The sequence below is a fragment of the Martinezella lusitana genome, assembly GCF_014207095.1.
GTDB lineage: Bacteria > Pseudomonadota > Alphaproteobacteria > Rhizobiales > Rhizobiaceae > Rhizobium > Rhizobium lusitanum_B.
Genome location: NZ_JACHBG010000007.1, coordinates 228,639 through 286,309, shown reverse-complemented (window position 1 = coordinate 286,309; position 57,671 = coordinate 228,639). Strand labels below are relative to the sequence as shown.

At 58.0% G+C, this 57,671-nt stretch carries 50 protein-coding genes (2 of these 50 cut by a window edge); 23 read left to right on the top strand and 27 right to left on the bottom strand.

Going from position 1 to position 57,671, the window contains the following annotated elements; translation table 11 throughout:
* On the bottom strand, positions 1–1,016 hold the 5' portion of the coding sequence (locus GGD46_RS17490) for an amidohydrolase family protein (protein ID WP_184706105.1). 352 nt of this gene lie to the left of the window's left edge; only the first 1,016 of its 1,368 coding nucleotides appear in the window; it begins with the start codon at positions 1,014–1,016; its stop codon lies off the left edge, out of view.
* A 159-nt stretch (positions 1,017–1,175) separates the two neighbouring features.
* Between GGD46_RS17490 and GGD46_RS17485 the strand changes: the two genes are divergently transcribed.
* The 4 genes from GGD46_RS17485 to GGD46_RS17470 all read left to right on the top strand — a co-directional run bounded on the left by GGD46_RS17485 (position 1,176) and on the right by GGD46_RS17470 (position 6,466).
* Positions 1,176–2,747 carry an ABC transporter substrate-binding protein gene (locus GGD46_RS17485; protein ID WP_184706103.1) on the top strand — a complete coding sequence of 524 codons (1,572 nt, stop codon included), beginning with the start codon at positions 1,176–1,178 and terminating at the stop codon, positions 2,745–2,747.
* A gap of 130 nt (positions 2,748–2,877) precedes the next feature.
* Positions 2,878–3,843: an ABC transporter permease gene (locus tag GGD46_RS17480; protein ID WP_184706101.1), complete on the top strand. Its 966-nt coding sequence runs from the start codon at positions 2,878–2,880 to the stop codon at positions 3,841–3,843.
* Positions 3,843–4,742, top strand: coding sequence for an ABC transporter permease (locus GGD46_RS17475; protein ID WP_184706099.1), 900 nt, complete (start codon positions 3,843–3,845; stop codon positions 4,740–4,742). Before GGD46_RS17480 ends, GGD46_RS17475 begins: the two co-directional genes overlap by 1 nt.
* Positions 4,742–6,466 carry a dipeptide ABC transporter ATP-binding protein gene (locus GGD46_RS17470; RefSeq protein ID WP_184706097.1) on the top strand — a complete coding sequence of 575 codons (1,725 nt, stop codon included), beginning with the start codon at positions 4,742–4,744 and terminating at the stop codon, positions 6,464–6,466. The genes GGD46_RS17475 and GGD46_RS17470 overlap by 1 nt, the downstream gene beginning before the upstream one ends.
* Before the next feature lie 292 nt (positions 6,467–6,758).
* Here GGD46_RS17470 and GGD46_RS33635 read toward each other — a convergent pair whose 3' ends face one another.
* The 8 genes from GGD46_RS33635 to GGD46_RS17435 form a co-directional block, all read right to left on the bottom strand.
* Complete coding sequence (locus tag GGD46_RS33635) at positions 6,759–7,229, bottom strand: hypothetical protein (RefSeq protein ID WP_210325618.1); 471 nt, start codon at positions 7,227–7,229, stop codon at positions 6,759–6,761.
* An 89-nt stretch (positions 7,230–7,318) separates the two neighbouring features.
* Positions 7,319–7,591, bottom strand: a complete 273-nt coding sequence (locus GGD46_RS33630; protein WP_210325617.1) for a hypothetical protein — start codon at positions 7,589–7,591, stop codon at positions 7,319–7,321.
* Positions 7,592–7,703: 112 nt separating this feature from the next.
* The gene (locus GGD46_RS17460) at positions 7,704–8,912 is read right to left on the bottom strand and encodes a DUF3422 domain-containing protein (protein ID WP_184706095.1); all 1,209 of its coding nucleotides are present in this window, start codon (positions 8,910–8,912) and stop codon (positions 7,704–7,706) included.
* 174 nt (positions 8,913–9,086) lie between these two features.
* A complete protein-coding gene (locus tag GGD46_RS17455; protein ID WP_184706254.1) occupies positions 9,087–9,935 on the bottom strand; it encodes a VOC family protein in 849 nt (282 codons plus the stop codon).
* A gap of 133 nt (positions 9,936–10,068) precedes the next feature.
* A complete protein-coding gene (locus GGD46_RS17450; protein WP_184706093.1) occupies positions 10,069–10,755 on the bottom strand; it encodes an ABC transporter permease in 687 nt (228 codons plus the stop codon).
* A gap of 4 nt (positions 10,756–10,759) precedes the next feature.
* The gene (locus GGD46_RS17445) at positions 10,760–11,467 is read right to left on the bottom strand and encodes an ABC transporter permease (protein ID WP_184706091.1); all 708 of its coding nucleotides are present in this window, start codon (positions 11,465–11,467) and stop codon (positions 10,760–10,762) included.
* Entirely contained in the window at positions 11,467–12,318 is an 852-nt protein-coding gene (locus tag GGD46_RS17440) for a transporter substrate-binding domain-containing protein (protein ID WP_184706089.1), read from the bottom strand. The genes GGD46_RS17445 and GGD46_RS17440 overlap by 1 nt, the downstream gene beginning before the upstream one ends.
* A gap of 47 nt (positions 12,319–12,365) precedes the next feature.
* The gene (locus GGD46_RS17435; RefSeq protein ID WP_184706087.1) at positions 12,366–13,793 is read right to left on the bottom strand and encodes a M20 family metallopeptidase; all 1,428 of its coding nucleotides are present in this window, start codon (positions 13,791–13,793) and stop codon (positions 12,366–12,368) included.
* 100 nt (positions 13,794–13,893) lie between these two features.
* Here GGD46_RS17435 and GGD46_RS17430 point away from each other — a divergent pair, with 100 nt between their 5' ends.
* A complete protein-coding gene (locus GGD46_RS17430; protein WP_281414666.1) occupies positions 13,894–14,790 on the top strand; it encodes a LysR substrate-binding domain-containing protein in 897 nt (298 codons plus the stop codon).
* A 282-nt stretch (positions 14,791–15,072) separates the two neighbouring features.
* On the opposite strand, the gene GGD46_RS17425 is transcribed toward GGD46_RS17430, so the two are convergent.
* Positions 15,073–16,035, bottom strand: a complete 963-nt coding sequence (locus tag GGD46_RS17425) for a magnesium transporter CorA family protein (RefSeq protein WP_184706083.1) — start codon at positions 16,033–16,035, stop codon at positions 15,073–15,075.
* Between the two features lie 157 nt (positions 16,036–16,192).
* The gene (locus tag GGD46_RS17420) at positions 16,193–16,741 is read right to left on the bottom strand and encodes a hypothetical protein (protein WP_184706081.1); all 549 of its coding nucleotides are present in this window, start codon (positions 16,739–16,741) and stop codon (positions 16,193–16,195) included.
* A 559-nt stretch (positions 16,742–17,300) separates the two neighbouring features.
* On the opposite strand from GGD46_RS17420, the gene ctlX reads away from it, so the two are divergent.
* The 7 genes from ctlX to GGD46_RS17385 all read left to right on the top strand — a co-directional run bounded on the left by ctlX (position 17,301) and on the right by GGD46_RS17385 (position 23,485).
* Positions 17,301–18,263, top strand: coding sequence for a citrulline utilization hydrolase CtlX (gene ctlX / locus GGD46_RS17415; protein ID WP_184706079.1), 963 nt, complete (start codon positions 17,301–17,303; stop codon positions 18,261–18,263).
* Between the two features lie 40 nt (positions 18,264–18,303).
* The gene (locus tag GGD46_RS17410; RefSeq protein ID WP_184706077.1) at positions 18,304–19,107 is read left to right on the top strand and encodes a dimethylarginine dimethylaminohydrolase family protein; all 804 of its coding nucleotides are present in this window, start codon (positions 18,304–18,306) and stop codon (positions 19,105–19,107) included.
* A gap of 29 nt (positions 19,108–19,136) precedes the next feature.
* A complete protein-coding gene (locus GGD46_RS17405; protein ID WP_184706075.1) occupies positions 19,137–19,937 on the top strand; it encodes a transporter substrate-binding domain-containing protein in 801 nt (266 codons plus the stop codon).
* A 182-nt stretch (positions 19,938–20,119) separates the two neighbouring features.
* Positions 20,120–20,833 carry an ABC transporter permease gene (locus tag GGD46_RS17400; RefSeq protein ID WP_184706073.1) on the top strand — a complete coding sequence of 238 codons (714 nt, stop codon included), beginning with the start codon at positions 20,120–20,122 and terminating at the stop codon, positions 20,831–20,833.
* Positions 20,833–21,534: an ABC transporter permease gene (locus GGD46_RS17395; protein ID WP_184706071.1), complete on the top strand. Its 702-nt coding sequence runs from the start codon at positions 20,833–20,835 to the stop codon at positions 21,532–21,534. Before GGD46_RS17400 ends, GGD46_RS17395 begins: the two co-directional genes overlap by 1 nt.
* 26 nt (positions 21,535–21,560) lie before the next feature.
* Entirely contained in the window at positions 21,561–22,325 is a 765-nt protein-coding gene (locus GGD46_RS17390; RefSeq protein ID WP_184706069.1) for an ABC transporter ATP-binding protein, read from the top strand.
* Between the two features lie 8 nt (positions 22,326–22,333).
* Complete coding sequence (locus GGD46_RS17385; RefSeq protein WP_246806359.1) at positions 22,334–23,485, top strand: M20 aminoacylase family protein; 1,152 nt, start codon at positions 22,334–22,336, stop codon at positions 23,483–23,485.
* Positions 23,486–23,655: 170 nt separating this feature from the next.
* On the opposite strand, the gene GGD46_RS17380 is transcribed toward GGD46_RS17385, so the two are convergent.
* Positions 23,656–24,219 (bottom strand): invasion associated locus B family protein, encoded by a 564-nt coding sequence (locus GGD46_RS17380; RefSeq protein WP_184706065.1) that lies wholly within the window; start codon positions 24,217–24,219, stop codon positions 23,656–23,658.
* Positions 24,220–24,458: 239 nt separating this feature from the next.
* Here GGD46_RS17380 and GGD46_RS17375 point away from each other — a divergent pair, with 239 nt between their 5' ends.
* Together GGD46_RS17375 and GGD46_RS17370 are read left to right on the top strand one after the other, a co-directional pair.
* Complete coding sequence (locus GGD46_RS17375; RefSeq protein WP_184706063.1) at positions 24,459–24,800, top strand: hypothetical protein; 342 nt, start codon at positions 24,459–24,461, stop codon at positions 24,798–24,800.
* 57 nt (positions 24,801–24,857) lie between these two features.
* Positions 24,858–25,157, top strand: coding sequence for a hypothetical protein (locus GGD46_RS17370; protein ID WP_184706061.1), 300 nt, complete (start codon positions 24,858–24,860; stop codon positions 25,155–25,157).
* A gap of 3 nt (positions 25,158–25,160) precedes the next feature.
* Here the strand turns inward: GGD46_RS17370 and GGD46_RS17365 are convergent, their stop codons facing one another.
* The 5 genes from GGD46_RS17365 to GGD46_RS17345 form a co-directional block, all read right to left on the bottom strand.
* Entirely contained in the window at positions 25,161–26,057 is an 897-nt protein-coding gene (locus GGD46_RS17365) for a CsgG/HfaB family protein (RefSeq protein WP_246806358.1), read from the bottom strand.
* A gap of 143 nt (positions 26,058–26,200) precedes the next feature.
* Positions 26,201–26,515 carry a curli assembly protein CsgF gene (locus GGD46_RS17360; RefSeq protein WP_246806357.1) on the bottom strand — a complete coding sequence of 105 codons (315 nt, stop codon included), beginning with the start codon at positions 26,513–26,515 and terminating at the stop codon, positions 26,201–26,203.
* A gap of 35 nt (positions 26,516–26,550) precedes the next feature.
* Positions 26,551–27,063, bottom strand: coding sequence for a hypothetical protein (locus tag GGD46_RS17355; protein ID WP_184706057.1), 513 nt, complete (start codon positions 27,061–27,063; stop codon positions 26,551–26,553).
* On the bottom strand, positions 27,060–27,488 hold the full coding sequence (csgH, locus tag GGD46_RS17350) for a curli-like amyloid fiber formation chaperone CsgH (protein WP_184706055.1): 429 nt from the start codon (positions 27,486–27,488) through the stop codon (positions 27,060–27,062). Before csgH ends, GGD46_RS17355 begins: the two co-directional genes overlap by 4 nt.
* Positions 27,489–27,516: 28 nt before the next feature.
* A complete protein-coding gene (locus GGD46_RS17345) occupies positions 27,517–28,548 on the bottom strand; it encodes a hypothetical protein (protein WP_184706053.1) in 1,032 nt (343 codons plus the stop codon).
* A 372-nt stretch (positions 28,549–28,920) separates the two neighbouring features.
* On the opposite strand from GGD46_RS17345, the gene GGD46_RS17340 reads away from it, so the two are divergent.
* The 3 genes from GGD46_RS17340 to GGD46_RS17330 are packed head-to-tail and all read left to right on the top strand — an operon-like array spanning position 28,921 to position 30,227.
* The gene (locus GGD46_RS17340) at positions 28,921–29,406 is read left to right on the top strand and encodes a hypothetical protein (protein WP_184706051.1); all 486 of its coding nucleotides are present in this window, start codon (positions 28,921–28,923) and stop codon (positions 29,404–29,406) included.
* Complete coding sequence (locus GGD46_RS17335) at positions 29,390–29,797, top strand: helix-turn-helix domain-containing protein (RefSeq protein WP_184706049.1); 408 nt, start codon at positions 29,390–29,392, stop codon at positions 29,795–29,797. The genes GGD46_RS17340 and GGD46_RS17335 overlap by 17 nt, the downstream gene beginning before the upstream one ends.
* Before the next feature lie 4 nt (positions 29,798–29,801).
* Complete coding sequence (locus tag GGD46_RS17330) at positions 29,802–30,227, top strand: DUF6941 family protein (protein WP_184706047.1); 426 nt, start codon at positions 29,802–29,804, stop codon at positions 30,225–30,227.
* A 440-nt stretch (positions 30,228–30,667) separates the two neighbouring features.
* Here GGD46_RS17330 and GGD46_RS17325 read toward each other — a convergent pair whose 3' ends face one another.
* The 4 genes from GGD46_RS17325 to GGD46_RS17310 form a co-directional block, all read right to left on the bottom strand.
* Positions 30,668–31,426 (bottom strand): response regulator transcription factor, encoded by a 759-nt coding sequence (locus tag GGD46_RS17325; RefSeq protein ID WP_184706045.1) that lies wholly within the window; start codon positions 31,424–31,426, stop codon positions 30,668–30,670.
* 258 nt (positions 31,427–31,684) lie between these two features.
* Positions 31,685–32,356 carry a Crp/Fnr family transcriptional regulator gene (locus GGD46_RS17320; protein WP_184706043.1) on the bottom strand — a complete coding sequence of 224 codons (672 nt, stop codon included), beginning with the start codon at positions 32,354–32,356 and terminating at the stop codon, positions 31,685–31,687.
* Between the two features lie 230 nt (positions 32,357–32,586).
* Positions 32,587–33,825 (bottom strand): polysaccharide pyruvyl transferase family protein, encoded by a 1,239-nt coding sequence (locus tag GGD46_RS17315; protein WP_184706041.1) that lies wholly within the window; start codon positions 33,823–33,825, stop codon positions 32,587–32,589.
* A complete protein-coding gene (locus GGD46_RS17310) occupies positions 33,822–35,246 on the bottom strand; it encodes a hypothetical protein (protein ID WP_246806356.1) in 1,425 nt (474 codons plus the stop codon). Before GGD46_RS17310 ends, GGD46_RS17315 begins: the two co-directional genes overlap by 4 nt.
* Before the next feature lie 151 nt (positions 35,247–35,397).
* Here GGD46_RS17310 and GGD46_RS17305 point away from each other — a divergent pair, with 151 nt between their 5' ends.
* The 5 genes from GGD46_RS17305 to GGD46_RS17285 all read left to right on the top strand — a co-directional run bounded on the left by GGD46_RS17305 (position 35,398) and on the right by GGD46_RS17285 (position 50,674).
* Entirely contained in the window at positions 35,398–36,240 is an 843-nt protein-coding gene (locus GGD46_RS17305; protein ID WP_246806355.1) for a glycoside hydrolase family 16 protein, read from the top strand.
* Between the two features lie 306 nt (positions 36,241–36,546).
* On the top strand, positions 36,547–38,460 hold the full coding sequence (locus tag GGD46_RS17300; RefSeq protein ID WP_184706248.1) for a non-ribosomal peptide synthetase: 1,914 nt from the start codon (positions 36,547–36,549) through the stop codon (positions 38,458–38,460).
* Positions 38,457–46,544, top strand: a complete 8,088-nt coding sequence (locus GGD46_RS17295) for a non-ribosomal peptide synthetase/type I polyketide synthase (protein WP_184706037.1) — start codon at positions 38,457–38,459, stop codon at positions 46,542–46,544. The genes GGD46_RS17300 and GGD46_RS17295 overlap by 4 nt, the downstream gene beginning before the upstream one ends.
* Positions 46,541–49,024: a condensation domain-containing protein gene (locus tag GGD46_RS17290; protein ID WP_184706035.1), complete on the top strand. Its 2,484-nt coding sequence runs from the start codon at positions 46,541–46,543 to the stop codon at positions 49,022–49,024. Before GGD46_RS17295 ends, GGD46_RS17290 begins: the two co-directional genes overlap by 4 nt.
* Positions 49,025–49,072: 48 nt before the next feature.
* Positions 49,073–50,674 (top strand): hypothetical protein, encoded by a 1,602-nt coding sequence (locus GGD46_RS17285; RefSeq protein WP_184706033.1) that lies wholly within the window; start codon positions 49,073–49,075, stop codon positions 50,672–50,674.
* A gap of 103 nt (positions 50,675–50,777) precedes the next feature.
* Here the strand turns inward: GGD46_RS17285 and GGD46_RS17280 are convergent, their stop codons facing one another.
* Positions 50,778–51,482, bottom strand: coding sequence for a 4'-phosphopantetheinyl transferase superfamily protein (locus tag GGD46_RS17280; RefSeq protein ID WP_184706031.1), 705 nt, complete (start codon positions 51,480–51,482; stop codon positions 50,778–50,780).
* A 1-nt stretch (position 51,483) separates the two neighbouring features.
* Entirely contained in the window at positions 51,484–52,668 is a 1,185-nt protein-coding gene (locus tag GGD46_RS17275) for a DegT/DnrJ/EryC1/StrS aminotransferase family protein (protein ID WP_184706029.1), read from the bottom strand.
* 214 nt (positions 52,669–52,882) lie between these two features.
* Between GGD46_RS17275 and GGD46_RS17270 the strand changes: the two genes are divergently transcribed.
* Positions 52,883–54,598 carry a GMC oxidoreductase gene (locus GGD46_RS17270; RefSeq protein WP_184706027.1) on the top strand — a complete coding sequence of 572 codons (1,716 nt, stop codon included), beginning with the start codon at positions 52,883–52,885 and terminating at the stop codon, positions 54,596–54,598.
* Between the two features lie 51 nt (positions 54,599–54,649).
* Here GGD46_RS17270 and GGD46_RS17265 read toward each other — a convergent pair whose 3' ends face one another.
* The 4 genes from GGD46_RS17265 to GGD46_RS17250 all read right to left on the bottom strand — a co-directional run.
* Positions 54,650–55,486 carry a methyltransferase, TIGR04325 family gene (locus GGD46_RS17265; RefSeq protein WP_184706025.1) on the bottom strand — a complete coding sequence of 279 codons (837 nt, stop codon included), beginning with the start codon at positions 55,484–55,486 and terminating at the stop codon, positions 54,650–54,652.
* A gap of 91 nt (positions 55,487–55,577) precedes the next feature.
* Positions 55,578–57,095: an oligosaccharide flippase family protein gene (locus GGD46_RS17260; protein WP_246806354.1), complete on the bottom strand. Its 1,518-nt coding sequence runs from the start codon at positions 57,093–57,095 to the stop codon at positions 55,578–55,580.
* Complete coding sequence (locus GGD46_RS33810) at positions 57,092–57,517, bottom strand: hypothetical protein (RefSeq protein ID WP_246806353.1); 426 nt, start codon at positions 57,515–57,517, stop codon at positions 57,092–57,094. The genes GGD46_RS17260 and GGD46_RS33810 overlap by 4 nt, the downstream gene beginning before the upstream one ends.
* Positions 57,518–57,528: 11 nt before the next feature.
* Positions 57,529–57,671 carry the end of a sugar transferase gene (locus GGD46_RS17250; protein ID WP_184706019.1) on the bottom strand. Its footprint extends 550 nt past the window's final position, so 143 of the gene's 693 nt are visible here — the last part of the coding sequence; its start codon lies off the right edge, out of view — the gene reads right to left on this strand; its stop codon occupies positions 57,529–57,531.

The following is a 57,671-nucleotide window of genomic DNA, read 5'->3' as shown; positions in this document are numbered from 1 at the left end:
TAGCGATGCGCCTGGAACATATTGCGGAACATATCGAAGGGCCGGTCAGGTGCGGCGGCGTCCGTGCCAAGCGAAACCGTCACGCCGGCCTCCATCAGCTCCGGCGCCGGGCAACGACCGAACACCGACATCAGGGCGCTTGGATTATGTGCGACTTTGGCGCCGGTCCTCGTCAACACGGCAAAATCCTCCGCGGTGAGTTCAATACAATGCGCAAGCAGCGAGCGATGATCAAAAAGATCGAGCTGCACTGCGTTGGCGGCAATCGAACCTTCGCGATGACCATCCTGGATCAGTAGCACGCCCTTCTCGCGCGCAAGATCGCGGGCCTGCCGTGACAAATTACATACGATCTCATTCTCCAATTCGTTCGCGTCGAACACAGGAAGCGACACCGCAATCCGCAGGCAATCGTTGCGGCCAGCCCAGGCGTCGATGAGTTCGGCGCATACGGACAATTGCCGCATCGGATCCACGACGACATTTGTATACGATCTGTGTGTATGATTGCGGTATAGGTGAGAGCCATTTGGCCGGTTTGGCCCCACGGCAAGCACTTCGCGCACCCCCATATCGGCGATCGCTTCGAGATGAGCGTGAGCGGCGTCCGCAGTTTCGGTTCGCATGATATCGGGACCGCCGCCGAACAACAGGGCTGCGGTCGTCGTGCCGCATCTGATGCGCTCAAATGCCGAAAGCGCCGCCTCTGCCGCCCAGAATTCGATATCGGTAGCTTCCGCATAAATTCGGCCGGTAATCTCCATCCATTGGTCGGAATCCTCGCCTAAGCCCTTGGTTAGCATATGTCCGGCATGCGCATGCGTGTCGACGAAGCCGGGCATCACCACCATGCCCGCCGCATCAATTCGTTCAGCGGTCGCGGCTGCTTCCGACCGGGGGTCGCCGACAGAGACGATACGGCCGTCCTCGATCAGGACATCCCCCTTTTCAAGAACGCGGCGCTCCGCATCCATGGTGACAACAACGCCATTTGTGATCAGAAGCGATTTCGTCATCCGGCCCTCCTCCTTCGACATGATTGCGAGTCTTCCACGACATTTCGTGAAATCAGATCCCCGCATCTTGAAACTGTGCACATCATATGTATACTAAATATTGGGAACAATCGTATACGCAAAATCTATTACAATGTATACGTGAAATGGGAGACTAGCGTGAACAATTATCTGAAGACCCTGTTGGCGGGGCTCGCCATCATCGTGCCGCTGACGACGCCAGTGCTTGCAAAGACGCTGCGCTGGTCCTCGGCTGGCGACGTCATCTCGTATGACCCGAACGCTCAGGTCGACAGCTTCACCCAAAGCGTCCATCACATGGTGTTCGATCCGCTGGTGCGCAGAAACAAGAACCTGCAACTCGAGCCGGCGCTCGCCACCTCATGGGAGGTCATCGAGCCGACGCGCTGGCGCTTCAAGCTCAGGCAGGGCGTAAAATTCCATGAAGGCCAGCCCTTCAATGCCGACGATGTCGTCGCAACCATCCTGCGCGAAATCGACCCCGGCGCGCGCAACCGCGAGAACCTGCCTGCGGTGATCGGCGCTGAAAAGGTCGACGACTATACCGTCGACATCATTTTGCGCGGCCCCTACCCTCTGCTGCTCAACGACCTTGCCGCCGTCTACATCATGAGCAAGCCGTGGATGCAGCAGCACGACGCTCTGAAGCCCGGCAACGCCTCGACCGGCGTTGTCACCTACGCCAGCAATCACGCCAACGGTACCGGTCCGTTCAAGCTCGTCAGCTACGAGCCGGATTCAAAATCGGTTTTCGCGGTCAATGAAAGCTGGTGGGACAAGCCCCAACACAATCTGACTGGCGTGGAATATCGCCCGATCGCGTCAAATGCCACGCGTGTGGCAGCACTCCTGTCCGGGGAGCTGGATATGATCGCCCCGATCCCGCTACAGGACATCGACCGCGTCAGCAGCACGTCCGGCCTGAAGGTGGTCGAGAACCCGTCGCTGCGCGAAATCTTCCTTGGCCTCAACTTCCGGCCTGAGCTCCATGCCATGCCGGGCAAGCCCAATCCGCTCCTGAACGTCAAGGTGCGCCAGGCGCTTTGGCATGCCATCGACCTGAACACGATCCAGAAGCGACTGATGCGTGGCAAGTCGCGCATCTCTGGCATGCTGGTCGCGCCAGAGGTCACGGGCTACGACAAGTCCATCGACGTTCCGCTCACCTTCGATGTGGCGCAGGCAAAATCGCTGATGACGGAAGCCGGATTTCCGGATGGGTTCAAGATCGGCCTGAATTGCTCGAACGATCGCTATATCGCAGATGAGCAGATCTGCCTGGCGATCGCGTCCATGTGGGCCAAGATTGGCGTCAAGGCCGAGGTCGCCGTCGAAAGCAAGACCACCTACTTCCCGCGCATGGACAAGGGTGATCTGGATGTCTACATACTCGGCTGGGCCTCGCTGCCGCCGATGGACGGCTATAGCGTCCTGCAGTCCCTGCTTGCCACCAATGATGGCACCTATGGCGGCAGCAATCCGAACGGTCTTTCTGACCCCAAGATCGATGCATTGGCACGCTCAGCTTCGACCGAACTCAATGAAGGCAAGCGCGTCGACATGTTGAAGGAAGCATTCAAGATCGCCCACGATCAGGCGCTCTATCTGCCGCTTCATCAGCAGCCGGTCGCCTGGGCCATGAGCGACAAGGTCGATATTCCTCAGTTCGCTGACGAATATGTCCGTCCCTGGTTCGCACAGATGAAGTGAACCGATAGCTCCGTTGCGTCATGTGATCCCGGACCAAGGTTTTCGGGATCACCCGCAAGGCAGGATGCAGTCAAGCAACGCGTTCTTTTGGGCCTCAGAGCCTAGTCGTGCGCCCGTAAGGTTTATTCCTATGATCAGGATTTTAACGACAAGGCTGCTACAGGCCGTCCTCGTGATGGTTGCTGTGATCGCAATCGCCTTCATCATGTTCCGGTTCGTCGGCGACCCGGTCGCCGCAATGGTCCGCGAGGGCGCAAGCCAAGCCGAAAAGGACGCTCTGCGCGCCGTCCTTGGCCTCGACAGGCCGCTCGTTATCCAGTTTCTCAACTTCGTCGGGCGCGTATTGCATGGCGATCTGGGTACAAGTTTCCGCTATCAGCAACCTGTCGCCACCTTATTGCTGAGCCGGCTTCCCGCTACGCTGGAATTGGTGATTGTCGCCACGATCATGTCGCTTGCCATCGGCATTCCGCTCGGTGTCGTCTGCGCTCTGAAACCAAACGGAGCGCTTTCCCGGCTGACCCAGTCCTTGACGCTCGTCGGCATCTCAATGCCGACCTTCGTTACAGGGTTGCTGCTGATCCTCGTTTTCGCCGTCAATCTGCGTTGGTTGCCCTCCTCCGGGCGTGGTGATGTCGTCGATCTCGGCTTCTGGCAGACCGGATTTTTGACGCTCTCCGGATTGAAGTCACTCATCCTGCCATCGATCACGCTTGCTCTTTTCCAGTTGACGCTGATCATGCGGTTGGTGCGCTCGGAAATGATCGACGTACTCTCGTCGGACTATATCCGCTTCGCCTTCGCGCGCGGCCTGCCGCGCTCCTATATCTATGGGCGCCTGGCGCTGCGCAACGCACTGATGCCTGTCGTCACCGTAACAGGTTTGCAGATCGGCCAGCTCATCGCCTTTGCGATCGTCACCGAAACGGTCTTTCAGTGGCCCGGCATGGGTCTGCTCTTCACCAATGCGGTCGGCTTCCCGGACATTCCGGTTCTGTCCGCCTATCTCTTGTTCGTCGGCTTCCTGTTCGTTCTCATCAACACAGTCGTCGACATCCTCTACATCTTCATCGATCCCCGGCTGAGGACACGATAATGGCCAGGCAAGCTCAACTCATCCAGCGTCTCCCCCCGGTTTCGGTCATCATCGCCAGCTTGGTGCTCGCGACGCTGCTGGTACTTGTGATCTTCGCGCCGATGATCGCGCCGATGGATCCGCGTGACGTCTCCTCCTATTCGCTCATGGATGCGGAGATTCCGCCCGCCTTCATGGATGGCGGTGATCCGCGCTTCCTGCTCGGCACCGACAATCAGGGCCGAGATCTCGTCTCCGTGATCCTGTTCGGGCTGCGGATATCCGTGCTGATCGGCATCGGAGCCGTGCTGTTCGCCGCCATGATGGGCGTTCTTCTTGGCCTGATCGCCGGGTTTTTCGGTGGCAGGGTCGACAGCGTCGTGATGCGCATTGCCGATGTGCTGGTCAGCTTTCCGACGATCCTCGTCGCGCTTCTCATCAGCGGTGTCGCCAAGGCGCAGCTGAGCGCCGACACCGTTCTGACCTGGGCCCCCGCCATCCTGGTCTTTGCGATAGCCGTCAACGAGTGGGTGCAATATGCGCGCACCGTGAGGGCATCCTCCATGGTCGAGGTGTCGCGGGACTATGTCCGCGCGGCTAAGGTGATCGGACTGCCGTCGCGCCGCATCATGATCCGCCACATCCTGCCGAACGTGATCAGCACCGTCATGGTCATTGCCACCATTAACCTTGCCGGCGCCATTCTCACCGAAGCGACCCTGTCCTTCCTCGGTGCCGGAATGCCGCCGACCTATCCCTCGCTCGGCACGTTGATCCGGATCGGCAATGAGTTCCTATTTTCCGGCCTCTGGTGGATTGCCGTCATGCCAGCCACCGTTCTGGTGATCCTCGTTCTCGCCGTCAATATCATTGGCGACTATCTTCGCGATCGCTTCAACCCCAAACTGATGGCACGCTGATGATAAACGTACAGACACCTGTCCTCGACATCAGGAATTTGCGGGTCGAGTATCCCCTTGCCAATGGCGAGACGCTGGCGGCGGTCAACGACGTCAATCTGACTATTGCTCCGGGCGAGATCCACGCGTTGGTCGGCGAGTCCGGCGCCGGCAAGACCACCGTCGGCAATGCGCTCATGGGCCTGTTGCAGACGCCGGGCCGGATCGCTGCCGGATCGATCGTGATCGCCGGCAAGCCCATCGATGTGCATACCGGCCGCACCGAAGGCATCGTACCCGGCCGCGATGTCGGCGCGATCTTCCAGGATCCCATGACCAGCCTCAATCCGCTGTTTACGGTCGAGAGCCAGTTATGCGAGGGCATGCTGACGCATCTGAACATCAGCCGCCGCGAAGCCCGCACCCGTGCGCTCGACCTGATGCGGGCCGTCGGCATTCCGGAACCGGAACGGCGATTGGGCAGCTATCCGCATCAGTTGTCGGGCGGCCAGCGCCAACGCGTTGTCATCGCCACTGCGCTTGCCTGCAATCCCAAACTGCTCGTCGCTGACGAACCGACCACGGCGCTTGACGTATCCGTCCAGGCGCAGATCCTGAAACTTATTCGCGATCTCGCCAACGAGCGTCGGGTCGGCGTTTTGCTCGTGACGCACAATATGGGCGTCGTCGCCGAAATCGCCGACCGCGTGACCATCATGCAGAACGGCTGTGTGATCGAGAGCGGCCCGACACGCGAGGTGCTGACCGCGCCGAAGGCGCCCTATGCCCGCACGCTGATTGCCGCCGTTCCGCCGATCGATGTCAGGCTCGACCGCCTGCCCGTTCCAAGCGAGGAAACCAAGGTCACGCTCGATGCGCGTGAAAGCGTGCGCCGCAAGAGCGTCGAGACCGGCGCGGAAACGACCGACGACATCGTGCTGAACATCCGCAATCTCTGTGTGGAATATGGGAAGCGCTCGCTCCTGGCTGGCCGCAAGTCTTCGATCTTCAAGGCCGTGAAAGACGTATCCTTCGACGTCCGTCGCGGCGAAATCTTCGGTCTCGTCGGCGAGTCCGGTTGCGGCAAAACCACCGTCGCGAATACGATCGCCGGGTTGGTGCCACAGAGCTCGGGCGACATCGACTTTCAGGGAAAGCCCCTTGCAGGCAGCCGCGATCAATCCGTCCGCCGCGCGATGCAGATGGTATTTCAGGATCCATATTCGGCACTCAATCCGCGCCTGCGGATCAATTCGGCGATCGCCGAGCCCATCCTCTTCTACAGGCTTGCGGCGAATAAAGAGGAAGCGAGACTGGACGCAAGGACGTTGCTCGAGGCCGTCGGCCTGCCGGGTGAAGCCGGCGCGCGCTTCTCGCATGCATTTTCAGGCGGCCAGCGTCAGCGCGTCGCGATCGCCAGGGCGCTGGGGCCACGACCAACAATGCTCATCTGCGATGAACCGACCTCGGCGCTCGACGTCTCTGTCCAGGCCCAGATCCTCAATCTCTTGAAAGATCTGCGCGACCTTGCCGGCCTGTCGATTCTCTTTATCAGCCATGACCTCGCGGTCATCCGGCAGATGTGCGACCGGGTTGCGGTCATGAAGGCTGGCGAGATCGTTGAACTCGCAGACACGGAAACCCTGTTTTCCGCGCCGAAGCATGACTATACGCGCGAGCTCTTGCACCTGGCGCCCTCGCTCGATCGCATCTTTTCCAAGGCGGAGACCGTGGCAAGCGCGTGAGGCGCGCAAGCAGAGAGCCTACCCATCTACTCGGGTTACCCGCAGTCGTCCCGTCACCGACATGCCCCAAAGGTGACGGCGGCCGACCCAGCCGCTGTCGCGCCTTGCGGCAGCGGCTGGGTGACTTTGAACTCCAGGCCGCTGATCTCCTGCTCCCTGGCGATTGCAATCTTCGCGGTCGGCATTGTTCCGCGGCTTTTGCGATGTGTATCCTGCTTTCGTTCGTGGTGGAGCAAGATACAGCCACATGACTGATAGCTGCTGGGATGGATCCAGCTTTCCACGGTGTAGGTCACGTCAAAGTCTTGAACGCGCGCCTGGCACCATCGTTTAATTCAAACCCGATGCCTGGAATATCAGGAGGATTTGACCGCCCTTCACCGATCATCGCTCCGGTAAACAGGCCGCTGAATGGGTAAAAAGCGAACGGCGTCAATTCCGCCCCGGCAAGCCCCATCGCTGCGACCACATGCAGGCAAAACAAGTGCCCGCCAAGCGGCCAGAAGGAATTACGATCCCAGCCGAGTGACGTCAGATGATCGACAATGTCGATATATCCGGGAAGGCGGTAGCAATGGACAGGATCGAAGACGAGGACATCTCGCACACGGCGTAGCCCTGCGTGACGATCCAGCAGCTTGGCTTCCGCGAGCGAAAACAGAGCTTCGCCGGCAGCAAGGCGGCCGGCATAGACGTTCAGCAATGCGGGCTTGAACTGGAAAGTCCAAGGGACTGCAGGCGTCTTCGAACCAGCGGAGGCCAAACGAGGCGAGCACCGACGCCGCAGTAAGCCCCTGGTCCAAATCGTAGAGGTTCATGGCCACCGCGCTTTTCACCGGTCATCGTTGCCTTTCACGCTCGGAACGGATCGATATTGTCACCGGCGTTGTTCATGAGCAGCTCCCGCGATGCATTCAAGACGCGCGGCGCAAAGCGCTCGCGGATCAGACCGCTCTGCCCGAACCGGCCGACGGAGGCATAGCCGTATCCGACGACAGGCTTGCCGTCTCGCAGCATATTCGTGGTCACGGCGGCAATGCTCGTGGTCAGTCCACCGGTAGGCAAGGCATGATCGGTACATCTGGATATGGGTAACAGCCGTTCGCTGACGTCAATTATTCTCAACCGTCATCTCCTACTTGCGTTCGATGAGGAGAAGAAGCCCGCAGGGACAGAGCTGCGGCATCTGCATTTCAGCCAGACTGTTCTGTCGGCGCTGCGTTTCACCAAAGCGAACTCATGACCTGAGCGCGTGCCTTACCCTCAGGATTGCAAGAGCAACTGCGCCGATGACAACCGGAATCGAAATCAGCATATAGATCGGATCGATATGAAGGCCGGCGTGATCGGCGGTTTCGAACGCAACCTTGATCAAGCTTAGAAGATAGTAGCTGATCGCAATGATCGACAGCCCCTCCACTGCCCTCTGGATCTTCACCTGCGTTTCTGCCCGCTCGGCCATCGCCTGGATCTGGACCGCATTTTGCACTTCAATATCGACCTGGATTCGGGTCTGCAGCAAATCAATCAGATGCATGGTCGCGTGCGAAAGCTGCTCCAGCCGCAGGGCCGTCGCCTCGCAACTTCTCACCGCCGGCTTGAACCGTCGGGCGACGAACACTCCGAAGCGCTGGAAACCCGGCACATGCGTTTCCCGCAATTCGACGATGCGCTCCTCGACGATCTTGGCATAGGCTGCCGTCGCGCCAAATCGGTTCCGCGTCTGCGCGGCCGCGGAAATCACCTCGGCTGAAAGTTGCGAGATCTCATCAAGAAGACGCTTGTGCTCTTCTGCGGAGGTTGTCGCATGACGATTGGTCAGTTCGACGAGCTTTCGGTCGTATCCACCAAGAGCCGGGCCAAGCCGCCTGGCGTCCGGAAGACCCAACAACGCCATGACACGGTAGGTCTCGATCTCATAGACCCGCCGGATCATCCGCCCGAGACGATAGGCGTTCAGATCGCTGTTGAAGAGAATGGCTCGGCTGGACCTATTGTCTCCAACACGAAAATCCGAGCAGACCAGCGCCGCGCCGCCGCCAATCGTAGACGCGGCAGTGTCGCCAAAATGGAATGCCGATAGAAACGGTCCCAGTTCGGCTGGTGCCGCCCCGCAGACAAGGATCTCCAATCGGCAAATAAACGACCAGTCCGATAGCCCGGCCAGTCGCGCGGCCTCTTCTGTCGAAAGGTTGCTGCCCGGCCATTCCCGCGGTTCCCTTTCAAGAGGGGTAACCCTCGTCACGGTAACGAATTCCGTGTGAAACTCGACCTGTGTTGACGCACCAGCCAATTCATCATCGGCCTCAATGGTACGATGGTTTGGATGGTGGGCCGTGGACGCAGTTCCTGCCAATGCTATATGTTCGACGACGGCGGGGCCGGAGAAATAGATTGACGGCCGTGCATGTAGCTCGGAATTGAAGTCGAGTGCAGTCGCTTGCATTTAGCCCCCCCAATATTCCTAGGATCTATAGCGTCAGGCTCGTGACGATCGCAAATATCTATCCTTGAACTCGCTGCGGCAGAATGTCCCGAGCGACACGAGCAGCTGCTGTCCAGTATCTGGATGCATGCCCTTCAGGTAACGGCTTCGTACCGGCAGGATTTCCCCAAGCCCTCACTGCGAGGAAAGCGAATGAATCTCGGCGACATAACCGCCGGGGAATTCGACCATCGCCGCCTTACCTCTGTCCGAGGTATGGGGATCGACGAGGACAGTTGCGCCGTTCGCCTTGGCCTTGTCGAGCGTCGCGGCAAGATCGGAGACCTCGTAACCCGTCGTCTCGTGGCCATAGGGGTAAGGTAGATAACCGTCAGTTGCGAGCACGGTCATCTTGCCAAAGACAGATTCGATGCGAAGACGGTGAAATGTATCGTTGGGGCGGCCGATCTCGATGCCGGAGGCCTTTTTGTCGTCAGACACGACCTTGCCGTCAGAAAAGGTCAGGAAGGCTTTGACGAACTTGTCGACGGCATCCGGTGATACATAGACACGGTTCTCGGGAACTTTATCGAGAGCCGCATAATCGGGCTTGGTTATATGCCAGTAGAGCTGCATATTGATGCCGCCCGGCCATTGAATGACGGCATCCCGACCGATCGGATCGGGGAAGGTCTCAACGACGACCGACGCGCCGACGGCGCGGGCTGCGACGACAGCTTTATCCAGATCGGTCACCAGATAGCCGGTTCGCTCCGCTCCGAAGGGGTAAGGGATCGGCGTCTTGAAGCCGAAGAGCGACACAGTTCCGACCGGCGTTTGGAGAAGTTGCGACGTCGTGCTGCTCGGCGTCGGCGTCACGGTCGCAACCACCTGCTTCGTGCTCGTACCGCCGAACGTGCCGAGAAAACTTGTGACGAAAGCGTCCACCTTGTCCGGAGCGACATAGACGTGGGTCGTGTCATATTGCGCGCCCACGCCGACTTCTGCATGGGGCGTTTGGGCGAGCCCCGCCTCGGTCTGCATCAGGGAAGCCGCGATGAAAAATCCGGCAGTATAGGTATTGCGGGCAAGCATATTCGGGGCCTCCATGGTGATTGAGGTATCCTGATCGAGATCGAGCCCGGTTGCCAGCAGAAAGCGGATGAAGATGCATAGCCTATGCGGCCAATCCCGGAATTGAGAAACGCGCTTCGACGGTCCTGAACAACAGCATGATAACGGCATTCAGGATAAGATAGATGGCGGACACCATGACAAATACCTCGATCACATCATAAGTCTCGCTCATCAAATCTCTCGCCGTGCCCGTAAGTTCCATGACCGTCACCGTCGAGGCGAGAGACGTTGCCTTGATGGTGATGACGACCTCGCTACTTGAGGCTGGGATGGCGCTACGCGCCGCTATTGGCAGGGTGATGAGGAAGAATGTCTTGACGCGGGTCAAGCCAAGCGATGTGCCGGCCTCCGCTGCACCCTTCGGGACGGCGCCGAGGGCGCCGCGAATGACCTCGGCGACGTAGGCTCCAGATCCAATCGCCATTGCGAACACGGCGCAGATATATGGATCGCGCAAGAGGGGCCAAACGAAGCTGCTGCGCACCACCTCGAACTGGCTAAGTCCGTAGTAGAGCACGAAAAGCTGCACAAGCATGGGCGTCGATCTGAAAATCAAGACGTAGAGGTCGGCCAGCCTTCGTGGGATGCGGTGACGAGAGCATCTGGCCCATGATGCCAGGGCCCCAAAGCCGAAAGCCAGCGGAACGACACAGGCGGTCAGACCGAGCGTCGCCGTTGATGCGCCCAAAAGCTTTCCGGCGATATAGAGAAATTGCTCCGTATCCATGCGATCAGCTATGCCTCAATCTGTTTTCCATCCAATGGAAGAACCGGTTCGATACGAGGACGATCGTGAAATAGGTCAGGGCGGCAAGCCCATAGAACAGGAACGGTTGTCCCGTTGTGCGCCCGGCCGAGCTTGCCACGCGCATCAGCTCGCTGACGGCAATGATCGACAGGAGTGTCGTCTCCTTGACCGCCATGATCCAAACGTTGCCGAGCCCCGGCAGTGCGAGCCGCAGCATTTGCGGAATGACCACGAACAGCATCCCGTGCGTCGGCCTCAGCCCGAGAGCGTGACACGCCTCGAACTGGCCTATCGGCACCGCCTTGAACCCGCTGCGATAGACTTCCGTACTATACGCCGCAACAACGAGCGTAACGGCAATGACGCCGATGAAGAACGCGTCGATCTCGATATAGTCATTATATCCGAAGCCGCTCGCAATCCACATCAGCAGGCTATTGGTGCCGAAGAATAGCAGAAAGATGACAAGCAAGGGCGGCACCCCGCGCAGAAGAACCGTGTAGGCGGTCGCCGCACCCGACAGAAGCCGGGAAGACCCAAGCTTTGCAAAGGCAATGAGAAGGCCGAGCAGTGCGCCGAAGAGATAACCAAGCAGCGCACAGATCACCGTTACACCAAGCCCTTTTAACAAGGGCTTGCTCCATGCCAACACATCCCAGGAGAAAAGAGCCGACAGGGACGCTGCGCTCATCAACCGGCTTCCCTGCAGCGATCCGGATCGGGCGCCGTTGCGATGTCGAAACCCAACCATTTCTGCGAGATCTGGGTGACGACACCCTTTCGCTTGAGCACACAAAGCGCCTTGTCCCAATCATCCTGCAACGGCTGCTCATTCTTGCGCAGCAATCCGCCAACGCCGACGCCCAGATAAGGAAAATCCTTGAAGGTGAGGTCCGGGCTGAGGATCTCGACATCCATCCCGTTGGCTGAGCGAACGAGATCGACCCAAGGCGAGCGCCCGGCGACGGCAGCATCGACACGGCCGGCTAACAGATCGAGATTGAGACTATCCTGATTGTCGTAGAGCCGCACCGTCACATTGCCGCCCAGTTCCGCATCGACAAACTTCTGGCTCTGCGTGCCTGATTGAACGCCGACGGCCTTGCCCTTCAATGCGGTTTTCAAGTCGGGCCAGGTCTTTGCGCCGTTAAGTCCTTCGCCTTTCCGGGCGGCGACATTGATCGGCAAATTGCCGTAACTTTGTGTAAACAACAGCCGCTTTGCGCGCTGCGGCGTAATCGAGATACCACCGATCAGGATGTCATACTTGCCCTGCTCAAGCGCCGGGATCAGGCCCTCCCACGGCTGCGTGCCGAAACGGCAGGACCGATGCATCTCTTCGCAGACGGCCTTGGCAAGATCTATATCAAAACCCACCAATTCTCCGGAAGCCTCCATACTGGCCCAAGGCTTGTAGGCACCTTCCGTGCCGATCCGCACCTCTGCCTTGGCGCCGTCCTGCGCGCTGACGCCGCCAGCACCAAGGCAGGCCGCAGCGGCTATCGCAACACCGACAGCCACCCATGATTTCAACAGGTTCATTCGCTCCTCCCAACTCTCTTATATCGCTGACGATCAACTCGTGATCATCAGCCTTCCTGCTCCCGATTGGCATTTTGTGAGCCGCGCCTCGGCGGCGGATCGTCTGTCCCGAGATCCCAGAACAGGCCGGTCATGATGGCGAGCCCCTCGGCAACGAGGGGTATCAGCAAATGCTCATCCGGCGCATGCTGACTGCAGCCTGAATAGGAATGCGGCACCCAGACGGTCGGTATGCCAAGCAGATCGGCAAAGCAATTGTTCGGCAACGAACCGCCGGCATTGGGAAGGACGGTCGCAACTTGCCCTGTCGTCCTATGGATGGATGCGACGGCCCATTTCATCAGCGGATGCTCAGGATCAAGCCGGGTGGCGCCCCAATCATACTCGAAGGTGCTGCTGACCATCTGGATGCGATGGAAGCCTTTGCGGTCAAGAAATTCCCGGATCGCCTCATGAAAGCGAGTGGGATCTACATCCACCGTATAGCGGATTTGCATGCGCGCCCAGGCTTTTGGCGGGATGGCGTTGACCGGATGGTCAGGTGTGCCGGCGGTCATCGCCAGGACCTCCAGAGAGGTCCAGCCAAAGACGCGTTCCGCCGGCGTCAAATCCGGCTCGCCCCACCAGGGATCAAGTTTCGGCCCCTCGGGGTTTTCCCTGATCTCGATCGCACGCAGGGCTTGTGAGACGGCTGGCGGCATCGAATCCGGAACAATGCCGCGCACCCTGATATGCCCCTGTTCCGAAATGAGGGAGGCTATCGCATTGCTGAGGATCGTCGCTGGATTAGCGATCAGGCCACCCCAGTTACCGGAATGATGCCCGCCGGCGCGCAGATCGCAGATCAAATCGAAATCGTAGGTTCCACGCGTCCCACCGACGAGCGTCGGCCGATCGGCGATCAGCCGTGGGCCATCCGAAGCGATCAGCCAGTCCGCTTTCAGCTCATCCTGATACTTCTCGCAGAACTCATAAAGTCCTGCCGACCCAGTCTCCTCGGAGGTTTCGAGTAGAAAGACGAGGTTGTATCCAAGGCGCTGGCGTACTGCCAACACAGCTTCGATCGCCAATGCGGCAATCGTGTGCTGCCCTTTGTTGTCCGCCGTTCCCCGCCCGAAAATGCGATCGCCTTCGACGGAGATCGTCCATGGGTCTCGATTGGCGCTCCATTCACCCTCCATGCCAAGGACGACATCGGCATGACCGTAGACCAGCAAGGTTGGAAGTGCTGGGTCCTCGATCCTACGCGCGATGAGGAACGGTCCGCCGCCAGGCATCTCATTGGAGATGATCTGACGGTCAAACCCGAGCCGCTCCAGATCATCTGCGAAGTGAAGGAGATATCGATTGCAGTCGGCAATGCGGGCAGCATTCTGGCTCTCAGTGGGAATGGCAACCCTCTTTGCCAAATCATGGAGAAAGCGACCGTCCGAACCATAGGCTCGCGCAATTTCCAAAGCAGCGTCTCGAGACATAGTTTCCCTCACCTTTGTCGTTGACAAAGATAAATCAGAGGGCGATTTCTTGCGCAAACCAATAATTTTCCTAGAGACCCTTAGAAAAACTAAGCCATCCATGGTTCGTCATCTACCTCCCCTCACCGCACTGAGAGCATTTGAAGCAGCTGCTCGGCATTTGAGTTTCGTCCAGGCCGGAGCTGAACTGGGCGTGACCGCAGGCGCCATCAGTCACCAGATGAAACAACTGGAGGAGTGGGTCGGGGGAGCATTGTTCGAGCGTCGCGCCAATGGCGTCACCCTGACGGAGAAGGGCCTGCTTTACGCAAAGAAGCTTGGCGCGGTTTTCGACCAGATCTCATCCGCCTCCCTCTCCACTCGCGCGGGCGAGATGAAGAGCCAGGTATTGATCCGGTCCCAGTTTTCGGTTGCCTCGCGATGGCTTGCCCCGCGCATGGCCCACTTCAACCAAGCCCATCCCGATATATCGGTCAGTATCGCCGCCCTTCCGCAGCGGTGGAATGTTCAGGATCCGCCGCCCGATCTTGCCATCTACCAAAGTCTAGGCAATGTCGCAGGCATGCAGCAGGATCTGCTGCTTGGCGGACATCTTGCCGCTGTCTGCGCTCCCGAACTCCTTGAGCGCCTGCCGAAGCAGCCGACACCTGCGGACCTCTTCGGACAGCCATTGATCAAGATCGAGTTCATGGAGCCCGGCTGGCACGACGTCGGCTGGGCTGCGTGGTTCCTCGAAACCGGATTCGGCAATGTCGACCTGCATTTTGCCATAACCTTCAATCTGATCTTCCTTGCCGTCGAAGCATGTATCGCAGGTGGCGGGTTTGCGCTCATTCCGAATTTCATGATCGAGAAGGAGCTCGCTAAGGGGACCCTGGTCGAACCCTTCGGCATCTACCTGCCGATCCGCCAGCCCTATGTGTTGATGACGCCGGAACCGAGCCTGAAGCGACCCGAGGTGGCAATCGTGCGGGACTGGATCCTGTCGCAGCGATAGCGAATATCGCCGGCACAATGCTCGTACAGATAGCCCCGAACTTGCCCGGGAGATCCTCCTCGAAACAGGCGCGAGCTTCCTTGGACCCGGCGCGCAACCTCCCTTGGCATCGCTCTATCTGATAGTCAGCGAGAGCCGCAATATGTCGCGGCGGCCTTGCGGGTGGCGGCGGCTCCCTGTCTTTCGATCGTGCTGACACCGCTTGCCTTAGTTGTGGCTGTAATTGGGCTCGCAGTCGATTGACCTATCTCGAGTTTCGCCGTTTCGCCATCACCAGCCGGCTTAGAACCAGCCCTTTATCTTGAACCAGATCAAGGGAATGATCGCGCTGATCAGGATCGCTGCCCAGCCATACTGATAGCCCCAGACCCAGTCATATTCCGGCATGTTTTTGAAATTCATGCCATAGACGCCAGCCATCAAGGTCGGCGGGATGCCGACGATCGAGACGATCGTCAGAACCTTGAAAATATCGTTCTGGGCTATGCCGATCAGGCCGACCAGTGCATCCAGAACGAATTGGACCTTATTGGCCAATTGCTCTTCGTAATCCGAAAGGGAATGGATGTCCTGTCGCAGGCTGCCGACGCGCGGCTTCAACACTCCGCCGTCCCAGTCACAGGCATATTGCTCTGCATAGGCAATGACACGCCCGAGCCCCTGCAGGCCGTCGCGCAGTTCCGAGAGACGGTCACCAAGGCGACCAACCTGTCGCAATTGGCCGCGTAGAACCCGATTGGCCCGCGCGGGATGGCGACCGCGAGTATCGTCGGCGCGGAACGCCTCGACCGAGAGGCCATTCAATTCGCCAGCCAAATGCTCAAGAATGTCGGCAACGTGGTCGACAATCTCTTCGCACAATAGAACGAACACTTCGACGCTCGATTTCGGCATATCCTGGTCGGCAGCAAATTTGCCAGCGACCGCCTCGAAGGTGGGCAGCGGCATGAACCGAACGGTGACCAGCCTGTCGGCAGACAAAACAAATCCCAATGGCGGGGTTGCCTGCACGCCTTCAGGACGGCGGGCCGCCGATGGCGTGCTCATATAGAGCATGCCGTTGCGCTTCTTGAGACGGCTCGACACCTCGATCTCGCTGAGGGCGCCCAGGGACGGCAATTTCACCCCGAGCAATTTTTCGACCTGAGTCACCTCTTCGGCAGAGGGATTGAGGAGATCGATCCACAGTGCGTCCCTGGCGGCCTCTTCCGCCATTCCGGCTTTAGCTGGGTAAATATTCAGCATTGTTTGGATTATCCCTCGATTGGCGTGTTTCCGGTCTCCGGGAACGAGAGTGATCAGTCTGACCTAATGCTGACAGACCCCGAAAAGTTTCAAGACCGAAGCCTCTGTTTAGAAGCTTCGGTCTCTCAATAGGTCATTCACTCAAGACTGATCGACGCTAGTTCGTCGTCGTCTCGGCCTTCGCCTTGCGGCCTCTCTTCGGCTTTGCCTCGCCGTCGGCAGCAACCGCCGCAGCCTTCGCCGGGGCGGCTTTGGCAGCTACGGTCTTGGTAGCGACAGCTTTGGTAGCCGCTGGCTTTGCCGCCTTCGAAGCGGCGGCGCTGGCGCCGGCCTTGCCGGCATTCAGAAGTGCGGCGCGGCGCTGGCGGTTATTTTCAAGGGCCTGCTGAAAGCCGGTGTCGCTCTGTGCATGATGCGCGAGATCGTCGAGAAATTCGGCGACATCCTTGAGCGTTTCAACGACGACGTAGTTCAATCCCTTGCCGGCATTGACCGCATCACGACCAACGGTCACACCAAAGCCGCCGGGTACACGCTGAAACCAGGTCGAGCGCCACTTGCTGAAGCCATCGACATCGCGCTCATATTCTTCGAGATAGGCTTTTTGTTCCGCAATTCTGGCGCGGAAGGTGTCGATGACAGTTTTCGCTCCTGCTCTGGGTTTATCAGCCTTTTTGGAAGACCATTTTTCAAGAAAATCCGTCACTGTCTTAATTCTCCATAGAGCGGTTGGCCGGCTACTGCCGTCAATCGTCATCGTTAGCACGGCGCTTGGGGAACTGCTAAGGTGCTTTTTTGTGCTTGCATAATTTTTCGACGGATCACCGGGAAAAATCCACTCGTCTTGGCCGCAATCACCCAACGACACGCGCTGACCGCCATCGAGGGCCGGAGCCCTTTCGGCACGACTGTCGCGCGCATCCGCTCAAGCACAATGCTTCTTCCATTTGGCAGTGTCGAAACCCGTGATTCACCTTGTCGCGGCCATTGGTATAAATCTGCACAAACCGGCTGAGCAATGTGCCAGATTTCCTAGCAAATTTTCTACAGTTCTCAAATTTCAACTGACGCTATGGCTTCCTACGCTGCCTCATCAAACTTCCTTGTGGAACTGGAAACATGGTTCAATTTCTAGATGTTGGTGGTGTTGGAGCATCGATCTGCAACAGGACCAGGGGAAGAAACCGATACTGCAAGATCGGTGCGGTCTCTGCGGCCGGTCGCATCATTCAACATCTGTTCATAAGCGGAGCAATGCCTGAACAATGAGCAAACTTTCCGTCCAGGCCCCAAAATCCGTTGTGATGATCAGGCCTCATCACTTCACCCCGAATCCGATGACCGCCAAGGACAATTCGTTCCAGTCAAATGACGAGAAGCGTGCTGCAGCGGCAATCGCGGGCGCTGCATTCGGTGAGGTAACGCACATGGCGGAGGGCTTGGCTGCGGCGGGCGTCACCGTCCATGTCTTCGAAGACAAGACCGCCGCGACACCCGATTCCGTCTTTCCGAACAATTGGTTCTCGACTCATTCCGGTGGCCACGTCGCCATCTATCCGATGTATTCGGCGAGCCGCCAGTCCGAGCGGCGCAGTGATGTGATCGAGATGCTGAAGACGGACTATCGCGTCCAGGATGTCATCGACTATTCCGGCCTCGAAAAGGACCATGTCTATCTCGAGGGCACCGGCGCCATGGTGCTCGACCATATCGGCCGCGTGGCCTATGCCGTCCGCTCCAACCGCACCAATGAGGTCGCACTGGAACGCTTCTGCACGCATTTCAATTTCGAGCCGATGGTCTTCGACGCCGTCGACCGTAACGGCAAGGCGATCTATCACACGAACGTGCTGATGTGCATCGGGACCGACTTCGCACTTTTGGGATCTCAGATGATTCCGGATGTCGCGCGAAGGCGGGAGATCATCGCGCGCCTGGAAGAGACCGGCCGCAAAGTGATCGACCTTTCGATCGAGCAGATCGAGAACTTCGCCGGCAATGCCATCGAGCTGGACGGGCGGGACGGCAGGTTGGTTGTTTTGTCCGCAAGGGCTCACGCGGCTCTCGACATGACCCAGATCCAGGACATCGAACAATCGGCAAAATTGCTGCCATTCGATGTCTCGACCATCGAGCTTGCCGGCGGATCCGTCCGCTGCATGCTCGCCGGCATTCACCTGTCGCGCCGCGAACCGGCGGTCACACAATTGCTTTACGCAGCCGGTTGAGCCGGATAGAGAAGCCCGTACAAAAGTAAAGGTACCTGCAATGTCGCAAGCAAGATCAGTCTATCACTTCAATTCCGTCATCGTGCGCGAACCCTCGCGCTCCGTCGTCAACGGCCTTCGCGCCGACGATCGCGGCAATCCGACGTTCGAAGGCGTCAAGGCCGAGCACGATGCCTATATCGCCGCCATGCGCGACGCCGGCGTCGAAGTGACCGTTCTCCCAGCGCTCGAAGCCTTCCCGGATTCGATCTTCGTCGAAGACCCCGCGCTTGTGTTCACCGAAGGCGCGATCCTGCTGCGTCCAGGCGCAGTCAGCCGTGTCGGAGAGACGGCCGAAATTACGCCGACGCTGCGCGATATGTTCGAAACCGTACTCGATCTGCCGACCCCGGGCTTTGCCGATGGCGGCGACGTGCTGACGACGCCGAAGAGCGTCATGATCGGCCTTTCGGCGCGCACCGACAAGGTCGGAGCCGAGGCTCTTTCCGCCTGCATCGCAAAGCTCGGCCGCAAGGCGGAGATCGTCGCGACGCCGGAAGGCGTGCTGCATTTCAAGACCGATTGCTCGCTGCTCGATGACGAAAGCGTCCTGTCGACCGCCCGCCTCGCGCGCTCAGGCGTCTTCAAGGAGTTCAAGCAGATCATCATTCCGGAAGGCGAAGAGCCGGCCGCCAACGCTTTGCGCGTCAATGATGTCGTCATGGTCGGTTCCGACTTTCCGCGCACGATCGAGATGCTCGACAAGCTCGGCTACAAGGTCGTGCCGATGAAGACCACCGAGATCGGGAAGATCGATGCGGGCCTGTCCTGCATGTCGCTGCGCTGGTATCGCAACGGCCGATAAGCACACTCAAGAACAAACGGGAGAACAGAATGCACAGCTTCAAATCGAAAATCATCGCCGGTGTCGCACTGATACTGTCTGCTGGCTTTGCTCATGCCGAGGATACCATCCGCCTCGGCATGACGCCTGAACCCTATATGCCGTTCACGCAGGTCAATGCAGCCGGTGAATGGGAAGGTCTCGAAGCCGATCTTTCCCGCGCTGTCTGCGAGAAGATGAAGATCAAGTGCGACATCAAGCAGATGGCTTGGGACGGCCTTATTCCTTCGCTGAACGAAAAGAAGGTCGATTTCATTATCGGCGCTTTCTCGATCACCGATGATCGCCGCAAGGTTGTCGATTTCAGCACGCCCTACTATACCGAAGGCACGTCCTTCGTTGGCGCCAAGTCTGATACCACGAAGATCGCGACGGTCGATGCGCCGGATGGTTCGGGCAAGATCGTTGATCCATCAATCGTCTCCGGCAAGATCATTGGCGTTCAGACATCGAGCGTTCAGGCTGCCTATGTCGCGAAATATCTGAAGGGCGCTGAGGCGAAGAGCTACGACACCGCCGACAATTCCGTCGCCGACCTGGTTGCTGGCCGCGTCGACTATGTCCTGATCCCTGATCTCTACATTCAGACGTTCCTGAAGTCGCCGGCCGGCGCCGACTATGAGGTAAAGCTCGAAGTGCCGAAGAACACCACGCTCGGCGAAGGTGTTGCCTATGCCATTCGCAAGGACGATGCCAATACGCTCGGCAAGGTCAACGGCGCGCTTGCCGAACTCAACAAGGACGGCACGACGCAAAAGCTGGTCGATAAGTGGATCTTCGGCAAGAAGTAATCGCGTGACGCCGGGCGTGGCCTTGGCCACGCCCGGGGCGCCCTTTCCTGCTCCCCACGCGACATCGCTTCAGAAGCCTCATCGCAACCGCAACGAGCAGACGACGCCTGATCCCGCATATCGGCCCGTTGGGCCGTCCGGCTGATTGCCACAGGTAAAGCCGCATAGAGCAGGTAAAACGCATGGACACATATTGGCACTTGCTCGGCTGGGGGCCGGAGGGCTGGGGCGCGAATTTCGCCTGGGGTCTGCTGATGACCCTCCAGGTATCGATCGTTTCCTATATCGTCGCCGTGATCTTCGGCCTCCTGGGAGCTGCCGGCAAGCTTTCGCATCGTCGCTCGCTTCGCATTATCGCCGGGCTCTATACGACCGTCGTGCGCTCTCTGCCGGAGCTACTGGTCATCCTTCTCCTTTATTTTTCCGTCGCAAGCGGTGCGGAACGCTTCCTCAAATATGCCGGCCTTGTCGATGCCGGGTTCCAATTCAGCCCGTTCTGGGCGGCAATCATCGCGCTCGCCTTCGTCTCGGGCGCCTTCATGACCGAGGTGCTGAGGTCCGCCTATCTCGCGATCCCGACGGGCCAGCTTGAAGCTGCCGTATCGATCGGCATGCGGCAACGCAAGATCCTGACCCGCGTCGTTCTTCCGCAAATGATGCGCCATGCGGTGCCGGGCATGGGCAATCTCTGGCTTTCCATCACCAAGGAAAGCGCCATCATCTCCGTGCTCGGCTCGTTTAGCGAGTTGCTCTATACGGGCTATCGCGCAGCCGCCAGCACCAAGCAATATATTCTCTTCTATGGCCTGACGGCCCTGCTCTTCCTGCTCATCACGCTGGTTTCCGTCTTCATCATCAGCCGTATCGAAAACCACCTAAACCGGGGGCATCGCTGATGGAAACGATCACGAACGTCATCTCCTTTCTGCCTGCCCTGACCAAAGCGATGCCGCTGACGCTGCTGCTTACCGCAACGGCCGGCATATTTGGCCTCGTGATCGGTACGCTGACCGCGCTTGCCCGCCTCTCGAAATACAGATTGCTGGCATGGCCGGCCTTCGCCTTCACCTTTGCATTTCGCGGGACGCCGTTGCTGGTACAGATCTACCTGATCTATTACGGCCTTGGCCAGGTCCTGCCCGGCACCTGGGTTCGCCACAGTTTCCTCTGGCCCTATCTGCGCGACGGATTGTGGTACGCGATCGCCGCACTCAGTTTGAACCAGGCTTCGTACAATGCCGAGGTCATTCGTGGCGCGATCCAGGCGATCCCGCGCGGTCAGATCGAGGCGGCGCTTTCAGTCGGCATGAGGCGGTGGACCATCCTTCGCCGTGTCACGCTGCCACAGGCGTTCCGTCACTGCATGCCGGTCCTGACGAGCGATCTCATCATTCTTTTGAAGACGACCTCGCTTGCCTCGACGATCACCATTCTCGAAGTCATGGGCACGGCGCGGATGCTGCAGCGCCAGTCGCTGTTGATCTTCGAACCGCTGATCGCCGCCGGCATCATCTATTTTGCCGTGGTCTTCATCCTGACCCGGATCATGAACGTCGTCGAGTTCCGCATGACGCGTTATCGCGCCGCTCGGGCGTGAGCTCGAAAGCCTCGGGAGGAATTGAAATGGTCGAGACAGCACTTTCTGTGAAAGACATCCACAAGAGCTTCGGCGGTGTCGAAGTCTTGAAGGGTATCTCGTTCGAAGCGCGCAAGGGCGACGTGATCTCGCTGATCGGCAGCAGTGGCTCGGGCAAGAGCACGCTGCTTCGCTGCATCAACTATCTCGAAACGCCGGATAAGGGCGAAATCTCGGTCGCGGGTGAGGTTATCCGCACGGCTCCCTCGCGTGGCGGCAAGATGCATGCAGCCGATCCCCGGCAGCTCGAGCACATTCGCTCGCGCCTCGGCATGGTGTTCCAGAGTTTCAATCTCTGGTCCCACCGGACAATCCTCGAAAACATCATCGAAGGGCCGATCCATGTCCTCGGCACGTCACGCAGGCAAGCGATCGCGGAAGCGGAGGTGCTGATGGAAAAAGTCGGCATCACGCCGAAGCGCGATCAATATCCGGCGCAATTGTCCGGCGGACAGCAGCAACGTGCGGCAATCGCTCGTGCGCTTGCCATGAAACCGGAAGTGATGCTGTTCGACGAGCCGACCTCGGCACTCGATCCGGAGCTCGTCAACGAGGTGCTTCAAGTCATCAAGAAGCTCGCCGAAGAGGGACGCACCATGGTGATGGTCACGCACGAGATGGCGCTCGCCCGCGACATTTCGAGCGAAGTGATCTTCCTTCACAAGGGACTGGTCGAAGAACGCGGCGCTCCTGACAATGTCATGAAGAACCCGCAATCCGAGCGGCTGCGCCAATTTCTGCGGATGGGATGAGAACGACCATGAGCAATAGCAATTTCCAGAATTTCCTGCCGGAACTCGTTGAGATCAGGCATCATTTGCATCAAATACCGGAAATTGGCCTTTCCGAGTTCAAGACCTCCGATTTCATTGCCGCTCAGCTCGAAAAATGGGGCTTTGAGATCACGCGCGGCCTCGGCAAGACCGGCGTGGTCGCAACCCTTCGCGCCGGCAACAGCAATCGCGCCATCGGCTTTCGCGCCGATTTCGACGCGCTGCCGATGCAGGAGGAAACCAATCTTCCCTATGCCAGTCAGCATCCCGGCGCCATGCATGCCTGCGGCCACGACGGCCACACGAGCATGCTTCTTGGTGCGGCCTGGGCGCTGTCGCAGGACAAGGGCTTCTCCGGTACCGTGCATTTCATCTTTCAGCCCGCCGAGGAGAATTTCGGTGGCGGCAAGCTGATGATCGAAGATGGACTGTTTGAACGCTTTCCCTGCGATCAGGTCTTTGCCCTGCATAATTGGCCGGGCATCCCGACCGGCACCTTCACGACGCGGGCCGGGCCGATCGCGGCCTCGATCGACGTGGTGAGCGTGACCGTCAAGGGCAAGGGTGGACACGGTGCGCAGCCGGAACTGACCGTCGATCCGGTGGTCGTCGGCTCCAGCATCGTCATGGCGCTCCAGACGTTGGTGGCGCGCAATATCTCTCCTCACCAGCCGGCGGTCGTTACCGTCGGCGCCTTCCTGGCCGGTTCAGCCTCCAACATCATAGCCGACACGGCAGTACTCGAGATCAGCATGAGGGCGATGAACCCGAAGGTGCGCGAGGAGATCCGAAGGCGCGTCGAGGAGGTGACGACGCTACAAGCCAAGAGCTACGGCGCCGACATCGCGTTTGACTGGCAGGTGGGCTACCCGGCAACGATCAACGACCCACAAGCAGTTGAGGTCGCAAGGTCGACGATCATACGCCGTTTCGGCGAGGATGCTTTTACCGAACTCGACCTGCCCTTGATGGGCAGCGAGGATTTCTCGTTCCTGCTGGAAAAGGTTCCCGGTGCCTATGTGCTGATCGGCAATGGCGACAGCGCCGGCCTGCATACAACGACATATGATTTCAATGATGAGATTCTGGAGCAAGGAGCCATGTACTTCTACTACCTGGCGAAGGATCAACTGGCATAAGCAGGACGCGCTGCCGGCATCATTGACGGAGCTCTCGACAACTGCGGCATCCCGGCAGTCATCTGGTTTGCCGTCAGCCTGATCATCAGCACGGGAGACCATGCTTACCGTCCCGCGACCTCACGTTCGAGATTATTCTTGAGTGAGGTTGGCGGGCAATGTTGCAGGCATTATCCGTCCTTGGCCCGCATAGCCTGATAGGCGGCATTAAAACCGTCCAGGGACACAGGAAGCTCCGCGACGTTTCCCTGCATCATCCGAATAGAGACCTTTCCCGACTTTTCCTTCATCAGGACATCAAGCATTCCAGGCGGACAGATGCCCTCGACCAAGCATCCTTGCGTGGTACAACGCGACACCTTTGCGACCGTCGAATATTTGCTGCCAAAGCCGATCTTGACGCCCTCCTGAACGGCAAACCCTAGCGGAAGAGCCATTTGCATGCCGATCTTGTTGTCGGCGGAGCGTGCCATGCTGATCACCATGAATACCCGCTTTTGATCGGGTGACGCCAACCGGTACATGATCTGACATGGAGGCTTCATTGACGTATCTGTACTACATTGCAGCGTCCATGCCGCAAACTTCTGCTCAGTGACTTGCGATGTGGGCGGTACGGCTGCCGCTGGGCTTGTCGACGCGGGACCGGGCAAAGCGTCGTTGCCCGCCTGCCCCGCCTCGTTCGGGGGCTCGGCCTGCGGCTTGGCCACATCGCCGTCAGCGCTGAGCGCCAAGGACGCGAGCGCTTGCGAAAGCAGAATCGCAGCACAGAAAATTGCGAGTTGCTGAGATAAGCGCATACACTCCTCCCATTATTTTATTTGCACATTCACGATAAATGTACAATTATATCGAGTAGTGTTCCATATGGTTTTCCATTTACGCTCCGTATATTTCAAGTTTTCGGGAATACTCTAGGAATATTCTCTGTAAATAAAAGAAATACTTCAGACGCGCAAAGGAATATGCTCGGATGATGTTGACAATCATCGCAAACTACTCGCTCGTTACACTGCTCGCGGTGAGCAGCGGTGCGCTATTTGGCGAGAGCTATCTACAACAGGCGCCTCCTGAAAAAACCAATCCCGCATTCGTCGAGCAGCTACCGGAGACGTCTGTGGTGCCAGCAGCTCAACCGCCGACCCAGCACCGGAAACTCTCGCATAGACCAAAGACGACACCGACCGTCAGGTCGCAAACCGCGCTGGCAAACAGCATCTTTCCAAACGTCGGCAGCGGCGTTACCGAACGAGCGGCACCTGGCCCCGGCGACAATAGCCTGCCGACAGTCGGGCAAGGCACCGTAGGACACTGACCGCATTGCGGCACCGACCTCCAAGGCCTACCCTCATGATCGAGGAGCAACATCGAAATGAGACATGCTGATCAAACCATCATCGTCCTAGTCGCGCTGCTGGCCGGCACGCTTGCCGCGACAGAGGCATTGGCCGTCGATCAACAGGTTATCCGGCATTCCGGATTTTCCGAAACCCGCATTCCTCAGGTCAACGGCAACGTTCCCATCAGGAAGAACAGCAGTCTCGACAAGGCAACCGCCGCCAAGACCTTAGCCAAACAGAATTCAGGCGACAACGCGCAGAATGGAACCGTGAGCTGCGGGCCTGAGAACGCGCAATCCGATATCTGTCGAAAGATGATCCAACATCGCTAGCGCTCATAGGCTCTTCGGCTTGTCCATGATGACGGGTGGCCTTGACGTCGTCCCGATGGCAGGCTGGGTCGCCGCGCTGACCTGCTGGTGATCTTGCACCGGCGCAATCGGCCTTCCGTTGCTGTCGAGCTTATATGTCATGGCCCTTTGATGTTCCTCCAGATAGCGCATGAATGCCGCTCCAGCGGCGGCATCCTGGAACTCCCATAGCCCGTTCTTGACGCCTTCGAAGATCAGCGCATAGACAGCGAGCTGTATCCCCTCCTGGACCCCCAGGGTTGTCGGCGCATTTCGGGTAATGCCGCCTTCGATCTGGAGCAGCTGATCGACGCCGACGAAGCGGAATGCCGATCCCTGCAATTGCACGGAATAGACCGTTTTTGTCGTACTCACGGAGGCCAGAACGCGCCCTGTGCTGACGCTCACGGCTCGCAGCGATACCGTCACGATATCCTTGCGATACTGAGTGTTTCCGCCGATGCCGAGATAGTTGGCACCGATACCGCCCGTCGTTTCATTTGAATCATAACCAATGATGCCGCCATCGAGCAGTACGCCGGCAAAGCGGAGCGGCGGTATCCCGCCTGCCTTTGCACCATAGACCGCCACCCGCGTATTCTGGATGATCTGCCGCTCCTGCAGCAATGATTGCAGATCGGTTCGCTCCACCACGCTGAACCACTCGCCGTTTCCGGCCTTGGTCAGAACATCGGCCAGCATCTGGGCGCCGCCCTGGGTCAAGGCACGCGAAAATTCGGCGAAGTTCTCATTCGGCTTGTTCTGCCCGGTAAGATCGGGGAATGAGTAAACCGCAACATCAAGCCTCTGCTTGGGGCGCGGCAGACTTTCCAAGGCCACACCCGTCTTCGTGGCAGGCATCAGCGTTGCTGGAGTACTCATCGGATCGAGGCTGCTGCCTGCAGCAGCGCAGCCTCCCAGACCCAATCCGCACAGCACTGCTGCAACGGGAAAACCAACTCGCGACATGGCTCTACGATTAAATCGCCCCCATAGGAATTGAGAGGTTACGCAATCAATTCGATTTACGGATTGGCAGGCACCTGACCGCTTTGGATCACGATGACTGGAGACGATCCGCTCGAACTCGCCCCCTGATTTGCGTTTCCGAGATTGCTCAATGCACTATTGAGGCCGGAGAGGTCCGGCGTCTGCTGCTGGCCGGACTTGACACCGTCTCCCTGCGTCTGCGCCGTCGACAGCAGGAATGACCCATTTAGCGGATTGCCACCGAATGTTGGGTTGGTCGGCTGATAGACCAATTGTCCCGCGAATGCCGGCAAACCCGCAGCGGCGCTCAAGACGACCGCAACCATTGTCGCACGTAGGATCATAATCATTTCTCTCCCTGGTTCCTGGACGCAAGCACGCCCACTCAACGCTTGATAAGCAGCCCGCCACCTGGCAAACGCGCGATCAATACATTGATCGGCGCCGAACCTGCGGGCTGGAGAACACTTACGTTCATGCCAGCACCGTTCAGCAATACGACGTTCGATCTCAGATTATTTCCGGCTTGAAGCACGTTTATCTTGCCATAATTTCCGATGATGCCGGCAGTCGAGATATTTCCTGCTCCGCTCTGGAGATGATAGACGCTGTTGCGCATGCCAATTTCCAGCGTCTGCGCCAGATTGTTGCCATGCCTCGTGCCCCCGGTCTCCGGCAGGCCCGGGATCACCCCCGCCACATGGTTCGAAGTGTTGCGATATTGCTCCGTCTGCAACGGTGGCGTCCCACTGTTGAATGTCAACGTCGTCGTGACGTTGACCGGGATCTGAACGACATAAGCCGTTTCGGCTCGGCACTCGGCTGCCGTCTGGCAAGCCAAGGTGGCAAGCGCGATGCCGACACCCTGTGCAAGCCTCGAGTGATTTATGCGTTTCATTCCGGTAACCCACATTGTGATGCACCTCGATCGGTTTCGATCCTCAGTCTCGCATTCACGTCAGCCTTGTCCGCCACGTCGACCATCGCCACGGCAAGGATCAGATCCGAACCGGGCTCCAGATCGAAACTGCCCTGTTGAACGCTCTTGCTGGTGCCGCCGGATCCATGGGTGAGAAGAACCAGCCTATATGTTCCCGACGCCACCGTTTCCGATCGGGCAATCGCCTGCACCACAAGAAACCGTTCACTCCTGTTTGTCGCGATCAGACACTCTACCCCCGCCTGCGAGGCGGCGGGAACCGCGCACGAAAACATCATGGCCGAAAGGAAGAGAGATTTCGGAGTTCCAAGAGCCCATGAATGCCTGCAACCGGCGACCGCCTGTGCGGCGGACGCGATCCTTTGGAAGGAGGAGGCGGACATTTCCTTTCGCCTCCCTTCTCGCCTCTTTTTAGTGCTGGACCGTCACGGCGACGTTCCTGTAACCAAACTGTGCGGTCACCGACGTATTCGTCACAGAGCTCGAGCTGGTCTGAGAGGTCAGCGCATAGTTGCCGGTGCCGATCTGCACGGTTCCCTGAAGGTTTGAACCACCGAACTGGAGGCCACCACCCTGTGCGCCCGTCTGGGATGCAAGCGCCATGTTGCGATTGCCAGCCTGGACGATGAGGGAATCATTGGAGCCGAGCGGATTGGCGATCTGCGCCGTCAGCGCGGTATTACCGACGCCAAATTGGTCAGTACTCGCTTTATTCACGCCAAAGAACGACCGTTGGTTCGTTCCGGCGAAGTTGCGTCCGCCGGCCTGGAACGTGTCCTGTGAATTGTTGCCACCTTGCTGGCTGGCAAAGGATACGTTCTCCCAACCAAACTGCGTCGTGGAGGAGGCATTGCCGTTACCGCCGACGACGCCCCATTGAGACGTAGCAGCAAAATTGCCGGTGCCAACCTGCAGCGTCGTCTGGTCGTTCTTGCCGCCGTCCTGGCTGGCGACGGCACCGTTACCCCAACCGAACTGCATGATGTCCGATTTGTTGGAGCCATGGGATCCATCTGTCTGGGTCGTCGAGGCAAAATTCAACCCGCCCACCTGAAGGGTGTTTTGAGAATTGTCTCCTTTGGATTGATCCACGAATGCGGCATTGCCGAAACCGAATTGGCTCGTCGTAGAGTTGTTCTTGTCGCCATCACGCTGCCGGGTCGAAGCGAAGTTCAAGGTGCCGAACTGAAGCGTGCTCTGATTGTTGGTTTTCCCTTTCTGGTCGGCGCTCGCGAAGTTGCCGGTACCAAACTGCAGGATATCGGAGGTGTTGGACTTTGCCTTGTCTTGCTTGGTGGCTGCAAAGTTGCCGAAGCCATTCTGAAGGGTCAGCGCTTGATTGTTGCCACTGTTCTGCGTGACGAAAGCACTGTTGAATCCCCCTACCTGACCGATGAACGAGTCATTGTCAGCCGGCGGCGACGGGGGCGCTGCAAGCGCCAATGACGTGCTTGCCAGCAGAATGGCGAGAACTCCAATCGTCTTCATGTCGATCCTCCCTGTTCTCCAAGGCGGGGCAAGCGACCATTCGCCGCCCTCAAGCCCTCTAATAGGCCGCCTGGCGAGAACCGAACAAGAGAACCCTTCGTACTAGCACTGCCGTGCCGAGCCGGATCAAGTATCTGAAACCTACCTCAAAATGTGTAGGGGTTTAGATATTTATTGTCGCAAGACAGATACTATACTCATCATTGATTAGGCGTACTAAGCCATCAGGAAGGTAGATAAGTGCAATCCAAATGTGCAGCAATTCAATTCACCGTCAGGCAACTGAAGTGAAAGGCTTGCCACATGATAATGGATTAGTTGACAGTCATGACGACGTTTGACAGTCTGATAGCATCAGAAGCAATCGTTAAGGTTGAGATTCAGCTTGGTCGAAAGCAGTTGCCCAAGAGGCTGCTTTTTGCCACCCCGGATTTTATCAATTGGCTAAGCGAACGTGTAAGCAAGGATGAACCCTCATCGCTCGGCGCGGTGCTTAGACCGGTCGAACAGCTGGATTTTCTCTTCTACACATTTGTCTCGGGCAAGCCGCTCATTCATTCAAGACAGTTCAGAGCAATTCGGCTCGAACGAAATGCGGTTTGGGAACTGAAGACCGTGGATTTCCGCATATTCGGCTGGTTTCCCATGCGCAATTGCTTTGTCGCTGTCTTCGGAGACTGGGCCGATCACGTGAAGGATCATGATCTTTACCGCGGTTATCGGCTCGAGGTGCGCAGATTGCGCCGTGAGCTGGGCGTAGGAGATGCATTGTGCGTAGAGGGGGCAAATCCGGAAGATGTCATTTCGGTTTGAGATAGGCGCGCGTGCGCGTGCGGCTAGCCGCTTTGTTGCAAATGTTCGCGGCGATTTCATCGCCGCCATCATTGCAAGGAAGTCCGAAAAGGGCATCACACAGCAGCAGCTTGCGGAATTGGTCGGCGTCAGCCGAAGGGACCTGAACAGTTATCTCTGCGGACAGCGCGAGCTTCCGCTTCGCTCGATTGCAGACCTCGCCTGGGCTCTCGATAAGGAGATCCATATCGAGCTTTGTGACCTTGCGGGATCGTCGGATGGAAGTTGCGCCTCGGAACCCGAGACGCGGGCCGCCCTCCATCCAGTTTGCTCCGGTGGGGTCGCCACCTGGAGTTCTTCGCGCGCGATCCGCACGATTGTGGTTCACGCCAACACTGATCGGGATGAGTGAAGACATGCGCTACGGATATTGTATCTTTTGCGACGATGTTCGCACCGAAATCGGGGAGAAGCTGAGTTTCATCGGCGTTTACAGTGGTGTCCTGATGTTGCCGGAGTTTCCGTTCTCCCTGCCCAAATTCTGCGTGCATGTGAACTTGATCACCTCCGCGACAGAACCGTACCGGTCCATCATCCTGCGATGCGTCGCACCTGGCGATCGACAGCCAATTCTGGAAGAACGATTGGATGCGGCCCAACTCGATGAGCAAAAGGATCTTTCCGCTGGGATGGAAGCGAACGACATTCCGATCAATCTCGTCATCGGCGCCAGCCTTATCTTCTCGCCGCTCAGATTCCGCCAGCCCGGCCTATTGACGGTCGGCGCGATAATCGACGACAAGCCGGCGGAAATCGCCTCTCTGCGCGTAGCGCAGCGCTGAGGCCGACCTTGACCACTGAGGGCCTATCTGCGGCCCGTTGGCCGCCTCCCAATTGCGCCGGTAGATTGAAGGCTTGAGGAAGTTTGGCAATTGGCATGCCAGACTGCAAGCCGTCTCGACGCGGGTAACTCTCACGTATCTCTAGGAAATGCGCGCAGCCCCTCTTGAGGCCCAACGCGTAGGAAATCCATGAGATGGATTCTTAATTGCGGCTCCGGGATTTGCAGGCTTTTGACGGCATCGTCGAAAATGCCCCGTCCCTGCGCTTTTTCTGCCCGACGGCCGGTGGCATGTCAGCCACCGACACCTGCCCATCAGTCGAAGATCATGCAAGCAGATTGACCTTGCAGATACCCGCCTGTCCCAACGCCTGCTGCGCCAGGGCTCAGATACGGCCTCCACGACTGTCAATTCGGCAGTCGTGATCTCCAACTACAAGACTAGCGGACGAGTTCGCGGATCTTATAGGCGACTTCGGTCCTGTTGGTCGCATTCAGCTTCTTCATGATATTGCGAATGTGAACTTTGACCGTGCTCTCGCAAAGATCCATCTCATAGGCGATGATCTTGTTCGCCTTGCCTCGCCTCAGGGCTTCTGCAACAACCACTTCGCGCGGTGTAAATAAACTGTCAAGGCAGCCGTTGCGGCTAGCCACGGGAGTAATCGCCTCCTTGGCAGCCAGCAGGCTGCTTGCCGGGACGAAGACACCGCCCGCCCGCGCCAATGCCACAGCTTCCGCAGCAACCTTGATACCGACGCTGGTTGGGATGTAACCACGCGCGCCGCATTCAAGCGCATGCAAGAGCTGGGCAAGCTCGTCACCATCAGCACCAACGATAACGGGGCTCGTCTGAAATCTTTCCACCAATGCGCATATCTTGGCGCTGACATCGGTATCGGACACTTTGCGACCGCCGATCATGAAAAGAACTGCAGAGGGTAATACTTGCATATTGCGCGATTGCCACTCGTCCAAGGAGCCGACGGTGACAATGTGCATTGCGCTGTCGCATTCGGTCAGGCTCTTGGACAGGCATTCACGGTCTAATGCCCTGGAATCGATGAGGAGAATATAGTCTTCCCACTCGTCGATACCGGCTGTGCTGAACGGCCGCAAACTATCCGATGCCCGAACAGAAATGATACGCGCGCTTCCATCCGACGTGAATTTCTCACTTGTTATTGATTGCCCATGCATGGCCGTTACCCCTAATTATTAAAACGCACATTGTACTTCCGGAAGATATTCTAGTATTCGTTCGATAGGCAGAGCATAGCCGGCGCATTGATCCAAGCTCATTTTGTTTTCGCATGTCATCCCCCTCATTTTTTGATTTATCTTAGCTAGTAATTGCGTATTTTGCTTCCTTGCGCATTAACATATGTTAATGCTTAAGTGAAATATTAAATAATATGATGCTTATCTGTTCGCTTAAAGAGAGATTTTTATACGATGTCAAATAATAGTTGTATCGAAACAGGTCTCGTCGAAGTCAACAAGATCAGCTAGACGCGCACGATCAAGAAAAACAACTATACCGTTACGGAACAGCAAGAGGTGGGCTTCGCGCATATCTCTCAGAACGCGATTTATATGTACAGTTGATAGGCCGACGGCATCACCAATATCTGCCTGCGTCAAAGGACAATCGAAATACTCGCAATTGTCGTAGTCGCGAGATGTGCCAACACGTGTTCCGAGCTCAAGCAGCATATGCCCGGTTCTCTCGAGTGCATCGCGCCGACCCATATTCGCAAGCCGCTCGGACATGCGGGCGTGATGTCGCATCAACTCACCAATGACGATGCGATAGAAAAATGTAGGCGCCTCGATCTTGGGAAGTGAGGTGAAATCCGGAAAAGCCACGACCGTCACATTGGTGACGGCTCGTACGGTCTCGCGCGACAGCGCCGTCAACGTCGTCGAAATCATACCACCGTGCAGCACAAATTCCGTCACGAAGCGTGTGCCGTTCGGCAGCATCTTGCTGCAGGCAGCCCATCCCTTCAGGACAAACAGAAGACGCGGCGCCTCATCGTCATATCCGCAGATCGCACTTCCGGCTGTAAAGGTCCGCGTTACACCACCCAGATTGCGAATATGTTCAATTGGAATCTGCGCTGCCATGCTATCATCCCCGTGGACGAGAAGCATTTCTCGAATACACCTCTGAGCATTCGAAAACATAGTAAGCCCAAACTCCTAAATAGCATAGAAATTACGGGAAGTCTTTAATTCGAAATCACATTTTATTCTTATCTATTTTTACTTAAACGAAATGCAATTTCGTCATGCCGTTGCGCATACTCAAATAAAACTTCAAAGTATCTAGACGAAATATACTCTGAACTGAGAAGTTATTCGCCATGCATCGGGCATGGCTCAGGCGCGCTGGATTGATCGCATTCCAACAGATGGCGACGCATGTTCGAAATTCCCGCGCGGGTCTCCGCTATGGCAATCTGATGCCGAAGTGGCTCAATTCCATCCCGTTCTGCTGCCCTGACCAGGGACGCAACGAAGAGCGGTGAGGATGTGGCGTCCTTTACCAGGTAGTCTTCGCGCCCCACGGAATTGAAAAAGCCTTCGACCTTCTTATCCCAGCCGAGGCCGACATGCGGGATCTTCAGCGCATAGGCTGCAATACAGGCATGCAGCCGATGTGCCAGGATCACATCGACCGAACGAATTGTCTCAATGAGATCACCGGGAGTTTTCGGACGCTCAGCAATATCGAACGCATCGCTATCGGTCGCCCTATGCTTGACGACCGAGCTGCGAATACACTCCGCAAATCTCTGATCCTCCCTCGCGCCATTGCAAAACAACACCACGCGCAGCCCATCATCCAGGAGCAGGCCGATCAGATCCCTGTAGACCCCGATATTGGAGAACGGGATTGCTGCGAGTGCCGATGTACTATGCCTGCGCAGTATGATCGGATCGGTTACACATAGGCCGACGGTCAATCGGCGCTCTGTCGATTGGCAAGGTCGCTGCGCCATCGTGAGGGATCCAATCAAAAGTCCGGGATCCCGGACAATTTTTGCTCTCGGCCCCTCCGGAAAGTGCTCGTGCCAATTGTCCTGGGCAAATCCATCGCGCACGGAAAGATGTACAAGCCGTGCCCGTTTCACCCGGGAGAAGAGCTCATATGCCGAGCTCGACCAGTGCTTGCTGACGCCGACCGCATAAATGGCGAGCGGCCGATCCTGCTGGCAAACACAGTCAAGGACAGTGCCGATTTTCAATGGAAAATTAAGGTCATCATCTTGAAACAAGTTGCCGCCGCCGATCACCACGACGTCGGCATTGGCGATCTTCTCGTCCCAGCTGGCAACAAGTCGACGTAGGTTGCGCTTTAAGCCCAGGCTGACCAGCCGGCGTCGTGCCGCAGCGGGCATCCAGCGCAGCAATCCAAGTATCAGGCGCCGCCGCGCACCATGCCCCCGAGCGAAGGCCTGGCGTCCGGCAAGGTCAACGGTCTCCACCTCCACCTCGCCCCCACCATTCGCTAGGGCGGTTTCGATGCATTCCGCCAGCATTCCGTCGCCGAGATTTTCGCTATATTTGACATTGAAGACGAGGATTTTCATCTCAGCTCCCCAATCGTCCCAAAGCGTGGCGCATAGCCCGTTCGGACCGAATGTTTGACAGGACTGAGAGCGGAGATGCTACCCGCCAGAATATAAAACATCAGCCCAAGATCATACACCGTGCCGGAGGTTGCCGCCGAGATGAGAACCGTAATGAGGCCGGCCTTGGCCGCACGTACGACCGCGCGGGCCTGCCTTGAGGACGAAGGCCCTGGCCGAGTATCCACCATCAGCAGCCGGGCGACGAATAAGGCGAAGAGCAGCGTGCCGAAGATGCCGATATTGGACAATAGTACAAGGCCGAAACTGGAGGCGCGCGCACTGCCCAGGCCGGCGCCGAAGCCGTTGGTATCCAAGAACGCCTGATAGGCCATCGCATTCCACATGAAGCGCTCTCGCCCGGATTGGCTGTCTGCCTTGGAGAACAGCATCTCGTCCAGAAATTCGCTGAGATTGTGCACGAGGTCTGGCATGACGATCAGAACAAAGAAGATGGCAAGCGGCATGCCTGCCAATATGGATAGGATCAGGACAGGCCGGCCCGTCCCAGGCTCTTGTCGTCCAGCCTGGAATGACTGAAGGCACAGGATCGGCAAGATGACGGCGAGCCCGACAAGTGCCGTCGCCGACGTCGAAAGGACAAGCGCCACCAGAAGCAAGCCGGAGACAAGGCCCGTCGTGTTCGAGCGAATGCCTCCAAGCCAGAGGCTCGCAACAACAGCAAAGAGGACAAGGGTGAAATCGGCAAATGCCGAAGCCTCCGGGAAGGTGCCGGAAATGCGCTTCAGCCCCCCTTTCTCAGCATTGGTCAGAAGCGCATAATTTGCCGTTCTCACGAAGCTGAGCAGAAAATCCGTGTGCGTGAAGTAAGTCACGATATCGGCGAGCGCAAAGCTGAGGTTGACGCCCGCAACAATCAGTATGCCGTTGACGAAGATTGCGGGAACGCTGTTTCGTCGGAAAAATGCGAAGGTGGCAATGAAGCAAATAAGGCCACCAAGGGCATAGACCGACTGGGTGATGTTGTTCGAGGACGCCTGCAACGGTACCAGCGCTATGAGGCTGCGCGCGCCGATCAAGCGCTGCACTGTCATCGTCTGCGTCATGCCTTGGAACATCCGCGGAAAGAAAACTGCCGTGAACAGTCCAAAGGCCGTCAGGAGCAGAAGGAAGAACCCCGGGCGCCAGGGTACAAGCGCGGTGAGAAACGGTCCCTCGCCGTAGGCCGCAAACAGCCGTATAGCGAAGAACAGCAGAAACAGGCTCGGTACAAGCACGGACGCCCCGCCGAGACCGGGAAGGCTGAAGGCCGCGGCGGCGCCAAACACCGTCGACAGGGCCATTACGATGAATGACCATCGAACCGGCGCAGCCAATATCGCCACACCGACGATCAGTGTTATTAGTCCCATGGCATTCATGTGACATAGTCCAGCCGCTTTGCCTCATTGTTGCCGCAAACTAACACGGCGCATGTGTGGTTGTATTTCCGCCATTCCTAAGCCTTTTGGTGGACGCATCGGCCGAAATACGTTGTATACCATGGGCAATGGGGGGCTCATGCTAATATGCATGGATCGTCTATCGCCAGTTGATCGTGTTCTAGGTATGGCCAATCGGCGCGCTTTCCTTCGCGCTTCGGTTGCCACTGCCTTGATTGCTATTTGCGACACCCGGGTCACCTACGCTGGTGATACCGGCGATGCACTTGATGTCAGCTCGATGAAAGTGACGTTCGAGGATCCATTCGACACGTTGAGCGTTTCGGCCTGGGGACCAGGTACGCGCTGGATCTCCCATACGCCTTGGAATGGAGACTTCGGCGGCGCTCGTTTCTCGGATCCGGATGGCGAGTTCCCCTTTGCAGTACAGGACGGGATGTTGCGGATTACCGCTGCGCGCGACAGCAAGGGTCTGTGGCGCTCCGGCCTTATTGCATCGGTCGATCACGATGGGAATGGTTTTGCTCAACAATATGGCTATTTCGAAATGCGCGCGCGGTTACCAGATGGCCCCGGTGTCTGGCCCGCATTCTGGTTGATCGGTAAGGACCGATCGAAAGCAACAGCCGAGATCGATGTCATCGAATATTATGGCGATAAGCCCGGTGCCTATTCCTCGACCGTGCATGTCTGGCATAAGGACGGTCGACACGATTCAGCCTATTCCCGTATCAATGCATTTGCGAATGCAACCCCTTCCGACTTGCACACCTATGGCGTGAAGATCGATTCTGATTTCATGCGCATGTATTTCGATGGAAATCTTGTCTGGAAGACAAAGACATTACCGGAACATCGCCAGCCTATGTATCTTCTCGTCGACCTGGGCATTGTCGACGGCATAACGAAGATGGCTGCAGCCGATCCCTCCTTCATGTTCGTGGACTATGTGCGAGCATACCAGTTCATGTAGGCTCGCAGCCACCGGCATCCAATTCACTCATCACAGCATAATTATCGTTCCAGTGTGATGCCGCACGCCCTTGCCGGCGGCAGATCTCGGGGCACTGGGCGTAATGCTTTCGGTCGGCTTGCCTTGGCTCTGCCGAGCCTTTCCGACCAAAGGGCTACGCTCCACCATGACTTACGACTTTCGGTGGTGAGATCGATCATCCCAATGATCATCTAGTGCTTTTGCCCCAGCATGAAATTCTGCGATGGACGATGAAGCGTCTCGCATCGCGATGTCGTCACTCGCAGGACAACCCGGAGAGCGATGATGATCGACCGTGAGGGGCAGGCAAAGGCAATTGGTGCAGCAAGCATGCATTATGATCGCGACCGTTGTCTTCACGAAATGGTGCGTACCCAGGCCAAGGCGGTGCCACAGGCAACAGCCCTCGTCTTCGGTGATGTCAGTATCGACTATCACGATCTTGATCGCCTGTCCGACGCAGTTGCGGCGCACCTGATAAGAATTGGGGTCCATAAGGCGGATATTATCGGCCTTTTCCTGCCACGAGGCATCAATGCGGTCATTTGCACGCTGGCAATCCTCAAGGCCGGCGGCGCCTATCTTCCGCTTGATCCGGCCCTTCCGATCGAACATCTCGATTTCGTTATCGGCGAGTGCCAGCCCAAGGTCATATTCGTCGATGGAGCTCACGGTGAAAAGCTTGCGAGCGTGCCGAGCATGAAAGGTAAGGTCATCGAAGCGGACGCCATGCTCGGCGAGATGGCGAATAAGCCGGCTATTGCCCTTTCTGCGGCAAACATAACCGGCGGCGATCTCGCCTACATCATGTACACTTCCGGCTCGACGGGCCGTCCCAAAGGCACGATGATCTGTCATCGCAGTATTGCGCGGGTTGTCCTCGATCAAACCTATGTGGAATTTCGCCCCGACGACGTTGTCCTTCATACGGCCACCATCTCCTTCGATGCCGCGACCTTCGAAATCTGGGGGGCTCTTCTTAATGGTTGCACGTTGGCGATCATGCCTGAGAGCGACTTCTCCGTCTCGCGCCTGTGCGATGTCATGCAAACAACCGGCGTCAGCATCTCGTTTTTGACCACGGGCCTGTTCAATCTGTTCGCCGATCACGCACGTGCCCCCTTACCGCAGCTTCGCCACATCCTTTTCGGAGGCGATGTCGGCTCGGCGGTTCACGCCAGGCGCTTTCTGGAACGTCACCCCGGTTGCCGACTTACCAATGCCTACGGTCCGACCGAGACGACGGTCTTTGCTACAGCTTTCCAGGTCCTGCCCGGCTTTTCAGCCGCAGAACTGCCTATCGGGAAGGCGATCGCGCATACAGCTATTGCCATACTCGACGAAGAGCTGCGTGTCCTGCCTGCGGGAATAGAAGGCCAGCTGGCAATAGCGGGCGATGGTCTGGCCATTGGCTATTTCAAGCGCCCGGAACTTACGGCCGAGAAATTCGTCACGATTGATACGAAAGAGGGTCCGACGCGCTATTATCTGACCGGTGATCTCGCCTGCCTGAAGCCGGACGGGACCGTTACCTTCAAGGGGCGGCGCGACCGCCAGGTCAAGATCAATGGCAAGCGCATCGAACTCGATGAGATCGAAGCCGCTCTCAGGCGAGATCCGCGTCTTACCGACGGCATAGTGCTTTGCCATGTCCAGGGAGAAAACCTGAAACGCATCGTTGCCTATTTGTGCCCCAAGGAAAGCCATGTGGGCGCCGGCGCCGATCTCGTCCAGGCCGTCTTGACGACGCTGCGCGCCACTCTACCCGCCTATATGATCCCGAATGCCGCAGTCGTCGTCGATAGTCTGCCACTGACAGCTGCAGGAAAGGTCGATCGCTCGAAACTGTTGCCGCCGCCGATAGAGGCGCAGGTCAGGCCGACTGACAGCAGAAGCAAGACCGAGGAACTGCTGACCACGCTCTGGCAGGGCGCATTGGCCCTGACTGGCGTCGACCTCGACCGGAACTTCTTCGATCTCGGCGGCACCTCGCTTCAGCTGATGGAAATTCATGCGGGACTTGAAGAAGCCCTCGGCCACTCAATCGATGTGGTTGCCCTGTTGCGTCACCCGACCATCCGGGATCTGGCGCAATATCTGGATGGAAATGCGCCCGTCCCGACACGCATCGCCGCCGCCGCACAGCGCGCAGCTCTACAGAAGAAGGCCATTTCTCATCTCCGCAGGAGCTCCTTATGAAACGGAATCACCAGGACAATGGTAGCGCGCGTGATTTCGAAGACAGTGACGATCTGAGCGGACAGATTTCCGGGCATATTGCCGTCGTCGGCATGTCAGGCCGCTTTCCCGGCGCAGCGTCGGTGCGTGAACTGTGGCAAATGGTACTCCAGGGAAAGACTGCCTTCTCCCATTTCGCGCTGGATGAAATCGAAGACGCCTTCACCGACGAGGAACGGGCGCAACCGAACTATGTGGCGGCAAGGCCTCATCTCGATGGTGCCGACATGTTCGACGCGGAATTCTTCGGCATGTTCCCGCGTGAGGCTGCGGTCACCGACCCGCAACATCGCATCTTTCTGGAAATATGCTGGGAAGCGCTCGAGGATGGCGGATACGATCCGTCCCGCTATTCCGGCCTGATCGGGGTTTTCGCCGGCTCGTCCATGCCGACCTATCTGATCAACAATGTCCTTCACGAGCGTATGAAGGCAGAGGAGTTCACGTCGAACTATCAGATCGGCTGTTTTCATGAGCTCGTCGGCGCGCTCAGCGACACGCTGGCCACTCGGGTCGCCTATAAGTTCAACCTGCGCGGCCCCGCATTTACCTTGCAGTCGGCTTGCTCGACCTCGCTGCTTGCAGTTTCGCAAGCCTGTCAGAACCTGCTGACCTATAGCTGCGACATGGCGCTCGCGGGCGGCATCTCGGTGACGATCCCGCAAAAAAGAGGCTATATTTATCAAGAGGGCGGCATGGCGTCACCCGACGGCGCCTGCAGGCCCTTCGATGCCAGCGCCGCCGGAACGGTCTTTGCCAGCGGCGCGGGCGTCATCCTCCTGAAACGCTACGAGGACGCAGTCAAGGATGGCGATCACATCTATGCGGTCATTCGCGGCTACGGCATCAACAATGACGGCAGCGACAAGGTCGGCTTCACTGCGCCAAGCGTGGAGGGACAGGCCGAAGCCATTGCCTCGGCACTTGCCAACGCTGCGGTCGATCCCTCGACGATAGGCTATGTCGAATGCCATGGCACGGCGACGCCGCTCGGAGACCCCATCGAGTTCAACGGCTTGACGAGGGCATTTGCCCATGATGCCCCGGGGCCGGCCGGCTGCGCCCTTGGCTCGGTCAAAGGCACCATCGGTCATACGGACGCGGCGGCAGGTGTCACCGGGCTCATCAAGACGGCGCTGGCATTGCGCAGCGCGAAAATCCCGCCAATGCCGAATTATAGCCAGCCCAACCCGCGCATCGATCTCGAAAAAAGCCCCTTCTACATCCCAACCGCAATGGTCGACTGGCCGGAGGGACCAACGCCGCGGCGAGCTGGCGTAAGTGCCTTCGGCGTTGGCGGCACCAACGTCCATGTCATTCTGGAGGAGCCCCCATCGCCACCACCGACTAAGTCCAGGGAGGCAGAGGGCCACTACATTCTTCCGCTTTCGGCGCGCAGTACGTCGGCGCTTGCCGCGATGCGAAGCAATCTGAGCAATCATCTCGCCGAAAATCCCGAGCTTTCAATCGCGCAGCTCGCCTACACGCTGCAGGCCGGTCGACGCGAATTCAGCCACCGCCTGGCGGTCACTGCCGAAAGTGTCGAAGAGGCGATCATCAAACTGACTACAGACAATTATCAATCCCTTGTTGCAACGGACAAACCGCCGGTCGCCTTCATGTTCCCCGGCCAGGGCGCGCAATATGTCGGCATGGGCGCGGGCCTTTACCGTTCAGAGCCGGAATTTGCCCGTTGGATCGACCGCGGCTCCGAGCTTTTGAAAATGACGCTCGGGCTCGATCTGCGCGACTATATCTGCCACGCAGGCGCCGTAACGCAGGCAATCGCCGATGAGCAGCGGGAAACCCGCATCGCTCAACCCTGCCTCTATCTGGTGGAATATGCGCTTGCGCGATTGTGGCTGAGCCGCGGCGTCAAGCCCTATGCGATGATCGGTCATAGCGTTGGCGAGTTTGTCGCCGCTACGCTTGCCAACGTCATATCGTTCGAAGATGGCCTGCGCCTCGTTGCCAATCGCGGACGGCTGATGCAGCACCAGCCGCAGGGGGCGATGGTATCCGTTCGCGCCGATCCTGCGACGACGGCCTCCTATCTGCAGGGCAACGTCGAGATCGCTGCGATCAACGCGCCGAAACTCTGCGTCATTTCCGGCCCGTTTGCCGATATCGAGGCGGTTTGCGCAGCACTTTCGGATGCCGAGATCGCCTTCAGCCGGCTGCACACTTCACACGCATTTCATTCCGCGATGATGAAGGATGCGGCTCAGGCGTTGCGACAGGAGACGGAGAAGGTCACTTATGGCACGGCGACCATACCGTTCATCTCCGGTGTGACGGGTGATTGGCAGACCGCGGAATTGGCGACATCGCCGGACTATTGGGCCATGCACTGCCGCGATGCCGTGCGTTTTGCCGATGGGCTCGCCACACTTTGCCGCGATCGCAAGCCGGTCCTTCTCGAGGTTGGACCTGGACGTACGCTGTCGGTCTTTGCCGCGCAGACGATCGCGCGGGATAGTCTTGCCGCCATTGTGCAATCCCTCCCCGAGCACGATCGCGCTTCTGCCTCGGCCGCCACGCTTGCCGAAGCGCATGGCAAGCTATGGATGGCGGGCTGCCGCCTCAACTGGCCTGCCCTTCCGCCGGCAGCACAGCAGCGTCTGTCCCTGCCAACCTATCCTTTCCAACGGCAGCGCCATTGGATCGATGCCCCGCCATCTGCACGCCGTTCAGCGACAATGCGGGCCGACGCCGAACCGAATAATCCCTCTCCCACCACCCTCTTCGTCTCTGACGGCAACCTAACCGAGGAGAAACCAACGATGAATGTTGCAGCCTCAATCCCGGTCCCCAATCGACTGCCGCAATTGGAAACAGCCCTTCTGACATTGCTTAGCGACATGTCAGGCGAAACGCTCGGGCCGGACGAACGAACGGCAACGTTCCTGGAGCTAGGCTTCGACTCGCTCTTTGTCGGCCAGTTTGCGCAACGTCTCGAGAAAGACTTCAAGGTCAAGATTTCGTTCCGGGAGTTGCTGAGCGACATCCCCTCGGTCGCCGATCTCGCTGTCCATCTCGATCGGGAGATGCCACCGGAGACGGTCAAGGCTGCAGAACCATTGTCGCCTGCGTCTCCACTCACCACGATGCCGATGCCGGCCACGCCGCAACAAATGGCGCCGGCGATCGCATCGCCAATGCCGCAGGCCGTATCGATGCCGAACGCGGCCTCGGACCTCGCCAGCGTCATGCAATCTCAGATCCAGATGGCGCAATCGCTATTTGCGCAACAGCTTCTCATGCTGCAGACCATGCAGGGTGGCGCTCCTGCCCCGCAGGCGCTGCCCGTCACAACACCCGCAGCATCCGCTCCAGCTCCAGCGCAGCCGGCGCTAACCCAGCCGACATCAGCCGCTCCCGTAGAAAGCGACTTCGGCACCGAGCGCATCAAGCTCTATCGCCCGAACGCCAAGAGCGTGACGGCGGAAATTTCGCCGGCCAAACAGGATTTCATCGCCAGTCTCACCAAGGCATACGAGACCAGGAACGCCAGATCCAAGACCTTCACCCAGGAGCATCGCCGCCACCTCGCCGATCCCCGCTCGGCATCTGGCTTCAGGGCAGATTGGAAAGAGATGGTGTTCCCGATCGTCTGCGACCATTCCAAGGGTGCCTATATCTGGGACGTCGACGGCAACCAGTATGTCGACCTAGTCAACGGTTTCGGCCAGACGGCCTTCGGACATGCGCCGGACTTCGTCATTGATGCCGTAAAGGAGCAGGCCGATCGCGGCTTTGCCATCGGCCCCCAGACGCCGCTTGCCGGCGACGTCGCAAAGATGATTGCAGATATGACCGGCCATGAACGGGTTACCTTCTGCAATACCGGTTCAGAAGCGGTGATGGCCGCAATGCGGATTGCGCGTGCGGTCACCGGCCGTGACCGGGTCGTGGTTTTCGCCAATGACTATCACGGTCAATTCGATGAAGTCCTGGTCAAGGGTCGCAATCGCGCCGACAAGCCGATCGCTCTGCCGGTTGCCTCCGGCATTCCGATGGCTTCCGTCTCCAACATGACAGTCCTGCGCTACGGCGCTCCGGAAAGCCTCGACTTCATCCGTGCCAACGCCGCCGACATAGCGGCTGTTATCATCGAGCCGATCCAGAGCCGTCATCCGGAACTGCAACCGCGCGAATTCGTCCGGGAACTGCGTGATATCGCCACCAAATCGGAATTCGCGCTTGTCTTCGATGAAGTCGTCACCGGCTTCCGCGTCGATCCAGGCGGCATGCAGGCGATCTGGGGCATCAAGGGTGACATGGCGACCTATGGCAAGGTCGTCGGTGGCGGAATGCCGATCGGTGTGCTTGTTGGCAACGCCCGCTTCATGGACGCTCTCGATGGCGGCTATTGGTCCTATGGTGACGCCTCCGTCCCCATGACGGCGCCCACCTTCTTTGCAGGCACTTTCGTACGTCATCCGCTGACGCTCGCAGCCGCCAACGCCGTGCTGCATCACATCAAGGGCGACGGATCCGCCCTCTATGATCGCGTCGCAGAACGTACGCAAGCGTTGGTTGCGGAAATCAAGGCTGATCTTGCCAGCCGCGGCATCGCGGATGTCGTCCACGGCTACAAGAGCTGGTTTGCCACCGACTTCTCAAGCCAGGATGTGCTTGGAGCCCTGTTCTATGCCCAAATGCGACTAAACGGCGTTCACATACAGGACGGCTATCCCTGTTTCCTGACGACAGCCCATAGCGAGGACGACTTCCGCCTGATCGCAAAGGCATTCCGCGACAGTCTCGATGCCATGCAGGCCGCCGGCATATTCGCAACGAAGGAACAGGCATCCCTATCCGCTGCGCAGACGCAGATGCCGGTCGCTATCGCCAAGCCTCAATCAGCGCCTCTGACCGAGGCACAGACGGAAATATGGCTTGCAGCCCAGGCGGGAGACGAAGCCTCCTGCTCATTCAACGAGTCCTTTTCGCTGACGCTTGAGGGAACGCTCGACGAAGCAGCCATCAAGCATGCGTTTGATACCGTACTCGCCCGCCATGACGCGTTGCATATCCGCTTCGACCGCAACGGCGAGCATTTCCAGTTCATACCGGACTTCAGGCTCGATCTGCCTGTTATCGAAGGCCTGGATGAAAAGGGCCTTGCCGATCTGAAAGATGACGAAGCTCGCACGCCCTTTGACCTGATCAATGGCCCGCTTGTGCGTGCAAGCATCGTCAAATTATCGGCTGAAAAGCATGTCCTGGTCTTCACCGCCCATCACATCATCTGCGACGGCTGGTCGATCAACACCTTCGTCGAAGAGCTGGCGACGGCCTATGCAGCCTTCAGGGCGGGCACGGTGCCGGAACTTCAGCCCGCCCTCTCCTTTGCCACTTACGCAACCGACCTGTCGCCGAGACCGGAAAAATCGCAAGCGACGGAACAGTTCTGGCTCGACCAGTTCAAGTCGATTCCGGATCTTCCCGACCTGCCTCTCGACCGACCGCGGCCGGAATATCGCAGTTTCGCGGGCGGAAGCTGCACCGGTTACATTGATGCCGATACCTACAAGACGTTGAAGAAGAAGGGAGCGAAATCGGGCGCCACGCTATTTTCCACCCTGCTGGCGACGCTGCAGGTGATGATCTCGCGGCTGTCGGGTCAGGACGATATCGTCATCGCCATTCCCTCTGCCGGCCAGAGCCTGCTTGATGGCCAGATCCTCATGGGTCATTGCGTCAACCTGTTGCCGCTGCGCCAGACGGTACCGATGACGGAGCCGTTTACCGCCCATCTGAAGGCGACCCAGCAGCTCGTTTTCCAGGCATTCGAACATCAGGACTACACCTACGGCACGCTCGTCCGCAAGCTCGATGCCAAACGCGATCCGCGCCGCCTGCCTCTGACCGAGATCCAGTTCAATCTTGAACGCATGGCAGGCGGATCGTCGTTCGGCGACCTCAAGCCGACCTTGGAACCGAACGCCAAGGCCTTCTCCAACTTCGACCTGTTCTTCAACATGATCGAGGCGGCCGATCACATTCGCATCGACGTCGACTATAATGCCGACGTCTTCGACCGCGCGACGGTCGAGCGGTGGATTGGTCATTTTTCGACGCTTGCGGTCACACTCGCCAAGGATATGGATCGAAAGGTCGGCGAACTCTCATTGCTGTCGAGCGAGGAAAAATCTTGGTTGATCGACACGCTCAATCACACGACTGTACCTTACGATCACGATCAATTCGTCTTCACGCTTTTCTCCAAGCGGGCAGCCGCACAACCGAATGCGATCGCCGCAGAGTTTAACGGCCTGGCGATGACTTACGCAGAGCTGGAAACGCGCTCGAACCAGCTCGCCCTCTATCTCCAGATGGCACTTCCCGATCCCGGCCAGCGTATCGCAATCCTGATAGAGCGCTCGCTCGGCATGATCGTCGCCCTTCTTGCCGTGATGAAGGCGGGACATACCTATGTCCCGATGGATCCGGCGCATCCGGAACCGCGCCTGAAGCAGACGCTGGATATTGCCCGCATCGGCGGACTCATCTGCGACAGCGACGACATGGCGCACCTCGCTGCTCCCAATACCCCTGTCATCCGGCTTGATCAGGACGCAAAGGCGATCAGCTCGATGACGGGCCAGCCATTGAAGACCTTGCCGATCGACACAACGGCATCCGCCTATATCATCTTCACCTCCGGTTCGACCGGCATGCCGAAAGGCGTCGAGGTTTCGCATCGAGCCCTGACCAACTTCCTCCTCTCCATGGCGAAGGAGCCGGGTTTTGGCGCGAAGGACACGCTTATTGCAGTCACGACGATCTCATTCGACATCGCTGGTCTGGAACTGTACCTGCCGCTGATATCGGGCGGAAAGGTCGTCATCGCCAGCCGCAGCGACGTTCAAGACGGCTTCGCCCTGGTGAAACTGATTGGCGAGCACGACGCGAACGTGCTGCAGGCCACGCCGACGCTTTGGCAGATGTTGGTTGAAGCCGGCCTGAAGGATCGGCCGGCGATGAAGATACTCTGCGGCGGTGAACCTCTACCCAAAGAGCTCGCCCGCTCGCTGCTCGCCATCGGCGGCGAACTCTGGAACATGTACGGCCCGACGGAGACAACGATCTGGTCGTCGCTGCAGCGCATTATCGATGCGGATCAGCCGATTGCGATCGGACATCCGATTGCCAATACGAAGCTCTTCATCCTCGATCAAAGCGAGACTATTGCACCGATCGGTGTGGTCGGCGAACTCTATATCGGCGGTGACGGTCTGGCAGAGGGATATTTCGATCGCCTCGACCTGACGGAAAAGGCCTTCGCCCCACATTGCTTTGCCATTGGCAGACCAATGCGCCTCTACAAGACCGGCGATGTCGGTCGAAGACTTGCGGACGGTTCGCTGCAATTGCTCGGGCGCCGCGATCAGCAGGTCAAGTTGCGCGGATTCCGTATCGAGCTCGGCGACATAGAGGCCGTGGTCTCCAAGGCGGAAGGTGTGCGCCAATGTGCCACCGTGGTCGCTGAAAACGCCAAGGGTGACCGCTCGCTGGTCTGCTACATCCTACAGAATGCCGGTGGCAAGGATTTGTCTGTCGCGGCTATTGCAGCCCATGCCAAAGCCAATTTGCCTGGTCACATGGTGCCGAGCTTCTGGGTTTTCGACACCGAGTTACCCCACACCGCCAACGGCAAGCTCGACCGCAAGGCCTTGCAGCAGCGCGGAGTACCCCAGCGCGAAGCAGCTCCGGCGAAGCTCGAGCCAAAGACCGAGATGGAACAGCGGCTACTCGCGATCTGGCAGGATGTCCTGAATCTCAGCGACATCGGCGTCGACGACAACCTCTATGCGCTCGGCGCAGATTCGCTCGCCATATTCCGCATCGCCGCGCGCATGCGCGACAGCGGCCTGCCGCTGGAAGCAAAACACTTGCTGCGTCATCCGACGGTCGGCGCATTGGCAGCCTTTGCCGAGAGTCAGGGGGATGGCCAGCCCGATCCGGTTCAACTTCACGTACCATCATTGCGAGACTTTCGTAACGGCGCACGCCGCAGCCTGGGGGCAACTACATGAGTACCATTGACAGCAGCCCGAGCGGTCCAGTTCTCGAACAGCAGATCATCGGCGAGTTTCCCTGTACGCAGACGCAGTTGCGCTGCTGGATTCTCGATCAGCTCAATCCCGGTAATCCCGCGCTGAATGTCGCCGTCCGGTGGGAAATCAGAGGCTCTTTCAAAGCATCGACCCTGGAAGCGGCCTTTAAAAAGACCATCCAGCGGCATGAGATACTCCGCACGAGGTTCGTCGAAAAAGGCGGCCAGCCGTTCCAACAAGCCGTGAGCGACGTCAACTTCAAGATGTCCGTGATCGATCTGCGCGGCATGCCGCCGGAACAGCGCCAATCGAGAATTATGTCGATCGGCGAGGAGACAGCGCAAGCCCCGTTCGATCTCAGCACGCCCTGCCTGTTCCGCGTCAGCCTGCTGATGGCGGAAAACGAGCGTGGCGTTCTTTTGATCACCGCTCATCAGAGCTGCTTCGATGGCTGGTCCATCCGCGTGCTCGGGCGGGAGATCGGTGAAATAGCGGCGGCGATAGATGCAGGACGCGCGCCAATCCTCCCTGAACTGCCGTTGCAATATGGCGACTACGCTCTCTGGCAGCAGGAATATCTGCAGAGCTACGGCTTTGAGACGGAGAAGACCTTCTGGCGGGAAAAATTGCAGGGCGCTCCTTATTTCGAAGTCACGCCGGATCATCCCCGCGGCCAGGTCAAGACCAATCGCGGCGATATCCTTTCGGTCGCCCAGCCGGTCGCCTTCACCGATCGGCTTGATGGGGCAGCGCGCGCGCATTGCGTTTCCCAATACAGCTTCGGAGCGGCAGTCCTGAGTGCGGTCCTCCATCGTTTGACAGGGGCGCCAACCGTCCTCTTCGGCTCGCAGATTGCCGGCCGCGAGCATAGCGACCTGGAAGACTTGATCGGCGTCTTCATCAACAATCTGGTGCTGCGTTTCGATTTCGGCGCGGATGTCAGCTTTGCGGAACACATAAAGTCCGTCAGTGCGACCATCGAAGGTGCATTGAACCATCAGCGCATGCCATTCAACAAGCTCGTGGAACTCATCAACCCGGTACGCGATCCGGCACGCAATCCGCTGATCTCAGTCAACTTCAATCTGCAAAAGGCATTTCTCGAAGATCGCCGCTACGGCGAGTTCGAGCTGATCAGTTCACCTTCGCAATCACCGGGCGTGATTTATGATCTGAATTTCATCATGATCGGCCGGCCGACCGGCTGGCGTATATCGATCGAGTACAATGCCGACCTTTTCGAGGCCAGTACGATCGAGAGCCTCCTGCAACTTTTGAGGGATGCCTATGAAATCGCTCTCAATCACCCTGAGGCGCCGCTTTCTTCGCTCGTTGCGCCGGAACGATACGTGGCAGCTCCCGCCAAGACTGCGCCGATGGATGGCACCGTCGCAAAAACATCGCAGTCGGATACGCGAATGGAAGCGCTTGCTGAGCTCTGGAAGGAAATCCTACAGGTTCCGCAAATACGTCCGGATGATGATTTTTTCGCGCTCGGTGGTCACTCCCTCCTCGCGCTCCGGTTACTATCGGAAACTCGCGCAAGATTCGATGCAGCACCGACATTGCAGCTTCTATTCAAGCAGCCGACGTTTGCAGGCTTTGCAGCGGCGATCTTCAATGTCGACACGGCATCGTCACCGCGGCAAAAGGTCGTAAATCCGTGGGATCTGATCACCTGCAAACATGGCACGGGAACCGGCGCCGTCTACACGATCAACCATCCGCTCCTCTATTATCGCCTTGCCAATGAGCTGCCGGACGCCATCTCGGTGCATAATGTCAACATGTTTCACGCAGACCTCGATAACGGCCTTGCGCGCCTGAGCATCGAAGATATCGCTGCTTACGCGATAGATGCGATGCAGATCGACAAAGCAGTCGGCCGGGTGGCCATCGTCGGACTATGCGTCAACGGCATTCTGGCCATGGAGGTCAGCCGGCAATTGCGCGAAAAGGGAATGGACGTCAGCACCACGGCCATTATCGACGCATGGGCCCCGGGCTATTTTGCGTCCCTGCCAAAGCGGGAGCAGGCAAAATGGCGTCGGGAAAGACGGCGCAAGCGTCTCCTCTATTTCACGAGGAAGCTTTTGTCCCGGCGCATCCGACTGATCGACTATCTCAAGGAATTCAAAATCTCCCTGTCTCTTCTCAGGATCTTCCGCGTCAAGGCGGGGCAATATTCAGAAGAAGAAGAGAAGAACGAATCTGTCACCAAGCTATTGGTGGCGGCAGCGCGTCACTACCAGCCACAGCAAACCAGGGATCCCACGACAGTTCTCTTGCGAAGCAGCGCGACCCATCCTCGTGCACGCCAACTGCGATTTGGATGGGGCGACGCAATCGCGGAGAGCTGCAAGGTGGTCGACATCGACGGCTGGCACGAGGACTCGCTGACCAGCAACGGCATCCGCGGGCTAGCCTCAACGCTATCGGGAGAACTTAACGGCAGTTAGGGCTTATCGAATGTGCCTCAAGGAAGCAAAGCCACAGGGGGAGCGGCGATGAACACAAGCAAACCGTTGAGGGTCGGCATTCTTGTCGCGCGCGGACATAGGCTTCAGAATTGGGAGCTGATGATCCTCGATCGAATTCTGGCAGCGCCACGGCTGGAGCTGGCCGCAGTCTTTACCCATCCGGCTCCGTTCTGCGACACCAAGCCATCGAATCTGCTAAGGTGGAGTGCACGATTGGAAGCGAAGGCTTTTGCCCGTCAACCCGCCTATGCGCCGAAGCAATTCGATAGCCGGCACCATTTCATCGAGCGCTATGATGCCGCTGGCGATGCGACACACGCAATCGACGATATTTCCGCGGACACATTGCGGCGCCTGAAGGTCGACCTCGTCATCCGCACGGTTCCCAAGGGCCTGTCCGGCGATGCTATTGCGGCATTGCCATTCGGCGAATGGGCATTCAATTTCTCCGATCAACGATCGGCAAACGTGGATTGGTTTGGCTATGCCGAAGTTCTTGCTCATGACCCGACGGCCGATCTGATCCTTTATGCTAAATGTGGCAACAGAAATGAAAAATCGGAGATCACACGCGCGTCCTTCAACATTAAGCCCAGCGCAGCGCGATTGGGTGCCTTCGTGCGGGAGCGAAGCGTTACACTCGTAATGCGCGAACTGACGCGGATAGCGGACAGCAGACAATTGCCGCCAACCGCTTTGGTTGATCCTTCCGAACGACAGATGCCGTCACTTGGCGATCTCCTGCGCTACGGTTCCATCGTCGCCGGCTCGATCTCGGTCAGGGCGTATAGGTCGATCAGAGCAAAGCTCAGAGCCGATTCCGCGCTCTGGACCCTTTACACTGGCCAAGGCGAAATCTCTGATTTCGACCCGAGTAAGGCAACCGAGATCCCTCCATCCAGTAGTAGCATCAAGGCCGATCCATTCCTCTTTCAGCATGAGAACGAATGCTATCTGTTCTACGAGGCCTATGCCCGTGGCGACCGCAAGGCACATATCGCCGTCGGGCATTTCAACGGAGATCTGGTGCAGCCGGTCGGCGTTGCGCTGGAGCGACCCTATCATCTTTCCTACCCCTATATATTTCGCGACGGCGACCAGATCTTCATGATACCGGAAACGCATCAGGCCCGACGACTGGAGGTCTGGCGTTGCTGTCAGTTTCCTTTGAAATGGGAGCTCTATGCGACCGCATTCGAGGGACAATCGCCGGCCGACAGCGTCCTCATCCAGCATGACGGCAAATGGTGGCTATTCACCAATCTGTCGGACTTCCATGCTTACGAGGACCATTGCAGCGAACTCTACCTGTTCGAGGTCGACGGCCCGGCGTTGACCGGCATCAGGCCACACAAGCACAATCCCGTCGTCATCGGTAGCACGGTGGCTCGAGGCGCTGGGCGGATCTTCGCGCGAGGCGGAAGGCTCCTGCGCCCCTCGCAGCGAAATGCGAACGGCATATATGGCTATGGATTGAATATTATGGAGATCGAGACGCTCTCGCATAGCGAGTACCGCGAGCGGTGCATCCGCACGATTACGCCCTCCTTCAAGTCCGGCTTGCTCGGCTGTCACCATTTCGACGAAACCGGCGGACGCTATGTTCTCGATGCAAGACTGACCATCTGATCTAGAGCATTTCCACCTAAAACGGAGTCGCAGAAATGCTCTATCTCTTTGTTTTTGCGCAATTCCAGACGCAAAACCGCTGCGCACTTTTACTGGAATTGCTCTAGATCGTGTCACGATAGCGCAGCTCGACCTGATGTCCGCCAGTGGAGGCAACGACTGCGCCGGCGAAGTTGACCGGCACGACAAGCTCGAGAACCGCCCAGTTCCTGGGTGCGTCGGGATGACCTTCAAAACGATCCAACCGCGATATGTTCGATCTGTCGAAGACCATATCGAAACTATCGAGCGGCAATGACAGCCCGCTGCCTTGCGCCTTCACAAATGCCTCTTTGCGCGTCCAACAACGATAGAACCCGTCAAGATAAGCTTCCGCCGGCAACGAGCGAAGCGTTTCGCACTCCCTGCGGGAAAAGAACCATTTGGCGATGTCCTCCTTCAGGAAACGGACCTCCTCAATATCGATACCGAGCGTGTAGCAGTCGGAAACTGCGAGCATGGCCAGGTCCGCACTGTGGGTGAGGTTGAAATGAACCGGTGAAATGCCGGAGCCCGAAACGGACGGCTTTCCGCTCTCATTATAACTGAAGCAAATCGACTGCGGTGCAAGCCCGAGATACCGGGCCAGGATCAATCGCATCCTGCTTCTGGCGATGATAAAACGGTGCATGTCGCGGTCATGAGCAAACCGGCCTGCCCGCGCACATTCGTCGGGAGACAAGAGTGCAACGGGCATGTCGAGATCGGGTGGCGGAACGTCCAACCGCCAACTCCAGACATCGATGACGTCTGGGCCGGTGGTCTCCATGTCAGATCGTTGCGTAAAAAAGGTTGGTGGGAATGGACTTGGCCTGTTTCGACATGCGGCGGGCCAGATAGGCAACCAGCGCCACGGGGTAGTTCTCCCCGAGGCTGATACGGCAGGTGCGCTTCAAGATGTCCAGCGTCTGCGCGCATGTCTCGGGCGCATAGTCGATCTTTCGATCCGTCCAAAGAAACGGATTCATCGCCGGATGGCCGGTGCGTTGCTGTAGGATCGGCTGCCAATTGGTGTAGACATGGCGACTGGAATCGAAGAGCCGATAGACGCCGCGCTTGCTCTCCTCGGCAAATCTCTTCGCCTCTTCCGACGTTTCGAAGATGACGTGAAATCCCGCCGCATTGCCGACATCATTATGGGGGCCGACCGTAAGCCGCGTGTTTTTAGCAAAGATCTCACGCATCACGTTATAACGCTCGCGCATGCGTGCGATCATCGGATCGAGCTTCTTCAGCTGTACATTCAAGATTGCCCCCTGGATCTGGTTCGCCTTGAAATTCACGCCCAGCATCGGAGGCTCGCTGGCATTGTCGTGATGACCGCGGAACATGGAGCCGATGTCATGATACATCCGCGCACGGGCAAACAACCGTGCGTCATCGGTCACGACGGCCCCTCCTTCCCCGCAATTTATGTTCTTGAACTGATTGAAGCTGAATGCTCCAAAATCGCCTATCGTACCGACGCGTCGGGTCTTGTAGCGCAGTCCGACTGCCTGGCAGGCATCCTCGATGACAATCAGATTGCTTTCGCGTGCGATGCGCATGATGCTGTCCATGTCGCACACCATGTTCGACATATGGACGGGAATGATCGCCTTCGTTTGTGGCGTTATCTTACGCAATATGTCCTGCGGATCCATGGTGAGCGTGTGGTCGATGTCGACGAGCACGGGCACGGCACCTGCCGCCAAGGGAGCGGCGGCCGTCGCGATCCATGTGTAGGCGGGCACCAGCACTTCATCTCCTGGTCCGACACCGGCTGCAACCAGAGCGGAGATCAATGCTCCTGTTCCGCTGCTCATGGTCAGGGCGTGCTGCACGCCAAATTTGGTGCAGAAATCGGCTTCAAACCGCGCGAGCGGACCACCGCTCTCGTCGCTGTAGCGTGCCAACTTTCCGGAGGCAAACACTGGCGCCAGCGCCATCCACTCCCGTAACCCCACCTTGGCCATCTTCTCCAGCTCCCCAGGAAACGTCTCATTTGTCGAAGAGCCTAGCTTGTGATCACCGCATTTTCAGCATGGCCTTCCGACTGAAAAGAGGTCGGATCCGAACAGTGCACCTATCCGAAATCGGTAGATGTCGCCCGCGCCTATGCCAATCGAACAATTATCCGCGCGCCCGTGATGCTGCTAAAAAAATGGCAAGGCCGAAGGGAAAGCTAGCATGACGAAGCGCGATTTGAGATCCATGCCACATGGCATTGAAATATATGCCGATATTGCCATTGTCGGCGGCGGACCGGCGGGCATTGCGATCGCGCGCGAGTTTGCCGGTACGGCAATCCGCATTCTCGTCATCGAAAGCGGCGGCTGCGAATACGAAGCCGAAATTCAATCGCTCAACACCGTCGAAAATGTTGGCGAGCCGCTCATTCAGGCGGCCACGGCGGCGCAAGGACGAGGCTATGACGGGGCGTTGGCCTGGCTAAACGATATCCCTGCCTTTGAACTCAGAAATCGTATGCTTGGCGGCAGCAGCCATACCTGGATCGGTAAGTGCGCGGCATTCGACGAAACCGATTTCACCCTCAGGCCCTGGCTCCAGCTCTCGGGTTGGCCGCTCGAGCGCAAGCAATTGCTGCCGATGCTCGAACGCGCGGGCGAAATCCTCAATCTCGGACCCAATCGCTATGACGAAAGCCTGCTTGCTCTGCTGCATACGAGCCCGGACGATCTCAGGCTTGATCGGCAGTTGCTGCGGCCATTCTTCTGGCAGTTCAGTCATATGCGCTATCCGCGAGCCGAGCCGACCCGGTTTAGCCGCCTTGCGTTCGACATCACGGCTTCGAACGTAGATTTTCTGACGCATGCCACGGTCACCCAGATCAATGTGACGGGCCAGGGCCGCAGAGTAACCTCGCTCGACCTCGCAAGCTCGATCGGCCGGTCGGCGACCGTCCATGCCGATACGATCGTTCTTTGCGGCGGCGGCATCGAAAACGCGCGTCTCCTGCTCGCATCGAATGCCGTCCTGCCGGCGGGTGTCGGCAATGATCATGATGTCGTGGGGCGCTATCTCTGCGATCATCCACGCACGTCCCTCTGCCGCTTTACCGGTTCGGATATCGACATGATCGCGCGGCACTTCAATTTTTATGGCCTAAAGCATACAGGACGCACGCATTTCTACCTCAGGGGATTGTCGTTGAGCCCGGACATACAGAGGCAGGAAAGTCTCACCAACTGTGCCGCCTACCCGGTTCAGATCCACGCCCAGAATGACCCCTGGGCCGCGCTCAAGCGCTTGACCAAGGGGGTGGGCACGACGCTCAAGGGCGACCTGCTGACGGTCGCAAGATCGACGGATATGGTCGCCTGCGGCCTTTATGATCGCCTGGTACGGAAACGCGGCCTGCCGCATCGCTCGACGGAACTGCGTTTTGACGTCATGGCTGAACAGCAACTCAATTCGGAAAGTCGCATCACGCTTTCGCAGCGGCGTGATCGGTTTGGCCAACCTCTGGCACGTATCAATTGGAAGATTGGAACGCCCGAAATTGCCAGCGTCAAACGGCTTGCACTGATAATCTCGGATGAATTCGCGCGGGTCGGCCTGCCGACACCGCAACTGCCGGACTGGATCATCGCAGATGCGGATAGCGACGCGACATTCATGGATATGGCCCACCCTTCATGCACCACCCGTATGGGCACTGCCCCCCGCACCAGCGTCGTCGACGCCAATGCCATGGTGCATGGCGTGGATGGCTTGTTCATTGCGGGCAGCTCCGTCTTTCCGACGCCGGGCCATGCCAATCCGACATTGATGCTGCTCGCCTTGGCGATCCGGCTCGCCGATCATCTTAAAGAGCGCCATCAAAGTGTGCGGCCGTACAACGTGCGGGTGAGTGAATCGGACCTCTCATTCCATCAAGGTTAAAGCCCGTCGCGCTAAACTGTTAGGAATCTCCCGCAACAACGGCGAGGCGCTTTAGCCGAGTTGGAAATAGAAGCCAGCACTTTCACTGCGGCCCATCTCGGGATGGGTGTCGATCGTATGCGACAGGGAGGGAATCGTCCAGCGATCAATCTGCTTGTATCCGAGCCTTGTAATGTCTGCGATGAAGTCGGCCTCGTTACGCATGTGATAAGGCACGTATGACCTGCCAATTCGCTCAAGGGTGACGATGTTGTCGCCCTTACGGAGCGCGACCTTGTTCAGGATCAGGTGTTGAGGAAGTGACGGCATTTGCTGGAGGAGCCGAGACAGCGGCATATCGAGATATTGCATCAGTCCTGATCCGAGAAACAGCGGCATCCTGCCGGCGTCTTCGATCCGGTCGACAAACTTCAGATGCGCCAGGCCCTCCTTTTCAGCCAGGCTCTGACCGGCGCGAACGATCGCCGGTAGATCATAAACAACCCACTGAAACGAGACGCCGAGAGGCAAGAGCGAACGAAAGGCGCGATATTTCGTGCCCATATGTCCGCCGGCATCGACCAAACCATCGATGCTGGGCAGCAAATTGCGGATCCAGAACAACACTGGATAATCCCATGGCGCCACCTCGCACATCTTACCGAAGGCGACGGTTGCGATCTCGTCGTGATCATAGCCGGCGAGCGTCCGCCGTCGCGCCGCCGCCATGGCCGCGTCATAGGAGGGATACGCGCCGGTGAAGCGCCGCGGGAAAGGAAGAAGATAGCTCAGCCGTCCGCGCGCCAGGTGCAGGGGTGCAAGACCGTGACCGACCGTCCGCACCGCTCCCTTCGCGATAGAGCGCGCTTGAGCTGGCCAGGAGGAACCGAACCATAATGACGCCGCCATGTTGCATCCCCCAATCTGTTTCCGAAACCATTCAGCGTCTCATGGAGCCGCTGTGGGCTCGTTTTGAGATCGCCGAAGCCAATCGCCGTCATTATCGCCGGAGCGATAGAACAGAGGCCGCATCTCCGATCATCCTCTCCAGGGCAAGAAGCGTACAGACGTAGATCGCACCGCCGGAGACGACCTGCAGCATGACCGTCAGTGCGCGCTGCATGCTGAGCGATCCTGCGAAATAGCCGAGCCCATAAACGGCTGCCGCCATCAACGCGACGGCGATCGCGACATAGCCACTCTTGCGAAGGACGCGCCCCCAGCGAAGCGCGCCATAGCGTTGCTGCAGATGCATCGAGGTTGCGAAGGAAACCATGGCGGCCAGACATTGGCCCCAGGCGGCGGCCACGACGCCAAACGGTGCGAGAAGCAAGATGAGCGAAACGGAAACCACCGCATTGAGAAAAAGCGTGGGGGGCATGCGCTTGATATTGCCCGACAGGGATAGCAGTGCCTCGGTCACGTAACCAGGCATCAGGAGGACCTGCTTCATGGACAGGATCACGACGAGCACCGCGGCGGGTGCCCATTTATCGCCGAGCACGATATCCACCAGGTTCGACGATACCAACGAAAGACCGAGATAGATGGGTGTGGAGACTGTGATGAGAACCATCATGAAGACGGTCGCAGAGGGGCCGGCATCCCGAGCCGCCCGCCCATCCGGTCCCATCACGATCGCCGATCGGCGAAACAGCGTCCAGGCAAGCATCCGCGCCGGCTCGCCGATAAGCTCGGAAAAGGCCGCGACGATGCGCTCTGCGACGCGGTAATAGCCGGCCTCGGCAAGACCAAGGAAGCTGCCGATTGCGAGCGTTCCAGAGTAGGAGCGAAGAAAAAGGATGAGCCGATTGGACAGGATATGGCTTGAAAATTCAAGGATCTCACGCGCGAAAGGCCAGGTCAGATATAGTCTTGGATACCAGGACAGCACGACCACAGAGCCGCCGAGAGAGACGAGTTGCGACACAAGTCGCCCCGCCACGAGTGAAAATACATGCCATCCGAGCCATAGGCCCAACACCGTGACGCATAGGCCGGCGATTTCGCTGACAATACGGATCGCTGCCTGTTTCCGCAACAGGCCGCGGGCAACCAGCAACCCGTCGTAAACGGCATAGAGCGATGACGGCAAAAACCAGCTGCTGAAAAGGGCGAGGAGGAGCGCTTCGTGCGGCCGGTTGAAAAAGACCCATGCAGTCATGGCGCAGAGTGATCCGAGCAGAGTGACCATCATGCCGGCAATGATCGAGATCGTGCCGACCTGATCGAGTTCCCGTTCGGTGCATTCGGCCTTCATGACGAACTCGCCCCATCCGCCTTCGGCAATGACGACAAGCATGACCACGATAGCGGAACTGAATGCGTACAGGCCAAACTCAGCGGATTCCAACATGCGCGCAGCGACGAGAAAAATGAGAAGTTGCACGACTTGCGAGACAATTTTCGAAACGAGCGTCGACGCCCCGTCACCGATGATCGCCGGCATACGGGCACGGAACCAATTGCGCAGACCGACCCGACCGGCATGTCTTGGAGGAAACGAGAAACTGCTCATCGGCATATCATCATTGGATGCTGTTGCGCGTAAGATCCAATTTTCGCCCCTATTGGTTGAAGTAATTCCTGCGTAGACGGCATGTAACCGCCCAATCGCCTCAAGCCTTGCACCAGATAAAATGCATAGCGTTCCCATTCAGGACATGATTGCGTGCAATGAAACGCTGCCCGCCGGCGACGGAAACCGGAGTTAAACAATTTTTTTTCCGAGTAATTGTTATCCTGGATACCAAGACAAGATTGAATTTCTGGATAGAGGAAGAAGGGCTTGCCGGTAATTGTCATGAAAGACCATGCAGAGCCGCTTATGAACGAAGACGACCATGATCGCATCCGCCCAAGCCCATCAGGCAAATCAAACCAGAAATATCTGCTGCGCTGGGCTCTGGTGATCTTCAGCCTTGCCGTGTGGTTTGTCATGGCTGCGCTTCTCATTTGGTAAGGCGTTCTTTTTCGTTACGTGCAAACAGCACGACGCCAATGGTTCTGACGAGAATTTTAAAGTCAGTGCGCAGCGAGCGACTGTGGAAATAGTCGACGTCGAACTGAACGCGTTCCTCATAGGTGGTGTCGG

What these genes read in the sequence shown, in the direction of transcription:
- csgH (WP_184706055.1), bottom strand. Translation starts at nt 27,488, where the DNA reads ATGTCCGCCTCCTCCTTCCAAAGGATCGCGTCCGCCGCACAGGCGGTC.
- GGD46_RS17460 (WP_184706095.1), bottom strand. Translation starts at nt 8,912, where the DNA reads ATGCAAGCGACTGCACTCGACTTCAATTCCGAGCTACATGCACGGCCG.
- GGD46_RS17315 (WP_184706041.1), bottom strand. Translation starts at nt 33,825, where the DNA reads ATGAAAATCCTCGTCTTCAATGTCAAATATAGCGAAAATCTCGGCGAC.
- GGD46_RS17360 (WP_246806357.1), bottom strand. Translation starts at nt 26,515, where the DNA reads ATGATTATGATCCTACGTGCGACAATGGTTGCGGTCGTCTTGAGCGCC.
- GGD46_RS17305 (WP_246806355.1), top strand. Translation starts at nt 35,398, where the DNA reads ATGGATCGTCTATCGCCAGTTGATCGTGTTCTAGGTATGGCCAATCGG.
- GGD46_RS33810 (WP_246806353.1), bottom strand. Translation starts at nt 57,517, where the DNA reads ATGACAAACCACACGGCAAGGCTGAAGATCACCAGAGCCCAGCGCAGC.
- GGD46_RS17425 (WP_184706083.1), bottom strand. Translation starts at nt 16,035, where the DNA reads ATGCTGAATATTTACCCAGCTAAAGCCGGAATGGCGGAAGAGGCCGCC.
- GGD46_RS17300 (WP_184706248.1), top strand. Translation starts at nt 36,547, where the DNA reads ATGATCGACCGTGAGGGGCAGGCAAAGGCAATTGGTGCAGCAAGCATG.
- GGD46_RS17475 (WP_184706099.1), top strand. Translation starts at nt 3,843, where the DNA reads ATGGCCAGGCAAGCTCAACTCATCCAGCGTCTCCCCCCGGTTTCGGTC.
- GGD46_RS17340 (WP_184706051.1), top strand. Translation starts at nt 28,921, where the DNA reads ATGACGACGTTTGACAGTCTGATAGCATCAGAAGCAATCGTTAAGGTT.
- GGD46_RS17480 (WP_184706101.1), top strand. Translation starts at nt 2,878, where the DNA reads ATGATCAGGATTTTAACGACAAGGCTGCTACAGGCCGTCCTCGTGATG.
- GGD46_RS17455 (WP_184706254.1), bottom strand. Translation starts at nt 9,935, where the DNA reads ATGCAGACCGAGGCGGGGCTCGCCCAAACGCCCCATGCAGAAGTCGGC.
- GGD46_RS17355 (WP_184706057.1), bottom strand. Translation starts at nt 27,063, where the DNA reads ATGAAACGCATAAATCACTCGAGGCTTGCACAGGGTGTCGGCATCGCG.
- GGD46_RS17390 (WP_184706069.1), top strand. Translation starts at nt 21,561, where the DNA reads ATGGTCGAGACAGCACTTTCTGTGAAAGACATCCACAAGAGCTTCGGC.
- GGD46_RS17320 (WP_184706043.1), bottom strand. Translation starts at nt 32,356, where the DNA reads ATGGCAGCGCAGATTCCAATTGAACATATTCGCAATCTGGGTGGTGTA.
- GGD46_RS17280 (WP_184706031.1), bottom strand. Translation starts at nt 51,482, where the DNA reads ATGGAGACCACCGGCCCAGACGTCATCGATGTCTGGAGTTGGCGGTTG.
- GGD46_RS17265 (WP_184706025.1), bottom strand. Translation starts at nt 55,486, where the DNA reads ATGGCGGCGTCATTATGGTTCGGTTCCTCCTGGCCAGCTCAAGCGCGC.
- GGD46_RS17285 (WP_184706033.1), top strand. Translation starts at nt 49,073, where the DNA reads ATGAACACAAGCAAACCGTTGAGGGTCGGCATTCTTGTCGCGCGCGGA.
- GGD46_RS17325 (WP_184706045.1), bottom strand. Translation starts at nt 31,426, where the DNA reads ATGCATGGGCAATCAATAACAAGTGAGAAATTCACGTCGGATGGAAGC.
- GGD46_RS17385 (WP_246806359.1), top strand. Translation starts at nt 22,334, where the DNA reads ATGAGCAATAGCAATTTCCAGAATTTCCTGCCGGAACTCGTTGAGATC.
- GGD46_RS17400 (WP_184706073.1), top strand. Translation starts at nt 20,120, where the DNA reads ATGGACACATATTGGCACTTGCTCGGCTGGGGGCCGGAGGGCTGGGGC.
- GGD46_RS17430 (WP_281414666.1), top strand. Translation starts at nt 13,894, where the DNA reads ATGGTTCGTCATCTACCTCCCCTCACCGCACTGAGAGCATTTGAAGCA.
- GGD46_RS17440 (WP_184706089.1), bottom strand. Translation starts at nt 12,318, where the DNA reads ATGAACCTGTTGAAATCATGGGTGGCTGTCGGTGTTGCGATAGCCGCT.
- GGD46_RS17295 (WP_184706037.1), top strand. Translation starts at nt 38,457, where the DNA reads ATGAAACGGAATCACCAGGACAATGGTAGCGCGCGTGATTTCGAAGAC.
- GGD46_RS17445 (WP_184706091.1), bottom strand. Translation starts at nt 11,467, where the DNA reads ATGAGCGCAGCGTCCCTGTCGGCTCTTTTCTCCTGGGATGTGTTGGCA.
- GGD46_RS17335 (WP_184706049.1), top strand. Translation starts at nt 29,390, where the DNA reads ATGTCATTTCGGTTTGAGATAGGCGCGCGTGCGCGTGCGGCTAGCCGC.
- GGD46_RS17260 (WP_246806354.1), bottom strand. Translation starts at nt 57,095, where the DNA reads ATGAGCAGTTTCTCGTTTCCTCCAAGACATGCCGGTCGGGTCGGTCTG.
- GGD46_RS17275 (WP_184706029.1), bottom strand. Translation starts at nt 52,668, where the DNA reads ATGGCCAAGGTGGGGTTACGGGAGTGGATGGCGCTGGCGCCAGTGTTT.
- GGD46_RS17370 (WP_184706061.1), top strand. Translation starts at nt 24,858, where the DNA reads ATGAGACATGCTGATCAAACCATCATCGTCCTAGTCGCGCTGCTGGCC.
- GGD46_RS17375 (WP_184706063.1), top strand. Translation starts at nt 24,459, where the DNA reads ATGATGTTGACAATCATCGCAAACTACTCGCTCGTTACACTGCTCGCG.
- GGD46_RS17290 (WP_184706035.1), top strand. Translation starts at nt 46,541, where the DNA reads ATGAGTACCATTGACAGCAGCCCGAGCGGTCCAGTTCTCGAACAGCAG.
- GGD46_RS17405 (WP_184706075.1), top strand. Translation starts at nt 19,137, where the DNA reads ATGCACAGCTTCAAATCGAAAATCATCGCCGGTGTCGCACTGATACTG.
- GGD46_RS17410 (WP_184706077.1), top strand. Translation starts at nt 18,304, where the DNA reads ATGTCGCAAGCAAGATCAGTCTATCACTTCAATTCCGTCATCGTGCGC.
- GGD46_RS17270 (WP_184706027.1), top strand. Translation starts at nt 52,883, where the DNA reads ATGACGAAGCGCGATTTGAGATCCATGCCACATGGCATTGAAATATAT.
- GGD46_RS17470 (WP_184706097.1), top strand. Translation starts at nt 4,742, where the DNA reads ATGATAAACGTACAGACACCTGTCCTCGACATCAGGAATTTGCGGGTC.
- GGD46_RS17395 (WP_184706071.1), top strand. Translation starts at nt 20,833, where the DNA reads ATGGAAACGATCACGAACGTCATCTCCTTTCTGCCTGCCCTGACCAAA.
- GGD46_RS17330 (WP_184706047.1), top strand. Translation starts at nt 29,802, where the DNA reads ATGCGCTACGGATATTGTATCTTTTGCGACGATGTTCGCACCGAAATC.
- GGD46_RS17310 (WP_246806356.1), bottom strand. Translation starts at nt 35,246, where the DNA reads ATGAATGCCATGGGACTAATAACACTGATCGTCGGTGTGGCGATATTG.
- GGD46_RS17435 (WP_184706087.1), bottom strand. Translation starts at nt 13,793, where the DNA reads ATGTCTCGAGACGCTGCTTTGGAAATTGCGCGAGCCTATGGTTCGGAC.
- GGD46_RS17450 (WP_184706093.1), bottom strand. Translation starts at nt 10,755, where the DNA reads ATGGATACGGAGCAATTTCTCTATATCGCCGGAAAGCTTTTGGGCGCA.
- GGD46_RS17365 (WP_246806358.1), bottom strand. Translation starts at nt 26,057, where the DNA reads ATGAGTACTCCAGCAACGCTGATGCCTGCCACGAAGACGGGTGTGGCC.
- ctlX (WP_184706079.1), top strand. Translation starts at nt 17,301, where the DNA reads ATGAGCAAACTTTCCGTCCAGGCCCCAAAATCCGTTGTGATGATCAGG.